Below are 57,671 nucleotides of genomic sequence, written 5' to 3' on the forward strand. Positions count from 1 at the left end.
GCCCGGTGCAATACCGGACTCATTTGGATCAAGCTGCCTAATGAAATAACCGTGTCTAACTTTTAGGGGTCACTTCACACAATTACATAAGGATGCTCGTTTTTACTTTTATGGGGGACTCTCGGGTCAATATCATCTCTTTCCAGAAAGTAAAAATCAAATCAGCTCATAAACAAGGTTTTTTAAATTTAATTCATAGATCTTACTGCAACTTGGAATTGTCCCTTAGAACCATCATCATTTGAAACGTAAATTTTATATGTTCCAATCGGTAATGGAGATAAAGCATTCCGTACATTTGTAACATTAATTTGTTGTTCTCCAGGCCTTATATAACCACCAGCAATTAACTCCGTATTTGGGCCTTTTACACTATACCCCATTGTATTTTGGCCATTATTTTTCATAAAGAAGCTTAAATCAGTACTCCCATTATATACAAAAGAAGTGACAGCCTCTCCACTATAATCCATTGTTTGAGTTAATAATATGTCTGCAGGAACGTGTTCAACTATATTAATTGCATCATTCGTTTTGTGCACTTCTTCAGCATAAGTATTATTCCCTAACACACCAAGTGTTAATGCCGAAATCACTCCACAACTAAGCATTAGTTTATTTAACTTCATTTTAAGTTCCCCCTTGATGTTTGTATTCTATTACCATCATACATTCTTTTTTAAGTGCGTTTTTATGTAATAATTCATATCCTTAAATATACATATAATAACTTTACGTATTAACATTTATTGAGTAACTCACATAGATAAAGCTACAGTATTATGTTTTATAAAAAAGAACATGTTAATTTCAAAGGTTTTTTCACACAAAATGTATACGATTCATTACAACAATACTCGAGTGAACAGTGTTTTCATTTCAGATAAATTATATGAATAAAAAAATTTTAAATTTTCACTTTGTAATTCGGTAAATTCCATGTTAATATAACGAAAGCTACAAAACAATGGTCGTCATATATATTATTTTCACAGAATATTCACACTCATAAACCCATTATTTTACCAGTAATTCAATCCCAATTTTACCTATACAAAAGTTAGTTTCTAATTTCATATGTACATAAATTCAAGTAGATTTTTTATCTATTATTTTTTCTATCTTCCTCATCAATTCTAATACGAGTAATATAATAACATTTTTTCAAGTACCCTTCCTTTTTTAGATAGAAAGTCTACTAATACTAAACATCTAGGTCCAACTTATACATAATACTACTTACAAACTATCGGAGATGCAAAACTATGGGAATTTCTACTCTCTTATTAAATACCTTTATTATAATAATTTGTATCCTTAGCTATCACGTATTTTGGCTAGAATTTAAAGAAAAAATAACATGTAATAATATGTTAATTTCTACTCTCTCCTCTATTGCTATTATTTTTTGTATGACTTTTCCTTTTCATTTACATGCTGGCTTTATTTATGATTTACGTTTTATTCCTATCATATTAGTTTTTCTGTATGGAAATACAAAAAACATTGTTCTTATAGGAATTTTATATCTTTCTTATCGCTTTTACTTAGGTGGAAATGGCGTTCTTCCATCATTTATTATCTTTACAATTATTTCTGGTATAACAATGCTCTTCCGTTACTTATTACCTATGCATTTTAAAGAAAAAAAGATATTATTAAGCTTACTCCTTATTTTAGTATGTACAGCTTCACTTTCTATCTGCGGTATTGTAACTCAAATAAATACAGGAGGTAAAATAGACGCTACTCTCATAGAATTTTTATTAAATTATATAATCATTAATATTTTCACATTATTATTATCAGTTTATTTAATAGAGGGAATGATTGAGAAATATAAAATGAAAGAAAAACTGCAACGGGCTGAAAAATTTTATATAGCTAGCGAACTAGCGGCGTCAATTGCACACGAAATCCACAATCCACTAACCACGGTACATGGATTCACTCAATTATTAAATGAAAAACATGCCTCTAAGCTATCTCAGGATCAGTACTTAGAAATCATGTTAATTGAAATGCAGCAAATACAATCTACTATCAATAACTATTTATCTTTAACCAAACCACAGAATACCCTAAAAGAGAAAATAGATATTAATTACATTTTAAATCAGGTGAAAGACACTATTTCACCACTTGCTCTATCATACAAAGTTGAAATAAAACAAAATAGTACAGATTCCTTTTATATAAATGGGGATCCCGAAAAATTCAGACTCTGTCTAAACAACATCATACAAAATGGAATTGAGGCTATGAAAAATGGTGGAGTTTTACAAATAAATATACAAAAAATAAAAGGAAATATTATAATTAACATTATTGATTCAGGTATTGGAATGTCATCTCAACAAATAAAACGAATTGCTTTGCCGTTTTATTCAACAACAGAAAAAGGGACTGGACTTGGTACTATGATTGCTTACAGTATTATTAAAGAATTAAACGGAGATATAGAGATAGAGAGTGAATTAGGTAAAGGGACACGCTTTTCTATTAGTATCCCCTGCTAATGTAATGAAAGTTATTTAGATAATAAAAATTTTCTACTTAACTTTTTAAATAAATGAATTTTAAAAATTCCGCTACCTTACGTATCAATTATCTTACTTTCAAATAATAAGGATCAGAGTTTATCTGTAAAAATAGATAAACTCTGATCCTTTAATTAAACGTACTTAAAATTCACTACTTTTCTTACATTTTGATGAACTAATAATTTATCGATTTCATCTCATTTACTGTTCAAATCTGTTTAATTTAAATATAAGATCTCTCGACACTTAATTTGTTAATGTCATTAGAGTCATTGTCTACAGTTGTTTTTTCATTAAAAGCATAGATCTTTTTGCTATTCATCGAAAAAAACAAATTCCCTTTTACTACTTCACTTCTACCGTATAATTCCCTGTTCCCCCACCATACTGATACACATGTAAATAATATTTCCCTGGATACGTATAGTAGCTACCTACTAGTTGATTTCCTTGTTGCTGGGCATACGTAACATAATTATTTAAATCTGCTTCTGAATAAAGAACCCAGTTTACTCCAATATTATTTTCTTTCGTTACATTGATTTGAAGGTTTTTAGCTGTTTCTACATTTATTTCAAAGAAATCACTTGTATCACCATTTCCTAAACTAGCACGTAAAATTTGATTCAACTGCAGTTTATTTGCTGTTTGGAATGAATTGTTTGGCTCTTTTTCTACACTGTTATCTTCTTTCTTTTTAACTGTCACACTCGTTGTAGCAGTATTAGTTGCTCCTTTATCGTCTGTTACTGTTAATTTCGCTGTATATGTTCCTTCTTTTGTATAAATGTGCGTTGAGTTTTGTTCATTACTTACAGTACCGTCTCCAAACTCCCATTTATAAGAAGCGATTTTTCCATCTTCATCTTTTGATCCATCGCTTTTAAAAGAGATTGCTTCGTTCACATTTCCGCTATACGGACCATTTATAACTGCGACCGGCGCTTTATTCACAGCTCCTTCTTCTGTATTCATACCATGGAACACAACGTCATACTCAAATTGTCCTGATGCATTCACACGATAATTCACAAAATAAGCTGTTACTGTTTTATAGCCTGTCCATCCTTTTGCACTTAAACGTTTTAACGTATCATTCACCTTTTGTGTAATTGTTTTCCAGTCTTCATATTCTCCTTTTGCAGCAGTACCTGTATATGTTCCTTGTAGTGTAAATGTATTAAAGAACTGTGATTTATTTTTCTTTACAGATACATTTTTTACATTTGCTTCCGCCGTAATTTCTGCTGCAATATCTGAAACTGGTTTCGGTGCGTGCGTTGCTAAATAATCGTCTGATACTAACGGAACATTATATTTATCACGATTATCAACTAACATTTGCATATAGTCTTGATACTCTTTATTTAAATTCGCATCTTTACTTAACGCAGAGCGATATGCATCATATGCTGTCACATCATTTTTCCTAATAAGGTCATGAACTTTATCAAATATATCATACCTCTTATTGTACATGTACGATTGTAAAGCGAAGGAATAATTATAGAAATCCCACGTTCCATACTTTGCATTTAACGTTCGCTCGGCCGTATAACGCTCTGCTGGATTTGAAGATAATCCTCCTATAATGCTCTTTCTCGGTACAACATTATCCGTTCTCGTTGCTCCTGCAAAAAATTCAGCATTTCCTTCTTCAAACCAAGATAATCTTTCATTTTCATACATCTTACCTTGTCCCCATAGTCCTGGCACTTCATATCTACCTTGTAAATAATGCGTGAACTCATGTCGAAATAACTCTTCTAAACTATAAATACTTTCTTGTGGTGTACGTTCATAAGTAAAGAATGTACCTGTTCCTTCTATATAAAGACCACCATTATTCGTTTCATACCCGTACAATTGACGATTAAATTGATATTCTGCTGGACTATTATAAATAACCATCGTCAATACATCATCTGGATTCCCTTTTTCTAATGGCTGGTCACTTTCAACGGTACGATGGAATTGTGCCTTCACTTCTTGCGCTGCCCAATATAGACGTTTTACTTTTTCCTCAGTCACTTTATCTCCAGCTTTTAAAACAATTGCACCATCATCAAACGTATACGTTTTCGGTAAATATTTTTTCTTACCATCTTCTCGTATTTGATCTAAATTAACCATATTTCCATTTGCATCTTTTCCGCCATAATTTGTCGCGATTTGCTCAGCTGCTACGAAATATTGCTCCCCTAAGTACGGGTATATGTTCATCGCATCTGTTACAACTTGTAACCCTTTCGTCCCTGTACTATGGAACGTACCGAGTCTACCTGTATAATAAATGCCATTGTTAATAAGCCATCCGTTTTTCGCTGTAATCGTTCCCATTAATGCAAAACGACTTAGCTCATTAATATAACTATCTATTTTCTGATACCATACTGTATCTTTCGGCACTTTTCTCGTATCGTACAAATATGATTGAATATCGTAATCCACACCTTGCATAATATCGTAAATCGCATTTCCAGCTGAAAGATTATCTACCAATGTAGAAAAACTATCATTATATTGTTTAAAAATCTTCGCAGCCGATGTTATCGTTTCCACATCACTCGAAGCGTTTCCTATTAATTTTCCGTATGATGATACAACTCTATTTTGTTCTAATGTACCGAGCTTAAAATTCGGGTTGCTCGCAATGGTTTTTAATGCAGGTAAGCATTTATCATGATAGCTTCGTTCATTCAGTTTACTTAATTCTGTATTATAAAATCCTAAATAAAACCCAGATCGCAATACCTCTACTAATGTCTCAATCCCTTTTGAATCATCTTGCGTATAAGTTTGCCCTTGCTGCTTCAATTTATCAATAATCGCCTGCATCCTACTATCATTTTGATAGAATGCTAGACTGTCTTTATTAAACTGAAATAGCCCCGTAATTTGCTCCCAGTCGATTGTTACAAGTAAATCTACTAATTGCTGATTGCTTAATTGATTTAATTCAGCAATTGTATAAGTTTTCGCTACAGCTAATTGTTTACTTTCTTTTTTTACTTCTGGCGGTCTTTGCGATAAATCAGCAAATTGTAGCCTTTTCTCAAAAGACTTATTTTCTAGCACTTTTGATGAATGAGCTAATTCTTGCACTGGAAATTGTACACCAACTGGCTCCATTTTGAGCACATTTCGATAAGAAACTTGCTCTTCCTTAGTATTTTCCGCCGATATGCTCCCTTGAAAACTCCCTAACAGTAAACTAGCAAAACTTACCCCTACTAAAACTTTTTTTGAATAGCCTTTCATACTCTCCCCTACCTTACATTTTTTAGTGTCCCTCACTAATATCTTACTATTCTGACTATTTATTCTGTATTGAGAAAAAATAAGGTAACGTTCACATATGTATCCATTCATAGCAAAATTAACGCTTGACTCTCCATGCGATTTGTGTCAAAAAAAGGATAGATAATAGCGAAATTTCTGCTACATCTAACCTCTTTTTCAACGCTATGAATTTAACTTTACAAACGTTATTTCTGGTAATGTTTGTATATATTGAATGAATGCATTCTTTTCTTCAGGTGATATATTTTTCAGCTGCATTCCTACCTTATAAACTACACCTGTATCTTGCTGTAAAGATTCCACTTCATATGAAAGTATTGGAATACCTTTCATATGAAGCTTCTCTAATATTTGTTGTACCGTTTCATGTTTATTCATACAAATTTGCACTGTTATATTTTGCGGAAATAAAAATCGCACTTTAAAAATACGACTTACAATCTCTAACCCAATTAAAACGAGAATCGTAGCTCCAATCCCTACTACATACATACCCGCTCCAATTGCTAATCCAATTCCTGCTGTAGCCCATAAACCAGCCGCTGTCGTTAATCCTTTCACTACCTGTTTTTGAATAATAATTGTACCTGCACCTAAAAAACCTACTCCACTAACAACTTGCGCTGCAATACGACTTGGATCAAGGGACATATGATTTTCAAACATAATATCTGAAAAGGCATATTTCGAAACAACCATTATTAAAGCGCTCCCTACCGCTACGAGGAAATGAGTCTTTAATCCAGCTTCTTTTGATCGAATTTCCCTTTCAATACCAATCATTGCTCCTAATAAACCAGCAATACCAATTCGTAAAATAAAATCAATATGTAAGCTCACGAACACTTCCCCCTTTCATTCATTATAGATGGATAAAACAAAAATTATCACACACATCCATTTATCGATATAAAAACATTCCATCTAAATTCACTTACTATCCCAACGATTTTATGTTAATATTTTAAATATTAGCATAAACAAGATAACCTATTTCTCATACAAAAAAACCTTTAAGTTCAACACCTTACTTATCTTCAGTTAAAAATTGCATATGAAGTGCAAGAAATGAGGTTGAGAAATTCGGAAAACGCTTCCATTTTCTGCCTTGATTTTTGTGAAATAAAACATAAATAAAAGGAGTTTACTAGCAATGAATGTCTTTTTGATTACACCTACTACTGATTTACAAGAAGAATACTTAGATTTTTATAACGAATGGAAAGAGAGCGGTGAAACGATGATTCCGTGGGTTATTTCAAAGGACCCTTCTAACTTTCCAGCTATGATTCAAGAATTACTCGATGCACATAACGGAGTAAACCTTCCTGAATCTTGGGTACCAGACTCTACGTATTGGCTCGTTACAGAAGAAAATAAAATTGTAGGAGTTGTTAATATACGTCATAGTTTAACCGAACATTTATTTAACACTGGAGGTCATGTCGGTTATGGCATTCGCCCTTCTGAAAGAAGAAAAGGTTATGCTACGAAGTTATTAGAGTTATCGCTAGAAAAAACGAAGGAATTAAACATCGAGAAAGTACTTGTCGTTTGTGACGAAGTGAATACAGGATCAGAAAAAACAATCTTACATAACGGCGGGCTTCGTGATGATGATTTCATTGAGGAAGATGGAAATATTGTAAGAAGGTATTGGATTGAACTATGAATAATTAAAAACAAGCCAGAAAGTGATTACACACTTTCTGGCTTGTTTTATGCTACTTCTATTTCAAACTGTACTGTAATACCACTTGGATCTACTACTGTAAATCCATTTGTAGTTTCATTTATTTCATGTTGTTTTTCTATTAATCTTTCTTTCACTTCATCTAACGCTTCTTTATGCGGTAGTACAATCGTATATACCTTTAGTCCAGTTGCATGTGTTGGTGGGTGCGGATTATTTACTCCGTTCCACGTATTTGCACCGATATGGTGATGATAGCCTCCTGCCGAAATAAATAAGCAATCCTCTTCACGCTGTTGTACCTCAAAGCCTACAGTCTTTACATAAAACTCATGTGACTTTTCTACATCAGCTATTCGTAAATGTACGTGTCCAACGACAGTATCAGCAGGTAAACCAGCAAACTCATAATCAACGAGCGTTGCCAATTCTTTTAAATCAAGTGGTGTACTTCCTCCTGGTCCTTCTCCCCATTGATCGCGCGGGCGGTCTGCATATATTTCAATTCCATTATCCTCTAAGTCTTGTAAATAAAACGCTTCGCTATACGTATGATCACTTGCACTATTAAACCTTGAAATTGGTAAAATTTCATTTGAATATGTATAACGCCCTTCTTGTTCAGCCGGGCTATCAATTACATTCTTATTACGAAGAACCCCAAATAGTGCCGAAGCAAAAGCTTCACGAGTCGGAACTAAAAAAGCCACATGATATATACCAGTCGTACGTGGTTCTTGTAGTGCCCCATCCTCCAACTTTTCAAGAACAAGCAGCGTATTCTTACCACCCTTTCCAGATAAATACGCTTTATTCCCCTCTTGTTTAATTACTTCTAAGCCTACTACATTCTCATAAAAAGCAATTTGACGTTCTAAATCTTTCACTTTAAATGCAACATGACCAATACGTGTTTTCGGATGAATTTGTACCATGAATAACTCCATCTCCTTATCCCAATATTTTTCCATTACATATAACCGTTACTATGAAGAATACAATCAAAATCACCCTATGTAAATAAGAAAAGTCAGAATTTATACATATTTTTATTTTCTTAATAAAAAAGCCACCTCTTCTAACTTTCAGAAAAAGTGACTTTATAACTCTTATCTCATTTTATGTACTTCAGCAACTAACTTTCCGCCCTGAATGCCCATATAAAGCTTCACAGGTGCGTCGTTCGTGTTTTCAAATACTAAGTCTAAGTATGGATATGCAATTGTAGCATCTCTTCCTTGTGGCACATAACCTACTGTTTTAGAATGCGTCGTTCTCTCTACCATTTTCAAACCAGCTTGATCTGCTGCATTGTATAAAGTCGAAGATGTTTGACAAACACCCCCACCATATCCATCTACTAATTTACCATCTACAATTTCTTTTCCTAATTGATATCCTTTATCTGGCGTTGTATCACCGATTAATGCATTAAAAGAGAAGCGGTCTCCTTTTGCTAATACAACTCCATTTATGCTCGCCGCTGACAAACGAATATTCTCAATACGGCCACCTGTTGATCCACCTAAATTCGTTTCATATCTACCAATTACCGTACCACTTCCTTGCGCATCACTTAATGTTGCCGTAGGCTTTTTCTCTGTGATTGGTAACTGATATGAAGAATCCCACATACCAACATTTAACAATTTATCTACTAATTCTTTTTCCATTAATTCATAAGAAGGTTTTCCTTCTTGCCAACTTCCATCAGGTGCTATACGTGATGGAACCATCTTTTTATCAACGGTTTTCCCAACCTCACTAGCAACCTTCGTTACCGATTTTTTAAATTTTGCTTCGTCTTCAAAATAGCCTAAACTAGACAAATCTATTTTTTTCACTTCAGTACCTGTTCGACTATCAACTAAACTAATAGAATCCTGCACTTCTGCTTTAGCCGCGACAGTGTGTCCACCAATATCACTTACTAATGCAACATCACTTACTTTTGTACCACAACCACTCACTACAGCTACACATAGCACCCCAACTAAAATACCCTTTATTTTACGGAACAATATACTCTCTCCTTTTCCCCAACACTGCTTTTATGTATTATTTCATTTTTATGTATGTTTTGTTACAATCATTTTACAATATGTTTATAAAATGTTACAAGTTATTTTTTACTCTATTTAAATTACTCTTTTCTTTTGTAAATGTCTATACATATTTTTATGAAAATGTAAGTTTAGCAAATCTGTAACCTTTATGTAACCTCTCCCCTTCTATCCATTATATACCATTAAATAAATGAAAAACAAATGTAACAACTCCCTGTTCTTATTTATAAAAGTAAATCACGTAAATATAATTAGGTATTTGCCGTGCCACTGCTCCGCTTTTACACATACAGTATCGTGTATTTAACCTATTTTAAAGAAATGGAGGATGTTTTTATGTACCCCTACAATCCATATGATTCATATAACCAATACGGTTATCAGCCGCAATATGATTTACAAGCACAATACCAACAATATATAGATCAAACAGAACAAGTTAATCCATATGACCAAAATAGACAATTTCAACTTCCAATCTCTTTCCCTGGTACTGGAAACCGTCAACTAGAACGACGAGTAAATGAGCTTGAGCAAAGAGTACGTCAATTAGAAAATACTGTTGAGCGCCATACACGTAGACTAAATCGCTTAAATCAACGTTTACGTACAGTAGAAAACAGACTTAACATTCCATTTGCAGCGCTAGAAGACGGATTTTAATTTTGAAAATAAAAAATATATAAGGAAGGGTCTTCCCTTCCTTATATAAATTGACGAAAGTTTTCTCCATCTCTATACTGATAAGAGTTAATGAAATGAAACAAGGTGATAAATATGGATTTTGAAATAAATTTCCTTTCCTTTTATGTTGTACAAGTAGAAGGAAAAGGCGAAGCAGTTGATAAACGCTATAAACATTTTCAAACATTAGACGCTGAAGAATATGAAGATAGCTCTTTAAAAGAATTTTTGAATGGTGAATTATTAAAAATTTCAAAGCGAAAAGTAGAACGTCATGCCAAAACGGAACAAGCCCCAACAAAGATTGGGCGCTTTATTGTAGAAGAAGGGCACGAACTCGATTCAAACCCTCATTACAACCTATTTAATCGTATTCGTTTTGCAGAAACAAAAGAAAACTTCAAAGATATGAGCGAGCCTCTCGTTTATACATATCTTGACACAAGCGCTGTTCGTGGTGGTGTATTTTTAATTGCTCAAGCAAAACTACGTAAATACTTTGATGACCCGTTCGTATTCGTTATGAAATGTGACTTTGAACCGAAAGTTGCCTCTATTTCAGATGAATCAACGCTTATTCGTAACGTTGAAATGGCCATCACAACGAAGAATATGAAATCTATCCAATATCCGTACATGCCTGAAGAAGGTATGGTTGAAGTAGGCGAACTAAAAATACACCAAGCATCACATGCCCGCTACTTCGAGGACTTCTTAAAATTCGTCGAATACGAACGCTCTATGCCTGAAATTATGAAAACACAAGTAATGGACATGGTATATGACCAAATTGAAGATGTATTTGAAGAAGGTACGGAAGAACGTGAACAATTCGACCAAGCAATGGAAGTATGGGCTGCCAGTCCGAAACGTGAAATTATGGAACAATTTTCAACCGAAGAAGTAATGGAAGCTACCGCTCAAATCGTCGAGCATGCTCCTGAAGTGGAATTAAAGCTAAAAGCAGATCATATCTCTGTGAAGGCCCTGCTTGCTGATTTCGGGGATCAAATACATATCGCAAAGGTAAATGACCGATACGTATTAATGATTGAGGCTGATACACTTACGTTTGAAAAAGGCTTCTCTCCTATTGAGTTTCTGAAGCCAGATGAGTTGCAAGATGTGATTGAGCGGATTGAGAATAAGCAACAGTTTTCATATGATCCAAACGGGGTTGAATAAAGAAAATCAAGTAACCAATAAACATGTTTTAAATAACAACTATGTGTCTACAAGTGAGACCACACAATACTAAAAATTTTGATTCTAACATTGAATAAATGCTTCCCTATAACTATTTTTTACTGAGCGCTATTAACAAAGCGCTCTTTTATTTTGGACTTACTTGACGTTTACTTTAAAAACCGACTCTACTAAGAATCGGTTTCTCTGCTTTATAACAAGATGTGCTTATGTATTAAATTTTTTTGATTTAAGATAAAATTTGTTGCAGTATCTAAATAAATTCGTTCCTTGTTGTACAAACACATTTCCATTTGGAATATCCTTTTCAATATGTTCTTGTATACAACGTACTACAATTTTTTCACTTTTTACTAATAGACCCAGTCCTTCTATAAGTTTTTGATGTTTTTCCTTATAGTCACTATGTATGTTATTAAAATAAAAATTTCACTTTACTACCTCAAATTTATTGTACTCGTAAAAAGATAATTGAAAACGATATTTTGGATGCTCTCTCACCCAATCGTAGGTTTCTTCTAAAATATCCATTTTATTTTGTGGGTCATTAAGTTCACTGCATTCGTCCCTTTTCTGTTTGCACAGAGGGCAGAACCCATTCACTATCGTGGCACTCATGGCACAAATAGTTTTATTTTCTAAGTCAACTAATATATGAAGAATAAGAGAATGTTCTGCTGTTGTAGTCACCATCATTTCAGCAATCCTATCCTCATTCCAAAAGACACCGTTTAATTCCATCTTTACGTTAATATCTTTGATATCCAAATTTATCATCATCGCATCTCCCATATATATAACGCTTATCTTACTCTTCAATTTTAATCTTTAATCCACCGCGGTTTAAAGATATATTAAGCTTTTTCTAACTCCTTTTTACTATAAGAGGAAGTGTAATAAAAATAAAAAGTGATGTGAATATAATATAAAAAATAAAACAGTTAAAATGTTAAAGATTGCTTCCATTTAACTGTACCCTCTTTCATTTTTATGAGCTCTTATTTTATTAATATATTTTAAGATTCTTACGACGCCTTAATTTTCAAAGCAATTATAATAGCCAAATTACAACAACAAATTGATTCCTAATTAAATTTGAATACTTTACTCATCCGTCAATACGATGACTTTAAATTTATATAGCTAGAAATGGAGGAGAATGTCACCTAGACTGTGCATTCTCCTCCATCTCAGCCAAATATTTAAGCTGCCGCTCCGCTTTTCTCACCGCTGTAGGGAAATGTTTTTTCAGAAGTTCTACTGTATTTTCACTTATATAATACCTTTCCGTTATACTTTCCCACGTTTCACTACTTTCAAATGTACTCCACACAAATGGTCGTTCTGCATGTTTCTTCAGTTCTTTAAACACCCATTTTCGCATCTTTTTTTTCGCTTTTTCTGTTAGTTTTCCGTTCTTTACAAGTTCAAGCTCACCGTGTCTCTTGTATCGCTTATTAATATCTCTCTCGCTATATATTTTAAGAAGTATATTTGCTGTATTCTCAGCATCTGCTAAAGCGCGGTGCTGCTTTCCTTCCCACGTTAAACCGAGTTGTTCTACTGCAGATTGTAAACTTGGTGTATGCTCAAATAATTCTTCATACGCTTGGAAAACAAATTTTTGCAAATCAAATCTACTGTCTTTTTCCATACACGGGCATTCTAGGCCATGTAATGTACAATCATGAGATAGAAAATGATAATCTTCTTTTCCCCATGAAATAAATACAGAATCTTCTCCAATGAACTGAATAAATTTCTCTATAATTTGAGGGAATTTCTCTACACCAATTAAATCTTTTTTTGTAATTCCCGTTAATTTTGTCGTATGACGAGTAAGTCGTGCACCCGGTTTTACTAACTCCGAAAATTCTCCAATTACCTTCATTGTACTTGCTTCTATTTTTACAGCTCCGATATCAACTATCTCTGACGGATCTTCTGATTTATACGGCCTAAAATTTCTCTCTATATCAAACACAATAAAATGTGTAGCGTTTTTCAATTTATTTACCTCTTTCTAAAATCCTTTTCACACACATACTTTATTTTCAGTATCTATTTATTCATACACTTTATGCATGAAATACCTCGTATAAAAAACAAAAATTCAGTCTTATTATCATATGTACATTGGAGGATATTCAATAAGAACGCAAAAAAAAGAAGGGCGAGCCCTTCTTTTTTTCAAAAATTACTTCTTGTTAACGTTAGTAGCTTGTGGTCCACGGTTACCTTGTTCTACTTCGAAAGTAACTTCTTGACCTTCTTCTAAAGTTTTGAAGCCGTCGCCTTGGATAGCTGAGAAATGAACGAATACGTCTTCTCCGCCTTCAACTTCGATGAAACCGAAACCTTTTTCTGAGTTAAACCATTTTACTTTACCGTTTTGCATGAAAAAAATCCTCCTACAATGTACCTATATGTACATATTCATTTTCAACCACCTTACAATAATAAACCAGACATTAAAAAACTGCAACCCCTGAGGAGATTTAACATTGCTATCCTCCTCGGAAGTTACAGCTCATTTAAATCTCTATATTATTAAAAGTAAAATGGTTTAAATATACTATATCATATCAATATAATAAAAGCAAAGTTTTTTTTGCTAAACAACTTTTTTCTTCCACTGCATCGCTTTTGATTCACCTGATCCAGCTACAACATAGCCTTCTTTTTGATTAACAATACGCCAACCATGCCCTTTAACCGAGTCACATACTGTAACAATCCCTTCATTAAGATGCACACGGCAAACCGTGCTAACGCCCGCCTTATTTTGCGTTGAAGTCGTATATAGCACATGTTGATCTAAACTTAAGTCTAAATAGCTACTAGCTTTTTGCTCACTTTGACATGTATGCCAATATAGTTTTTCATTCTCAATACTTTCATCTATTTTACAAAAAGAAATATTACCACCAATTCCTTTACACGATCCACTTGCTGCTACTAGATAAGAATTATGTAGAGTCAACGCAGAAATCATTTGATTCATCGCTATTTTAATTCTTTTTAATTTACGTTTCTCTAAATCAAAAAGCCAAACACCACCATATTTCGCATGTATTTTCGTACCAATAAATAAGTAATGTTTATATAAGAATAACGAACGAATAGACGGTGCATCACTGCCATAATCAAGAAATGGATGAATGGTCTCCCATGTAGAACCGAAATTATTAGAAAGATACAATGTTTTATCTCCATGAGCAATGACAGTTCCTTGTACATTACTACACACATTCCAACTCGTTGCTTTTGTTGGAAAACGCTGAATTGTCCAGTTCTCTCCACCATTCATGCTACGAATAAAAATCCCTTCGTCGCCTACACCATAAACTATATTATCTACGCTATGTAAATCCCGAATTCGTTTTTGAAAGCCATTTAAAATTTGTTTCCATTCTCCGTCTTGTTCAATAAATAAGCCATCATATGTAGTAGCTAACATAAGTTTTCCATCTCTTAATTTTGTAATAGCAGTTGCACTTAACATTGTCTCCACGTTGACACTCCCATTCTTAGAACTTCTCAGCAAATGCAATTGCAAAATTACTGCATTTTTCAATATCCTCTTCATCTTCTGGAGATAATTCAATTTTCAATCCTTCTTGTACAAGTTCTGCACCGCGTTCTACAAGACGTTCTTCAAATATCGTCACCGCTTCACAAAACAGTTCATATGCCGTATCACCTGATCCAAATGCAGCTGCTTTTTTTCCTGACAAATCTATATTTTCTAAATCCTCGTGGAAATCTTCTGCCTCAAACGGCAATTCACCATCGCCCCACGTATAAGATCCTAAAATAATTCCATCATAAGCTAGCAATTCTTCAGCATCCATGCCTTCCATCTCTTGCAATACTACTTCATGATCAAAAGCATCCAAACTTACTTTTATTAAATCAGCAATACTCTCTGTATTTCCTGACATACTCGCATACGCAATTAAAATTTTCGCCACTTTGGCATCCCCCTCTTGCAATGAATGATTATCATTATCATTATATTAATAATGATAATCAATTTCAATTATATTTTTCATTTTTATTTATTCCATACAAAAAAGCACAGATGACTATACAATCACCTGTGCTTTTTTATTACTTTTTAAAAATACCAAATGGCTTTCCAACTGGTAAAACAACTTTTCCGAAGTGTGTATTTAACACTGCTGCGGCTGAACCATAGAAAGATAATAATGAAATACATAGTTCAGAATATGCTGCTAAATTATGCATTGCGTGCGGCATAACACCTAAAGTACTTAATGAAAGACCAATAAATAAGAAATCAATAAGTACGAAAATCATAAATAATACTTTATGTGTTTCCATTGCACCAATCGTCATAAAGATTGTGAAAATTAAATATCCGATAAAGGCTACACCAAGCTGTTTTGAATCTGCAGTTTGGGCTAATTTTTCGCCGAATACTCCAAGTTGAATTAACCAAGTCATTCCAACACCTAACCAAAACAGGCCGTACGCACCAAATGCTGTCGTACCGAACGTGTTGTTATGCTTTGCATCGTGAATGCATGCAAAGATTTGTGCAAATCCCCCTAAAAAGATTGCCCATGGTAATACAAGTGAAACGCCATCTGTTAAACCTAACTTTTGAGATGATGCTACAAGTGTTACCATTGCTAATCCAAATAGACCGATTCCAGATGGATCTGCTGTTGTCATTTTCACATGATGTGTAGTAGTTTGATTGCTCATATAAACCTCCTGATTATAAACATACTCGAATACAATACTTAAATCAGCAGGCTATGTCAATGGTTTTTTTTGTATGTTGTCAGACCTTGCATCTTATAATAATCGAATATACTTTCGACCACTTCGTAAGGTTTTATATTCACATTTTTCAACTCATTTATCGGTATCCATAACGGAATATAACAACCTCTATCTTTCTGCTTAAACTCCTCACCTTTTCCGCTTCCGAATACTCCGTCCGTAATCGTCCGTAATATAGGCTTCATAATAATATTCGGTACCTTTATACTTTATCTTTGTAATAAGGTGCTTTACTTCTATATGTACCCCTAATTCTTCGTATATCTCTCGCTTCGTTGCCTCTTCCGATGTTTCTCCTTCTTCTATTCCACCGCCTGGAAAAACGTAATATACTTCATCGTCTCGAACACGTTTTATTAGAGCAATTTTTCCATCCTGTACAATAATAGCCACGCCGCGATTTCTCATCATTTTATTACCTCAATACGAACCGCAACTGTTCCCCACTTTTCTTCTTGTTCTTTCGTATATATTTTGTATGTACTTTCTAACATTTCCTCTAAACTATCATTTTCACAATCCAATAACTTTTTATCAATTTGCTCGTACATTTCTTTAAAGCTTTCGTATCGCTTTACTTCCGTTACTTTTACAACCATCGTTTCTGCTGTCGTAAGGTTCGTAAATACAATTTCATCGCCTTGTTTTATAAGTTGACGTTTTTTATCGTATAAGCGTACTTCATATACCTTTTTTCCTGATTGAATTGACTGAAAAGGTTTATTATATAACCCCATTTCGTATCTCATCCACTCCACTCCCCTTTATTCATTTTCTCTACTAACATACTTACATCTTACTAATTCATACAACACAGTTCGCCTTACTCCACCTTGCATATAATGTTCCATATCAATTACTTGCTTTAGAAAGGATGCTAAATTTGTTATGTTATATTTAAATCAAAAACCTGAATATAGTAAATATGATATTGGTGATTATACTTATAGTAAAGTAGGTCCAACTATTTTTTCTTGGAATGATGAAACGAAATTGAAAATAGGTAAGTTTTGTTCATTAGGAGAAGAAGTCGTTTTCATACTTGGCGGCGAGCATCGTGCTGATTGGATAACGACTTACCCATTTAATGCTCTCTTCGATGAAGGAGCACATATTACTGGTCATCCTTCATCAAAAGGTGATATCGTAGTCGGCAATGATGTATGGATTGGTTATCAATCCTGCGTTTTATCTGGTGTTACAATTGGTAACGGGGCCATTATCGGCGCAAAGAGTGTAGTTACAAAAGACGTACCTCCATATGCAATTGTAGCTGGGAACCCTGCCAAACTAGTTCGCTATCGTTTTTCACAAGAAACCATTGAAAAACTAGAAAAACTTGCATGGTGGGACTGGGATATTTCTGTCATAAAAGGAGCTATTCCATTTCTACTCTCCAACAAAACCAATGAATTTTTCACCTCACCCGAAAAAGAATCTACATGATTGATACACATAAAAAAGAGCATCCTATTCTTACAGGATGCTCTTTTGGTATTTATTTTTTATTTATTTGTAAGTGATTACATGGAGAACATTGAAATGGAATTTTATCTAAGCAATTAAAGTTCGTTTCGCAAATTTGTTCTATCGTTGGAACAAATGGGATGACTACCATGTTACTTTCTATTATTTGTGTAACAGGTGGCAATACTGTACCTACTTGATGTTCAAAGCGAATACTCGCTTGGTTAATATAATTTCCTGAACCACTTGGTGCGCTCTGAACTACTACTTGAAACGAAACTGTCCGCGCTTCACCCGGATTTAAATTTCCTATAAGAAACCCTGATACTGGACTTACATTTCGTAATGGAACACTATCGACTATTACGCTTCCAGGGATAAATCGAACACTACTATCTAACATGTCTTGAAAACGAATATTTTGCATGACAGTATCACCTGTATTTGTAATGACTGTCGTAAACGTAATGACATCTCCAATTGTTGCTGTTTGAAGATTTGCCGTTTTTACGACTGTCGTTGAGACATTTTGAGGGATAAACGGGATAACAACTGTATTACTATCACCTTCAACTACTACAGGCGGCTCATTCGGATTTACAGTTGCGAGCCCAGTCGCTGTAGCAGTATTTGTAACTAAATTATTTATTTGTCCTCCCGTTATTACAACTTGGAAATTAATAATTGCCGCATCATTTGGCTGAAAATCACCTAACGGAATACCCGTATTCGGATTGGCAAATGGAAGAGGTACATCATTTACCGTTACCGTGCCATTTATAAATAACGTATTTGGATCAATGATATCTGTTAAAACAATATTCGTCACAGGAACTGTACTATCATTTATGACGGCAATGCCGTAAGTGACAACATCTCCTACCATTGCTACTTCAAAGTTTGCTCCTTTTGCAACAAATAAGATTGCAGTATTTACCGTTACAATAACTGTATTACTCGTGTCCATCACTGTAACTGGCGGTTCACCTGGTACTAAAATATATTCTGCTGATGCCCCAGCAACGTTCACTACTGTACCACCATCTGGAAAACTCGTAATCGTAGCTTCATATGTTACAATCGCCGTCTCACCGACTGGAATGTCCAAAATCGTAAATCCAACCTGCGGATTTACTCCCGGACGCGCTACTCCATTTACCGTTACACTATTTGGTACAAAAACAGCTTCCGGAGATAGCACATCAATAAATTGAACATTCATTGCGTCAGCCGTACCAGTATTTAATATACGAACACGATACGTTACCGTTTCTCCTACTCCAACAATTGAATGATCTACTTCTTTCAGCATATCTAAACTGCCTCTATTTACTGGTGTGACTGTCGTATTACTTGAATTGGTAATTGTAAACGGTGGTTCTCCTGGAATCAATTCGAAATCACCAGTTACTCTCGCTGTATTCATAATGCTACTAGAAGGCGGAATTGAAATTACATTTACTTCAAATGTGATTAATACGCTATCCCCTACTGCAAGATCCGGTAATGAAAAGCCTACAAAAGGATCTAAACCTACTTGCGGAATCCCATTTATTTGTACACTTCCAGGAACAAATTCTAAACTAGGTGATGGAACATCGATAAACTGAACATTCGTCGCTGTTACCGTTCCCGTATTTGTAACTTGCACACTATACGTTAACGTATCTCCTAAACGTGTCGCTTCTTTATTTACAGATTTTATAATGCTGAAACGTCCTCTATTTATTCTTGTTATAGTCGTATTACTCGGATCTGTCACTATAACCGGTGGTTCTCCTGGCACTAAAGTAAAACTTCCTGTTATATTTGCAACGTTCGTAATTGTTCCTGATGACGGGATGGTTGTAACTGTCGCTTGAAACGTCACTATAACCGTTTCACCAACTGGTATATCTCCAACTCCAAAGCCAGTAATCGGATTTAAGTTTGGTTGCGAAACTCCATTTACCGTTACACTATTTGGTACAAATGACGCTCCTGCTGAAATCGTATCAACAAACTGAACATCGTTAGCTATTACTGTTCCTGTATTCGTTATTTGAACCGTATACGTTAATACATCTCCAACGAGAGTAGCCGCTCTATTTACTTGTTTAATAACATTAAATTGTCCTCTATTGACAGTTGTGAGTGTTGTATTGCTTGGTTGGTTTACTATAACTGGTGGTTCTCCTGGTACTAATACAAAGCTACCTGTTACATTTGCCGTATTGACAATTGTTCCGTTTGATGGAACACTAACAACTGTTACTTGGAATGTTACTTCTACACTTTCACCTGGATTTATATCTGGAAGCGGGAATCCATTATTCGGATTGAATCCAGGTTGTAACACACCGTCTATCGTTACACTGTTCGGCACGAATGCTATAGAGGAAGGTAATACATCACTATATTGAACATTCGTTGCTGTCACTGTCCCTGTATTTTGAACTACTGTTGTATAGGTGATTGTATCCCCTACTGCAACAATCGGCTGACTCACTGATTTTAATACATTCAAACCAGATTCATTTATTTCTGTTAATGTCGTGTTACTTGTCGTAGTTTCAGTAATAGGTGGTTCTGTTTCACTTACAGCAAATGTCGCGGTAACGTCTACAAAGTTAACAACTGTACCACCTTCTGGTATGCTCGTTACCGTCTCCTGATATGTGACAAGTACAAAATCATCTACAGGTATATCTGGAACTGTAAAACCAATGAAAGGATCTAATCCTGGTGCCGGTACCCCGTTTATGCTCACACTTCCTGGTACAAATGCTACACCCGCGGAAGTAGTATCTATAAATTGAACATTCGTCGCTGCCACTGTTCCAAAATTAAAAATCAATACATCATACGTTAAAATTTCTCCTACAGTCGCTACTTCTTTATCTACTAGTTTTAACGGAAAAATAAACGCTATATTAATTGTCGTAACGACTAAATTCGTTAATATCGTTTCCGTAATCGGTGGTTCCTGCGGATTCGGTTGTGAAGTAAATGTAACGTCAGCATCGTTTAATATGACTTCATTATCTGGAATCTCTGTAATTGTCACTTGGAATGTTACCGTAATACTTCCACCAGCAATTAATAATGGAGTAACAGTAAATCCTATTTCTGGATTTAAACCAAATTGCTGAACCCCACCTATCGTTACACTATTTTCGACAAATGTCGTTCCTTCCGGAATGACATCTTGGAAGAGTACATCTGTAACAGGTATAATTCCTACGTTCGTAATTAGCACGCTATACGTTAATACATCTCCAACAGCCCCAGTTGCAACGTCAACTGCTTTTGTTGCTGTTACTTCACCAGGAGGAGGTAACGGTATTGTAACTACTGTCGTATTACTTGAATTTGTCGTTGTTACAGGTGGTTGTAAAGGATTTAATAAGAAAGTGGCTGTAACAGATGCCGTATTTAATACTGCTCCGCGTGGGGATGGCGTAACTACTGTAACTTGGAACGTTACTGTCACTGATGCCCCAGCTGCAATATTAGGAAGCGGGAAACCAATATTCGGATCTAAACCAAGCTGTGAAATTCCATTTATCGTCACACTGTTTGCGACAAATGCTGTTTCTGGAGCAATTGGATCGATGAAAGAAACATTCGTCGCTGGTACTGTGCCGTTATTTCGAATGACAACAGAATACGTATAAGTTTCTCCAAATGCCGCTTGTTGTACAGATGAAGATTTTTGTATATTTAACTGTGCTGTGTTTACTTGTGTCACGACAAAATTGCTATTCGTAACAGTCGTTATTGGAGGGTTTGCTGGATTTATAAGAAAACTTGCAGTAACGTTCGATTGGTTTCTAATATTTCCACCGCTCGGAACACTCGTCACTGTAACTTGAAACGTAATCGTAGCCGTTTGTCCGACCGGAATATTTGGTACTGGGAAACCTGCCATAGGATCCGCGCCTTGCTGAACAACTCCGTTTATCGTCACACTATTTGCTACAAACGCAGTTCCAACAGGAATCGGATCTTGAAAAATAATATTCGTTGCAGGAACAGTTCCTGTATTTTGAATAAGAATCGTATACGTTAACGTATCTCCTACACCTGCTTGCGGTGTGTTTACACTCTTTATTACATTAATTGATCCTACATTCACTCGCGTCACAACAATATTACTAATCGTTACAATTGTAATCGGTGGCTGGAGAGGACTTACTTGAAAATCAGCAGTTACATTTGCATTATTCGGAAGAACCCTATTTGGTGGTACACTCGTGATCGTCACTTGAAAAGCAACTGTTACCATCCCTCCTACTGGAATATTAGCAAGTGGAAATCCAGTTGTTGGGTTTAAACCTGGCTGAGGCGTTCCATTTATTGTTACACTATTTGCTACAAACGTTGTTCCAGATGGAATTGGATCAAGGAATGATACATTTGTCGCTGCTACCGTTCCACTATTTTGTATACGAACTGTATACGTTAACGTATCTCCTACACCTGCTTCAGTAGCGCTTACACTCTTCATTACATTTAACCCTGAAGAATTCACGACTGTCATAACAGTATTACTTGGTACTGTTACAGTAATCGGTGGCTCTGTTGGATTTACAAGGAAATCTCCAGTTACATTCGCATTATTTACGACATTATTTCCTTGGGGAATTTCATCAATTAATACTTCAAACGTAACAATAACACTGGCGCCAGTAGGCAAATCATTTAATGGGAATCCAAGTTCTGGATCTGCCCCTTCTTGTAAAACACCATTCACAACTACACTATTTTCAATAAATAATGTCCCTTGCGGAATTGAATCTTGGAAAAATACATTTGTAGCTGGTACACTACCTGCATTTATAACTTCGATTGTATATACTAAAATATCTCCTACTGTTGCAACATTCGTATTCACTGCTTTCACAACTTCAAAGTTCCCTGATTGTACTGTCGTATTCACAACGTTACTCGGAACATTGATTGTTACTGGTGGTTCATTCGGATTCACTTGAAAGCTTGCTGTTACATTTGCTTGATTTAAAATATCTTCATTTTCTGGATCCTGTACAATTAATACGTCAAATGTGACTACAACTGTTTGAGCCGCAGGAATATTAGGAAGAGAAAATCCTGTATTCGGATTCAATCCACTTTGCGGTACTCCATTAATTGTTACAGAATTTGCAACGAAAGAAACAGCGGAAGAAATAGTGTCTTGGAAAAATACATTTGTTAACGGAACGTTCCCTGTATTTTGGACGGCAATCGTGTACGTTAAATTGTCTCCTACTGCTGCTTGCGTTGTATTCACTTCTTTTATTACATTTAAACCACCTGTATTAACTTGTGTCACTACAGTATTCGTTTGTCTATTAATCGTTACTGGCGGCTGATTTGGTTTCACGACGAAATTAGCCGATACATTTCCGCGATTCGCAATCGTACCTCCTGATGGTGTAGATGTCACTCGTACTTGAAAAGTCACTGTCCTACTTCCGCCGGGAGATATATTTGCTATCGCAAACCCAGTCGCTGGATTTGCCCCAGGTTGCGAAACCCCATCTACAGTCACACTATTTGCAATAAAAGTCGTTCCAATTGGGATTGGATCTTGAAAAACAACATTCGTCGCAAGTACATTTCCTGTATTCTCAATTGTAACGGTGTACGTAAGAACGTCATTCACTGTCGCAAAAGCTCTATCCACTGTTTTTCTCGTTCTTAGATCAGCTATATTAATAGTAGTAAATACAGTATTACTCGTCGCTTGACCTGAAATTGGTTGTTGACCTGGCACTGGGGTAAAGGTAAATGTTACACTCGCACGGTTCGGAATTGGATTGACAAGAGGGTTCGATGTCACTCGAACTTGAAAGCGCACTACAGTCGTTTGCGAAGTATTAATACTTCCGAGATTAATACTAGTTGATGGATTCGCTCCTGGACGTGCTACTCCGTTTACCGTAACGCTGTTTGCGACAAATGTTGTTCCTGCAGGGATACTATCAACAAAAATAACATTGTTTGCAGCAACATTCCCATTATTCGTCACATTAACTGTGTACGTTAATACATCATTAAGAGTTGCCGTCTGTAGATCTACAGATTTTTGCATACTTATAGTTGCTTGATTCACTGTCGTTTGTACTGTGTTTGAAGAAGACGTACTTGTAATAGGGGCACTACCGACAAAAGGACGGAATTGATATGACACCATTGCACGATTTGGAATAGGATTTGGGTTCGGGAACGATGTTATTCGAACTTGAAATGTAACAATTCTTTGCGTGTTATTTGGGATTGTACCTAAATTAATTCCATTCGCGGGATTCGCACTCGGTTGTGTTACTCCACCTACCGTTACACTACCTGCTACAAATGTCGTTCCGTTCGGAATACTATCTTGTAATACAACGTTTTCTGCACTTCCTGTTCCTGTATTCGGGACCGTAATCGTATAGGTGAGAGTATCCCCTACCCCTGCAACGCTTCTATTAACCGATTTAACAGGATTAATGATTGGACCTGTCGCATCAATTTGAACACCGAAACCAGCTGCAGCATATCCATCTCCATTTGTGACAAAGCGAACAGTTGCTGATGTTTGATTGTTTACTAAAGATGAGGAGGCATCTACATTCGTAATATCCCACCCCTGTCTTCGGACGGCCAAAGCTACCCCTAACGGCTGATTCAAATCTCCAAATGTACCGCTTGTATCTAAATTTCCACTGTCATTACAAATTTGTGACTGAAAGAAATTATTTGCAGGGTTTCTCGGACCGAATAAAGCAACTGTATTATTTGCATTCGGACCAAAGCGAAGTTGATCTCCAGAAATGTTAGAATCACCTTCTTGGGCAGTTACAAGTACCCTTCCTGTAACAGCTCCTGTTGCCGGAGTTGCAAATCCTGAAATAGTAGCATCAACTGGCGGGGATGAAGCATCGATAATTTCTTGACCTGCATATACTGACAAATTCCGAAGTGGTAAACTTGCATTTTGATACACAACCTCAAGCGTCCAGCCAGCTGAACGACTGATTGTTGGATCAGCTGAAGTTCTTGCAGCTGGCACGGCACCTGTTGTATATGTGCCTGCCCCACCTGCACTTACAAGATTCGTTACATTAGCAGAGCGAGCATAATAAAACTGGTTTCCTACTGAACCTTGCTGCGCTGTAGCAGGATCGGGCGTAACTGAAAAAGTTCCTGCTGGTGTTGTAAATGTAATATTATCATTTAAAAATGGTAAAACATCTTCCGTATCAGTCCGAAAAGTACCAGCCCAAACCAACTCTGCATACAAAATACTACTCCCTGCCGGAAGGTTTAAAATTGCACTTGAAGAATTCAATTGCCAGTCATCTGTTGTCCCTGCTGGGAATCCTGGTACTTGCAGCGCTGTATTTACTGTCGTAAATACAGCAAGTGTACCAAAAATATTACCTGGCGCAGGCGATGTAGGACTAAGTCCCAACGTATTCCCAGTGAACGTGACGGCACCAGTTACTGTCGTTGTAAAGCGATTTAAAAAAGGCACGTAATCATCTCATTTCATTTATAGTAAAAAGTGCTCTATACTATAAAATGTAGACAAACTATACAATGTACGTTGTCCAACAAAATTCCGCACATACGAGAGGAGTTTATAAAACTATGCGCTACGTTATCATAACAGGAACTTCACAAGGTTTAGGGGAGGCAATTGCCGCGCAATTATTAGAAGAAAGCACAACCATCATCTCTATTTCTAGAAGAGAAAATAAAGAGCTTACTAAACTTGCAGAGCAATATAACAGCAATTGTATTTTCCATTCCTTAGATCTTCAAGATGTACATCATTTAGAAACTAACTTTAACGAAATCATTTCATCCATTAAAGAAGACAATGTATCTTCTATTCATTTAATTAATAATGCGGGTACAGTTGCACCTATGAAGCCGATTGAAAAAGCAGAAAGCGAACAATTCATTACGAACGTTCACATTAATTTACTTGCCCCTATGATTCTTACATCTATGTTCATGAAACATACGAAAGACTGGAAAGTAGATAAACGCGTTGTAAACATTTCATCTGGTGCAGGAAAAAAACCTTACTTTGGCTGGGGCGCTTATTGTACTACGAAAGCTGGTGTAAATATGTTTACACAATGCGTAGCGACTGAAGAAGAGGAAAAAGAATATCCAGTAAAAATCGTCGCTTTTGCACCTGGTGTTGTGGATACAAATATGCAAGCACAAATTCGTGAAACAAATAAAGAAGACTTCACAAATTTAGACCGATTCATCACACTAAAAGAAGAAGGAAAGCTATTATCACCTGAATATGTGGCAAAAGCTATTCGTAACTTACTAGAAACTGAGAACTTCCCGCAAGGCGAGGTTATTAGAATTGATGAATAATAAAAAGGTGTGCTAAAATAGCACGCCTTTTTATACTACTTCTCTAAAAATATGAGCACAGACTCCGCAATTTGTTCATAACCAATTTCTTGATAAATTTTATTAGATGTCGGATTGGCTAAATCAGTATATAGTGTAGTCGTCTTGTACCCTTCGTCTAACATACGTTGACTGAGTGCCGCTACACAATTAGATGCGTACCCTTTTTTTCGTGCTTCTTTCGGGGTATAAACGAAATTTACTGTTATATTATTTGTAGTTGGTCTCGTTTTTGCAGCTACAGAAACGAGTTTCCCATCTACTTCTAGACCAAATAGACGATTATTAGTGATTAATGTATGTGCGGTTTGTTCCGCTTCTTCTTTCGTAGTTGGGAGCTTCACATCTTCACAAAATTGATATATCCATTTTTCTATTAATGGCAACTCATCATTAGTTATTTCTCGAAAAATTCCATCCTCGTTCCACTTCTTCTTAATTTGTTGTAATGCATATACACCTTGTTTCATTACAACATTCGTTTTCTTATTTTCTAACACCGCAATCTCTTCAGCTAATTTCTGTACAATTTCCTTATTACCGATCAATCCAGGAATGTCCGGATATACTTTCGATAACTCTTTTGCAAGTTTCACTATATCTACTTCCGAATTTTCAGAAGTTGCAACAATCATTTGTATCTTCTCTTCTGTTTGAAGAAATACAACTGTAATTTCTTCTCCTCGTTTCGCTACCCCCATAAACGTCGGTTCTTGAGCTACTTGTAATATACCTAACATTAAATTATTTTCCTGCTCATTCTTTTCTAAAAATGGTGTAACATCTTCTTTAAAATGAAGAATCTCTTTATATACGTGTAATTGAATCATCGACAATCTCTTCTCTCCATTTATATTTTAATTAAGTATTGGCGATTAATTCATTAAATCCTTCTTTTACGATTCGATAATATTTGAAACTAATATGTTCAAATTATATTCAGCTCGTAATATTCTCCGTTTTTCCGTTTCAAATCGCTCTTCTTCATTTTGAAATGACTCTTTACGCTTTTGAATCATTCGTTCCATCTCTTTTTTACTCGGTCCTCCGTATACATTTCTTTTTTGAATAAAAGCTTCTGGCGATATAATTTCTTTCCACTCTTTTTCTAATAAATGTATTTTAAATTTTTCTTGTAAGTATATATTTACATCTTTGAAATGTAATTCATGAAGCTCCTTTTTCTGCACCAATGACATATTAGCAATCGTACTTGCTGCATGATGAGCATGCCGAAATGGAATTTTATAGTTTTTTGTTAAAACATCTGCAAAATCAGTTATCGTTATTGCATGTTTATAGGAACGACTTTTTAACGTTTCTTCTTCTACTTTCATCGTTCGAATGACTGCATTCATAATAGAAAATACGCGAATCGTCTTTTCGATTCCTTTATATAAATACGGCTGTAAGTCATCTTCCGTATCGACAATATCCCCAAATGGTGTATTATGAATCATTTGAAATACTGTAAATGCTTCTCCTAAAGCGCTACTCGTAATAGCACGAGCATGCTCAATTGAAACTGGATTTCGTTTTTGTGGCATAATACTACTAATTTGCACATATGGCTTCGCAACAGTAATACCATCATATTCTTTCGTCGCTAATAATAAGAAGTCATGAATCCATCTACTCGTATTTGTCATCATTATCATAAGTAACGAGCTAACATCTAATAAATAATCCGCTCCAGCGACAGCATCATATGAGTTCTCAATTACATTTGTAAACCCAAGTAAATGAGAAACTCGTTCTCGTTTAATCGGAAAACTTGTTGTTGAAAGTGCAGCTGCCCCCATCGGAGACTGATTTAAAATTTGGTACGTTTTTTTCATTCGTTCTAAGTCTCTTTGCATCGTATCATAAATTGCTAACATATAATGACCAAACGTTGTTGGCTGTGCTGGTTGTGTATGTGTATAAGCTGGCATAACTGTTCCCTTATGATCACCAGCAAGTTGCAATATACTTTCTTGCAATAATAAATGGTGTTCCATTAATCGTAATACATATCGTCTTAAGCTCATACGATACATCGTTACTCCCATATCATTTCTACTTCGACCGATATGCATATTACTTACAAAATCACACTTTGCTTCCTGAGAAATTAAATGTTCAACTAAAAAAAAGAGATCTTCATGTTGTTCTGTATATCGCAATTGATCTTTGGGCATTCCTTCTACCTTTTTTAGTGCTTTTAATATAACTGTAGCTTCTTCTTTTTTTATTAAACTTTCTTCAGTCAGCATCATAATATGCGCTTTATGCACTTGAAACATATCTTTTAATAAGTAGTTATGCTGAAAATTAAATACATGTTGTAATACACAATCCACATATGTTTTCCCAGGGAAATCAGCGCCTTCATTCTTTATAAATTCTTCTTTACTCTGTTTCATCACCTTTTCCCCTTTCACCTAAGTATTACTACCCATCATACCCAGAGATAGTAAAAAAGTGCTTATACATAAAGTGAAACTTTAATTAGCCCTTACCAATCGGCCTTTTACAGGCAGTTGTACTCCCACCTAACTCTCTCGCATTCGCCCAATTTTGAGATGGGAGTCTTACTGTCCACAAATAGCGGGACAAAAATAAACTCGGTGCTTTATGCACCGAGTTTATTTAATAAAAGTCGCATCATACTTATCACTTTGCAACACTTGGAAATGTAAATTTGCTAAATGTTTACGTATTTCTGCACTGTCATCTTCATTTAAATTATTCGCTAAAAATACAATTTCTGTACAGTTCCCGCGCTTATCCATAGCATAAACCGCTTTTGTAACCGTCCATGGCGTATACCCATTCTTTTGTCCTGCGTGTCTGAATGTTTTACGATATTTCTTGGCACTCATATCTGTTTCAACGATACTTGCCCACACTTTTTCTTCAGCTTCTGTCAGGCCACCTTTATGGTTTGCCTTTTGCAGCAATACCATATAATCGTTTGCGGACGCAGCTGGTAATCTATCTGACCAAATTTTATCATAACGTTCCTCTAAATAAAGAGGAATTTCTTTCTGTAATAATGACCCCTTCTTTTTTAAGCGCTCATGAATAATCATCGCATATTCACGATATTGCTCTTGAGTCATTTCTTTTAATTTTTTCTCTATTTTATATTTTGGAACATGTAATTCTTTATGCAAATATCCCGGGATATATAAAGATGAAACAATCGGAAATAGTGGTTGATGTGCAGGGAGCGATAAACTTTGTAAATTTCGATTAATGTTATCTAATCCTAACACTTCCATTAAATATTCCGCATTAGCATTCGAACTAAACTTAACCATTCCTTTTGCCACGTCTTCTAAAGTAACGGCTCCTTCAGTTATCTTGCCTGTCTTCTCCAAATACTTTTGCCATCTATCTTGTGCACCACCATCTGTATTCGGTACATAATATCGATTGACATCATTAATTGAAACGAAACTAGCCGGGTCAATTTTCCCTTCTGTAACTTGTTTCGTATATTCAAGCGCCACAATTAATTTCATCGTACTAGCAACTGGTAATACAACATTTGGATTTACAGAATAAACAACTTTATCATTTCTCTTTACTAGAAGCGCACTATTTTTTTCATCTTTATGTTCTTCAATAAAAGATGCGATATACTGTGCATCATCGTTATTTGAACTCCACACTTTTTTCACTAAAAAGTTACCCGATATTACCAAAACGAAAATACCCACAATCATTGCGCATACTATAGTTTTTTTCAAGTAAAATTCCTCTCCTATTGTGTAACTCTTCTCTCTTTATCTAAAAAAACAAAATAATGGAGATGGTTATTTAAGTAACCATCTCCATTATTTTAACTTGTATTCTCCTATTATGTCTACGTCATAATTTTCACGAAATCTTCGAGAAATTTTTTATAATGTAACGACCAACCAATTCGAACCCAATTTTTTAAGGCTTTTGAGTCAGGTTGTGGACGGAAATCAGCAATACTTTCGCCCTTTGCAATTCCAACAGTATCTACATCGACACGGCGGTACACATAATCTAAAAGGGACGGATTCGCCGCGACCATCATTGTGACAACGTCATGTACTGGACTTCCTGTTATTTTCGGGTTCAACTTTTTATAGGCTTTATAATAATACGTAAAAATCGGTTCAATTAATGTATTAAAACTCGTTTTAGAGTGTTTCGTAATATATTTTACCATCTCTGGCGTTATAATTGCCTCGGATGTAACATTAAGCGGCACTAATGTTACATTCTTCGCATTTTGCATAACTAACTGTGACGCAATCGGATCGCCATGAAAATTCGCCTCCGCCACTGGTGTAACATTGCCAGGCATTAAAAAAGCACCGCCCATTATATAATATTCTTTTACATATTTCATCATCGGCTTTTCTAAAATAAACGCTGTCGCTAATGTCGTTGACCTACCGGCATCAACTATTATTAATTCTCCTTTATACTTTTCAAGAATATCAAAAAATGCACAAAAAGATTTTATATTTGGTGAAAAAGCTTTCGGAGGCTTAATTGGTCCTAAACCGTCTGCTCCATGAATTTCTGGATAATACGTTGTAACATCTCCAGATAAAGGAATTTTCGCACCATTAATAACAGGTATATCTTCCCGTCCTGCCATTTGCAATAAATACGCAGCATTACTTGTTGCCTTTTCTTGCGTTACATTTCCATATCCGGTTACAACACCAACAATATCAATATCAGGATGCATAATTCCATACATGATGGCTAAAGAGTCATCAATTCCCGGGTCTCCCAAAAATAACACTTTTTTCATCGACCTCAACTCCATCCCCTCAGTTGTTATTAATTTATGAATAGCCCTACATATACAGAATAAAAAAGATGAATTTTATAAAAAAAACGCAGTCCTATACGGACTACGTTCTTCATCTAGCCTATGCTGTTTTTTTCACAGCAATCATACTTCCCACTATGTAAGCGATAAACGCAAAGCAAATTGGGAAGACAACTGTATGTATACCGAACGGATTTGGGTAGAAAAGATGAATACACATATATGAGCCTACCCCAACTAAAATGGAAGCAAGCGCTCCAGTTGCATTCCCTTTTCTCCAATATAACCCTAAGACGATCGGCCAAATGAATGCTGCTTCTAATCCACCGAAAGAAAATAAATTTAACCATATTAAAAAATCTGGTGGTTTAATCGCCGCTGCATAAACGAGCAGTCCTACAATACCCGTAATCCACAAACTTCCTTTTTTTATCGTACTGTCTGCTGCATCTTTATTTATGTAATTTACATATATATCTTTAATAATCGATGAACTTACAAGTAACAATAGCGAATTTACTGTAGACATAATCGCTGCCATTGGTGCCGCTAAAAAAACGCCAGCTAGCCAAGGCGGCAACACTTCCATCGCGAGTAGCGGCATGACTTTATCTGGTACCGTTATACCAGGAAGTACTACTCGTGCAAATACACCCGTTAAATGCATCCCGATCATAATTGTACCAACGACAACCGTTCCAATGATTAGAGCTTGATGCATAGCTTTTGAATTTTTATAAGACATAGCACGTACACTAATTTGTGGTAAACCGACAACGCCAATTCCAATTAAAATCCAAAACGATGTAACATATGATTTCGTTAAACTACCATCTGCTCCGAATGGTGTAATTAAATTCGGATTGATTTGAACAAGTTCCTGCATAATCTTTTCAATTCCACCACCAGCAATAACAGTAGCAACTAAAATGATTGTCGTTCCAACTAACATAATGATACCTAATAACGTATCTGATAACGCAACTGCGCGGAACCCACCAATTAATACGTACACAAGTACAGAAAAAGTAAATAAAAATAGTGCAGTTGTATAAGATAGACCTGTTAGCGACTCAATTAATCGTCCACCGCCGACCCACTGGGCTACTGTTGCTGAAAATAAAAAGATAATAATACATAACGCCGAAAGTATAACAACCGCTTTATTATTGTATCTTCCTTTTAAATAATCGATAAGCGTAATTGCTTCCATCTTCCTAGCAATAATTGCAAACTTTTTACCGATAACCGTTAAAACGATATACCCTGTTACAACTTGAATCGCAGATAATAATACCCATCCAAGTCCCATATTGTAAGCAATACCAGGGCCACCAATGAAACTACTTGCACTACCGTACGTAGCAATCATTGTCATCGCTAATAATAAACCGCCAAGCTCACGTCCACCAAGAAAATATTCTTGCAAAAATTTATTATGAGCTGTTGCTTGTACGCGTCTTGAAGCATATATACCAATTAAAAATACAACGATAAACGAAATTATCATTGGAATGATTACATACCAATTCATCTATTATTCCTCACTTTTTTCTTCCTCATCGAGTGAAATATCTTGAAATACAAAACGAACAACTAAACTAAGCAAAATAACCATTACGACAAATCCAACAATACAACTATAAAAAAACCATGCTGGAAAACCGAATACATATGTATATTCACTTGGATTTTTACTACCAAGCCCATAAGCAAATCCGTACCATATTATAAAATTGATAATAGCAAGTCCAAGACCAATTAACGCTTCTCTATGGGCAATTCGAAAGCGTGGATCATCATGATAACTCTTCATTTTCTCCCTCCTCTCACGATGTATTATTGTACCATTGTTCTTCTAGTTTTTCCTACTAGAAAGCAAAAACAAGCAGGATTTTTTATAATTATATAGAAGACTCTCATACATTACATATTTTTTACAATTGTAACACAAATGAAATTTGAATTTTCAGTAATTGTTAATTATGATTTTAATTAGAGGCTTTCCATCTAGTTCCTACATCCTTGATTTCGGAATAAACGCCGTCTCGTACTGCGTTTACATTATATTTTCAAGGGGGTTATACAATGAGTCAACTAGCTGTAAATCTTCATGAAAAGGTAGAAAAGTTTCTTCAAGGCACGAAAAAGTTATATGTGAATGGATCTTTCGTTGAAAGCGCTTCCGGTAAAACGTTTAAAACGCCTAACCCTGCAACTGGCGAAACACTTGCCATCGTTTCTGAAGCTGGTCGCGAAGATATTCATAAAGCTGTAGTCGCAGCTCGCATGGCTTTTGACGAAGGTCCTTGGTCTCGCATGAGCACTGCTGAACGAAGCCGCCTTATGTACAAGCTTGCCGATTTAATGGAAGAACATAAAGAAGAGCTTGCACAGCTCGAAACGTTAGATAATGGAAAGCCAATCCGTGAAACAATGGCAGCAGACATACCACTTGCAATTGAGCATATGCGCTATTATGCTGGCTGGGCGACGAAAATCGTTGGTCAAACAATTCCTGTTTCCGGTGATTACTTTAACTATACACGCCATGAAGCTGTTGGTGTCGTTGGTCAAATTATCCCTTGGAACTTCCCGCTTCTTATGGCAATGTGGAAAATGGGAGCGGCGCTTGCTACAGGATGTACAATCGTTTTAAAACCTGCAGAACAAACTCCACTATCCGCTCTATACTTAGCTGAATTAATTGAAGAAGCTGGATTCCCGAAAGGTGTTATTAATATCGTTCCTGGATTCGGTGAATCAGCTGGACAAGCTCTCGTTAATCATCCACTCGTTGATAAAATTGCATTTACTGGTTCTACTCCAGTTGGCAAACAAATTATGAGACAAGCATCCGAATCATTAAAACGTGTTACTTTAGAACTTGGTGGTAAATCACCAAATATTATTTTACCAGACGCCGACTTATCTCGCGCTATTCCTGGTGCACTTTCTGGTGTTATGTTTAACCAAGGACAAGTATGCTCTGCTGGATCACGCTTATTTATTCCGAAGAAAATGTATGATAATGTCATGGCTGATCTCGTCCTTTATTCTAAAAAATTAAATCAAGGTGCTGGTCTAAGTCCAGAAACTACAATCGGTCCTCTCGTTTCCGAAGAACAACAAAAACGTGTAATGGGCTTCATTGAAAAAGGGATTGAAGAAGGCGCTGAAGTACTTTGCGGAGGAAGTAATCCATTTGATCAAGGCTACTTCGTTTCTCCTACAGTATTCGCCGACGTCAATGATGAGATGACAATCGCAAAAGAAGAAATTTTCGGCCCAGTTATTTCTGCAATACCGTTTAACGATATTGATGAAGTAATTGAACGTGCGAATAAATCACAATTTGGCTTGGCAGCTGGTGTATGGACAGAAAATGTTAAGACAGCACACTATGTTGCAAGTAAAGTACGCGCAGGTACAGTATGGGTAAACTGTTATAACGTCTTTGATGCAGCATCTCCATTTGGAGGATTTAAACAATCTGGTCTTGGCCGTGAAATGGGATCTTACGCATTAAATAACTATACAGAAGTGAAGAGCGTTTGGTTAAACTTAAATTAAATCGAAAGAACCTGATCCACTCGGTCAGGTTCTTTTCATTATGTATTCCTTTAAACTTGCAGCCCTCCGCTCACATTTAATACTTCTCCTGTAATATAGGATGCGTATTCTGACGCTAAAAAGGCCGCCGCGTTCGCAATATCTTCTGGCGTTCCAATTCTACCAACCGGAATCGCTCCAACCATTTTTTCTTTTACTTTATCCGGTATTGTTTTTGTCATATCCGTATCCATAAATCCTGGACAAATTGCATTACAAGTAATACCGAAGCTTCCAACTTCTTTCGCTGCTGTTTTCGTTAAACCGACAACGCCAGCTTTCGTTGCCGCATAATTTGCTTGTCCAATATTCCCTTCTCTACTTATTGAAGAAATATTAATAATGCGCCCATATTGTTGTTGTCTCATATAAAGAAGAGCTGGCTGCATACAATAAAAAACGCCAGTTAAGTTTACTTGTAATACTTGTTCCCAAGCTGATTTCTCCATCTTATGTAACATTGCATCTTTTGTAATTCCAGCGTTATTTACTAAAATATGCAGTGTCCCAAATTTTTGAACTGCATACTCAATTAATGATTTCGCTTCATTTTGATTACTTACATCACATCGATATAAGCTTACTTCATATCCTTCGTCCGATAATTCACGTGTCGTTTTTTGTAGTTTTTCTTCATTTACATCACTAATTAAAACTTTAGCCCCAAGCCTAGCAAAAACTCGTGCAATTTCTTTTCCAATTCCTTGGGCGCCACCTGTTACAACAGCTGTTTTCCCATTTAAAAATTCCATCCCTATCCCCCATTTCTATTACTTATACTGTATATTTCGGCTTTTTGCTTTCCAAATCCTCTTTGTATAAAAAAGTCTATTTGTGTCAAACTAACTTTGCAACGTCGCATAAAGTGAAACTTTAATCAGTGGGAAGTTTGTTCATCCCCCACTGATTATCAGCCCTCACCAATCGGGCAGTTAATCTCCCACCTAGCTTCTTTGTTCCATCTGAATTTTGAGGTGGGAGTTTTACTACCCGTTATGCGGGATAAAGTGCAAGGAGATTGTGTCGAATGAACAAAACAAATTTCAAACAAAGCAAAGCCACTGATGGTATTGATGTTGAGTTCTCTCGTGAACTCGCTGACCACAATGACTTAGAAGCAAACGCACGTGCAAATGCCGCTGATGCACGTCAAAAACGCCAGTCAACAGAAAAATAAGGGTAAATCATAACCTTATTCTTTTCAACAGGGACCTACTACCCAACAAAATAAACCGAGAAACATCTCTCGGTTTATTTTTTGTATTTCTTTGCATAATGCGCCAAAGTAAGTAACGGATATATATGAGCGTAGCTATGGTAATGAATATAAAACCCACCTGGTAAAGCTGTTCCAGTAGGATATTTCTCATTTACATAAGGATTCGCAAGCAAATATGAAATACCTTTTCGAATAGCTGGTGTTTCTTTATCATAGTAAGAAATAAGAGCATCTAAAGCCCATGCTGTTTGCGATGGTGTACTAAATGGTAAAGTAGCAAATCTTTTTTCCACACTACTTTGACAAGATTCTCCCCAGCCACCATCTTCATGCTGTATATGTTCAAGCCATAAAGTTGCTCGTTTTAAAGAAGGGTGAGCAGAAGTAATTCCTAACGCCCGTAAGCCAGTCATCACTGCCCATGTACCATATATATAACAAATGCCCCATTTTCCATACCACGATCCATTTTCCTCCTGTTCATTCATTAACCAGTTGATTGCACTTTGTTTTTGTTTCTCGGGCAATTCATTTTGCGTATATGTCCCGAAAAACTCTAACACTCTGCCTGTAATATCTGGTGTAGAAGGATCTGTAATCATATCGCTTGCGTTTTCGATTGGTAAATTCGCTAATAACTTGCTTGTCACGCCTTTTTCAAATGCTCCCCAACCACCATCATTATTTTGTAATCCTTTAATCCAATTCGTCCCTTTCTTCCAAGCATCATCCACATTTCCGTTCCCTCTACTTTGTGCCAATGCTCTTAACACAGCTGTTGTATCATCAACATCAGGAACTGTCGTATTCACATCAGAAAAACCCCAACCGCCCGGAATAAGCACGGGCGCATGCACACTCCAATCAGCTTTTTTCTTATGTTGTTTTTTTAATAAATATGCTGACGCATTTTGAATCATTTTATTTTCTTTCGAAACACGAGCCTCTTGCAACGCATAACTAAGTAATGCTGTATCCCATACAGTTGACGGGGAATTTTGTAAATGGTTCCCTCTTTCCATCTTCCATATATAAGATGTTATCCCCGTTATAGCCTTTTGAATCATTGGCGATTGAATAGAATGACCTAGCGCAAGTAAAGCATAAATCATATAAAACGAAGCACTTGCGTAACTATATAACGTTCCATTCTCATCGATACGCTCTTTCATAAAACGTTCTACTTCCTCATTTCCTTTATGATGTAAGGAAAGCGGATAAGATATAATTTGTTTCACATTACCTAATAATGTTTGAAACATTGGAGATTGGTCCTCCCGAAACCATTCTCCGCCCCCGCCCGCAATATGATTTAAATTAGGCAGTAACTTTTTCCCTACACGAAACCTTTTATTTAAACACAACATCATCGGAATTAAATGGATACGTGCCGAACTACTTAATTCAAATATACTGAGGGGGGAATCATTTTGCAGAAACATAATCGGTGTTGGCAAATGAAAGAGCGAAGGATATTCATACTCTCCATGAATTGCTAATAAAAACTTCGTCATAAAATGAGCACGCGCCACTCCCCCACGTTCTGTAATAAACATTTCCGCTCGCTTCATATTCGCATCTTCTTTTGTATACTTTTTCGAAGCAAGTAGGGCAGCATAAGATTGAATGGTAGCAGATAAATTGCCCCCCATTTCATCATCATACAATTTCCATGTCCCTTCATTCGTTTGGAGTGAAGCTAATCTTTTTACAAACGGTTCTACCTCTTTATCTCTACCTAATAATTTTAATAAAAATATCATATGGCAATCAGTTAATGGTGCTCCTTCAAAACAGAATCTCCACGTACCATCTTGCCTTTGCATCGTTTGAAGTGCAGTTGTCCTTCTCGCTATTTCTTCATGCACTTTTTCATATAATAACAAGGCATTCACCTACCCTTTCGAAATCCGTATAACGATATTCAAAAAAGCAACCGAATATGTGTAAAAACAAAAAAAGCAGAACACATATTATGTTCTGCTCATAAGCAATATCCCACTCCGACAATAACCCCTAATAAAGCACCGACTACTACTTCATACGGTGTATGTCCGACAAGCTCATTTAACTTCTTATATTCTGTTTGTTTACCATGAAAAAATTCATTCAATATTTTCGCCTGTTTACTTACCGCAAGCCTTACTCCTGAAGCGTCATACATAACAATGATTGCAAAGATTGTAGCCACTGCAAATATGGTACTTTCCACACCTTCCACAACTCCAACACCTGTCGCAAGCGCTGTAACAGTTGAAGCATGAGAACTTGGCATCCCACCTGAAGCAAAAAATTTTGCAAAATCAAATTCACCCGTTTTAACTAATTTAAAGACTACTTTTGTTAACTGTGCTATAAACCACGAAATTACAGCAGCCATCAGCGGATCATTATGTAAAATTGTTTCCATGTTCTCAGCTCCCTACTAGCTATAATGGAAATTCTATATAGTATCAGTATAAAGAAAAATGCGTAGAAAATACTACGCATTATGATACTTTTGCTGATTTATTTTTTATAAATTTCGGTTGTTTCTGCACTAAAAACTTTGTCTTCGCTATTGAAAATACAAATAAAGCAACCCATATACAGAAAAATGCCATCATATGAGTAGATGTAAAATGTTCACCAAATACAAATACACCTAAAATTAAACTAATCGTTGGCGCAATATATTGTAAAAAGCCTACCATATAAAGCGGAATAAGTTGTGCTCCTTTTGCAAAATAAAATAGTGGTAGCGCTGTAACAATACCTGCTCCTATTAAAAGTAACGTCGATAGCATTGAAATAGCTCCAAATGAACCGAAACCATGTACCCCTGTCATAACGAGATAAATGAGCGCAAACGGCGTCACTAACATCGTTTCCATCGTAAGCCCAATCGTCGCATCATAGTTTAACAATTTTTTCGTTAATCCGTATAATCCAAATGAAAAGGCAAGTGATAAAGAAACCCACGGGATAGCCCCGAAACGTACTGTTAAAATGATAACCCCTACCCCAGCCAAACCAACTGCAACATATTGCCAAAAGTTTAACTTTTCCTTTAAAACGACTGTACCAAGTAAAATACTAATAAGCGGATTAATATAATAGCCAAGACTTGCTTCAATGACATGATTATGATTAACGGCCCATATGTAGACAAACCAGTTTCCGCTAATTAAAATTGAAGCAATTGTTAATGACATTAATAATTTAGGTCGTTTAAAAAGATTCACAAATTCCCCAATAAACTGGCGAAACCTCTTCGTAACAGCTAATACGATTAACATAAAAACGAACGCCCAAACAATGCGATGTGCTAATATTTCATCTGCTGGAACTTCCTCAACCCATTTCCAATAAATCGGTAGGATTCCCCACATCGTATAAGCACCAGCCGCATATATAATCCCTTTTTTTTGCTGTGCTGATTGACTCCCCATCTTCCTTTTTCTCCTCTTCTCATTTTTTCTCCATTATACGGTTTCATATGCTCACTTTACCAATAATCAATCTGTAATTCTTTCGACATTTCTCATATAGCGAAAAATAAACATACCGTTATTACAACAAGTAACGGTATGCCGAAAACAAATTTCTTTTTATGCGTTTTATGGTGAAACATATACATACCGATCCAAGCTCCAACAGCTCCTCCAGCTGCCGCTGATAAAAACAACGTGCTTTCTGGCGTTCTCCACTGTTTCTTCTTTGCTTTTCGTTTATCAAGCCCCATAAGGCTAAAAGCTATAACATTAATAATAATAAAATAAATCCATTTCATCGCTTTCTCTCCCTATGAAAAATTCGCTTAATGGTAACATGAAAAAACGATAGAAACAACTGAAGAACACTTTTTAGCAAACTAGTTTCATTCCTTTATTTTAATTGATTATCTTTACATTTATATAATCAATATAAAGCGCGATTACAGCTATTAAAAAGAAAGATGTTATGAACAGTATTTTATATTTCACTTCCTTCACCCACCACAACCACATCATCAAAAAAACTTCTCTCAATCTCTTTCTCATCAAAATGAAGAACAACAATTAACCCTACATATAAAGAAACAAAATTCAAAAACCATTCCCCATTATCATCTTGCTTAGCTAAACATTTAAATATCTCTTGAAATTGCATACGTTCATCAGAAGCAACGATCGGACGCACACCAAAATATTTCAACACAAGATTTAACTTAAGATTTATAGATAAAGACAAACTATATTTTAAGAGCTCTGTATAATTTGTAACATTTTTTTCGCTATACAGTTTCACAAGCATTTGATGTAAAGTAGGAATCGATAATTCTACGTCAGTCACTTTTGTTGTTTCTATCGTTTCAATCATCTTTTTCATATCCATCACATTCACCCCTTCTGAAAAAACTTTAAAGCCAGAAAGTATCTAATTCATAATGTGCAATAATTGTGCATTTCTCTTCTCTCGTTCTTCTTCACTGACTAAGTCATACTTTTTTAATAAATGAAAGATGTCGTTTAATATTTCCTGCGAATGTTTATTTTGCAAAAATCCATTCAAATCTTTGAAAAGAATTTCAGATAAAAAATCCTTTTGACTTTCAAGCTTATTCATTACATCTTCAATAGAATGATCAATATTACATGCCATATTAAACTTCCTCCTCTATCCTCTATTAATAATATCTTCTGCTAATGTAGTAAATACTTCTCCAACGAGAGAGTCTTCATCATATACAGATGAATCGTTATTTTCTTCACGTTTTGCAAAAGGTATTTGTGCAATTACTTCTGTTTGCAATTGTTCTGCTAACATTTCGCCGCCCCCTTTTCCGAAGAGATAATTTTTCGATCCATCTTGCTCTTCGTAATAAGCCATATTTTCCACAATTCCTACAATCTCGTGTTTTGTATATTTTGCCATTACGCCTACTCTAGAAGCTACAAATGAAGCTACATTGTGCGGCGTTGTAACGATAATTTCTTTCGCCTGTGGGATCATCGCTGCAACATCAATGGCAACATCTCCTGTACCAGGTGGTAAATCGAGAAGTAAATAATCTAAATCTCCCCAGTGTGTATTCGCAAGGAAGTTTTGAATCCATTTATTTAACATCGGTCCACGCCACATGACTGGATTATTTCCTTCTGTAAAAAATCCCATTGACATAATTTTAACACCGTGACTAACGACCGGAATTGCTGTTTGATCAATCATTGTTGGTTTTTGATTCGTTTCCATCATAGCTGGAATGCTAAAACCATATATGTCTGCATCTAAAATCCCAACCTTTTTACCCATTCTAGCTAAGGCAGTAGCAAGATTAATTGTCACCGTTGATTTTCCGACTCCGCCTTTCCCACTCGTTACAGTAATAAAATGTACACCTGAATCATGACGGAGCATGCTTGGCATACCTGTTTCTGTTCTACTATTTTTCTTTAATTTTTCTGTTAGCATAGCTCTTTCTTCTTGTGTCATCGAACCAAATGTTACATCCACTTTAGATGCACCAATTGCGTGAAGGGACTCTTCCACATCTTGTTGAATTTTCGCCTTTAATGGACAACCTTGAATGGTTAACACTACTTCAAGCTTAACCTCTGTTCCATGTATTTGTACATTTCTAACCATATTTAATTCTACAACACTTTTGTGTAACTCTGGATCCTCTACATGTTGTAATGCGTTCATTATTTGTTCTTGAGTAAGCATAGAGCTCATCCCTTCTCTTATTCTAATTTATATATAGCATCTTCTTATTACTTCAACTGATGAAAGTTTCCATCTATTTTTTAATGTCTTTAATAGTCCTCGTTGCGAGAAAGCATTATTATCCCCCACTTACAGGCGGGATTAATGCGACGATATCTCCAGCTTTTATCATCTCTTCATTCGTTACAAACTCTTCATTAATTGCAACCATTACTGTATCCAAAGATTGCAAATGATAACTATCTTTCAACCATTCATTTAATTGTCCAACAGTCATTTCTTTTTTTTCTGAAATTATTAATTGATCCGATCCGACTTCCTCACGCAAATTTGCAAACAGTAAAATTGTAATCATTTTCTCATTCTTCCTTCTTCGGTTTTCCTTCTGGATATGATGTATTTTCAAGTTGATCTCCAATCCACATCGTTCCATCTTCCCAAAATTCTTTTTTCCAAATTGGAACGATGCGTTTTATGCGTTCAATCGCGTACTCATTCGCTTCATAAGCTACTTTACGATGCGGTGATGAAACTGCAATAACTACCGCAATATCCATTATTTCCAGCCGCCCTACACGGTGCGTAATGGCTACTTGTGCGTCCGGCCATTTCCCGTTAATTTCCTCACCAATTCTTGTAAGTTGTTTTACTGCCATCGGTTTATATGCTTCATACTTTAAATGTAGCGTTCGTTTTCCTTTTGTTAATTCTCTCACCGTACCAATAAATGTTGTAATCGCACCCGCTTCTCTTCTTGCGACTTTATTCGTTACTTCTTCCACTAAAATTGGTTTTTCTACAATCTCAAATAGTGATTGCGCCATTAGAAACACCTCTCTTATAAAATGTCCAAGGCCATTCACTACCTTCGTTATCTTCTAATAAAAGAACATCGACAAACATTTCTTTTTTATATCCTCTTGTCCCGCCTGGCAATACGATAAAAGCGTTCGATTCTGCTAATGAAGAAACCGAGCTAGACTTATCAAATCCTGATGGATATGCAATTAATTGCCCTTCATTACATGTCAGTTTTGCTCGTACAAATCTTGTAAATGGATTTGGTTTCAGAAAATCTTTTCCTAATAATGCTTTTTCTCTTTTCAAATGCGCTTTTTCACTAAACATATACGCACGAATACATGGTCTTACAAACAACTCAAATCCTACATAACATGCTGATGGATTTCCTGATAAACCAAATAATAGCTTGCCATTTAATTGTGCTACAGTCGTTACACTTCCTGGTCGCATTGCAACCTTATTGAAAAGAACGGATGCACCTAACCTTTCATATATAGCTGGTAAATAATCGTAATCTCCTACTGATACACCGCCCGTTGTAATGAGCATATCTACTTGACTTAACGCATCTTTCACAGCTGTAAAACACGTATCAAAATCATCACTAAACTTCCCAAAGTATTTTACTCTTCCGCCCACTCTTCGAATTTGAGACAGTATCATGTACGTATTACTATTTCGAATTTTCCCTGGCTCTAACGACTCATTTACATCAAGTAATTCACTACCAGTCGCTAATAGTCCAATTACTGGCTTTTTCGCAACTGGCACTTCACTATAACCGAATGTAGCAAGAAGAGCTGAAATACCTGGATTAATGTATGATCCTTTCTTTGCAAGAACCGTTCCTTTACGAGCATCTTCACCTTGAAAAGAAATATTATCACCCGTTTTGAATGAGCGTTTCACTTCCATATAATCGTTCCCATTATCCTCATATTGACGAGTCAGTTCTAACATAACAACCGCATCACAACCATTTGGAATTTGTGCTCCTGTCATAATTCGAACTGCTTGAAACGAACCTACTTTCTCATCGAATAGTGATCCTGCGCCAATTTCACCAACTACTTCAAATACAATTGGTGTTTCATAACTTGCTAAATTCGTATCTTCTGCTCTAATAGCAAACCCATCATACGGGGAACGATTGAATGAAGGCACGTCATGATCAGCTACTAAATCCTCCGCTAATATACGTCCGTAAGCTAATTCAATAGGTAGTAGCTCTTTTAAGCCATTGTTAGCAAATCCCATCACTTTTCGAATAGCTTCTGCAACCGTAATTGGCACTCTTCTTTCCATTATTGACAACCCTTTCTATTAACCGAATAAGCGATAATATAGTTGTTTCGCTTTTGGAATTTCGTTTGTACCATGAATGAACACACGACCATCTTGAAAAATAACGACGCGATAATCCTCTAATTGACAAGATAGTAAATATGGATTCCGCTCTACTTCCCCAAGTTTTTTTAATACTTTTTCTACGTCATCAAAATTGTATTGCCTATTTTCTATTGATCTTATTTGAACTGTATTTCTTCCGCATAAAACAGCTACCTTCGTTTGGTTTTCGTATGATAAATAAGGATAAGCTCGATTTAAACCGCACGATGGACAATCGTCCGTTTTTATTTTTCCTAGTTTTATAAAATGATTTTGATTACTCCATATATCAAACATGAAAAACGTCTTTCTAATTACTGAGTAATCTTCCACTAAAATTTTGAGTGCTTCTGCCACTTGATATGCCGCAACGATTTGAACAGCTGGACTAATAATCCCAGCCGTGTCGCACGTCACACCTATAACGGGAACATTCTTCAGTACACAATATAAACACGGCATTTTTTGCGGAATAATCGTATAACTCATACCGTACGATCCAACACAAGATCCATATACCCACGGAATATTATGTTTTTGTGATAAATCATTTATGATAAATCGAATATCAAAATTATCTGTAGCATCAATGATTACATCGACATTTTCTAATAGCCCTTCCATGTTTTCTACACTTGCATCCATTATGAAAGCATGTATTTGTACTTCTGAATTAATTTGTTCCAACCGTTTTTTAGCAGCAATTGCTTTCGGGATTTTCCCTCTTGCATCTTCTTCAGAGTAAAGTTGTTGTCTTTGTAAATTACTCCACTCTACATAATCACGATCAATAATTGTCAACTTACCAATACCTGCACGCACGAGACTTTCTGCACTTGTACTTCCTAATGCACCTGCTCCTACAATTAACACATGCTTATTCCGAATTTTTTCTTGCCCTTTACTCCCGATTGGTTTGAACAACTGTTGCCGAGAATACCGCTCCTCCATTGCATACCCTTCCTTTCAAAAAATCTATTTCACATTAGAGTCTTGTTTTTGATAACAAGCAAAGTAAGCAAACCCTACAAATCCAGCTCCTCCAATGACATTTCCGATAAAAACAGGAACAAAGTTTTTAGCAAGGTCCAGCCACGTCAGATGGCCTGCAAAAATAACCGCTGATATGACAAACATATTTGCTACTACTTGTTGAAATCCAATCACTACAAATGCCATAATTGGAATCCAAATCCCAATTATCTTTCCGACAAAATCACTCGTCCCGTAAGCGAGCCAAAGCGCAAGACAAACGAGCCAATTACAACCAATCGCCAAAATTAAAGTTCTCCCAAACGATTCGTGTAACTTCCCTTCCGCTATCGCTAACGTTTTATTTAAATAATCTCCCTCTGTTAATCCGCCAAGATGTCCAAAGCAATACGCAACGAAAATTGCACCAACAAAGTTCATTACAGTAATCCAAGCCCAATTATTCAGTACACTTATCAATGAAATTTTCTTTGCATAAAGCGCCATAGACAGTGACATCATATTTCCTGTAATCAATTCTCCTCCTGCTAACACTACGAGCATAAGCCCAATAGGAAACACTGCTCCTCCTAAAACATTCACTAAACTTCCCCAATGCTCCGGCAAATTACCTAAAACTCGAATATTAAGTAAAAATCCTAATGATATAAATGCTCCTCCTAAAAAACCGAGAATAAGCATTGCTGGCAGCGTCTGGCTTACTTTTTGAACACCGGCCTCGATTACGATTTCAGCAATTTGTTCCGGTTTATGAAATGCCATTACCAATTCCTCCATTTTCTCCAAATAAAAAAGCAGCTTCAAAAAACCTCCTCAAAATAAAGGTTTTTGAATGCTGCTTAATGTCTCTGCACATCTTTTACAGAGAAATCAATCATCACTTTTACTATGAAATAGAAAGTCCACATCTCTTGCACACTTTCCATTTTCCACTATTATGTCAGCCTTATATATTAACCACCGATATGTGACATTTCAATTTTAGGCATTGTTTTCTTATTAGTATGACTTAAGCGTTCGTCTGAATATCGATTTTCTCGATTATTCCAAATGTCGTGAATTACAGCTGTAATTTCCTCATCCGTATCCCCCGATCGAAGCAATGCTCTCAAATCATTTCCTTTAGAAGCAAATAAACAAGTATACAATTTTCCTTCTGCAGAAATGCGAGCTCTCGTACATGATGAGCAGAAAGAATCAGTTACAGATGAAATAATACCTATTTCCTCATCACTGCCTATATAACGGTACCTAGTAGCTACTTCACCTGGATAATTTGCTTCTATCCGTTCTAACGGCATAACCTCACGAATTGTATTTACTATTTCTTGTTTGGAAATAACTTCACCTAACTCCCAACCGTTATAATTTCCAACGTCCATATACTCAATAAAACGAAGAATATGCTTATTTTCCTTAAAGTATTGCGCCATCTGCAAGATGTCCTGTTCGTTTTTCCCCTTTTGAACGACCATGTTTATTTTAATTTTCATACCAACTTCAGCCGCAGCCTGTATACCCTCAAGAACCCTTTGCACTTTGCTTCTATTACCATTTAAATAGAAAAAGCGCTCTTCTTCTAAGGAATCCAGACTAACTGTCACACGTGATAACCCCGCTTTATATAAATCAGGTGCAAACTTTTTAAGTAACGATCCATTTGTTGTTAAACCGATATCCTCCACACCATCTATTTTATTAAGCCGCTCAATAAGCTCTGGAAGCCCTCTTCGAAGTAACGGCTCTCCGCCTGTAATCCGTAACTTTCTCACACCTAAAGAAACGAAAATACGTGTTATCCTTTCAATCTCATCAAAAGATAAAATTTTATCATTAGACAAAAACGAATAATCAGGACCAAATATTTCTTCTGGCATACAATATCGACAGCGAAAATTACAGCGATCAGTAACTGAAATACGTAAATCCTTTAACGGACGATGCAATTTGTCTAATGTAATTGATTTCATCTTCCTTGCCTCACTTTTACTTATTTTATATTTAAAACACGTTCTGGATGCGTATATATATTTAAAGACTGATTACGAATAAACCCTATCGTAGTAATCCCTAACTCTTCCGCTAACTGCAAAGCTAATTCAGTTGGCGCTGATTTTGACAGTATAATTTCACAGCCGATTTTTGCAACTTTCAATAATATTTCTGAAGAAATACGACCACTAAAAACAATGATTTTATCTTTTATAGAAATATTATTTTTTAAACAATAACCGTAAATTTTATCTAGCGCATTATGCCTACCAATATCCATTCGGCCTAAAATAATACCATTTACATCACATAAAGCTGCGTTATGCACTCCGCCAGTATGTCGAAATGTATCCGCAGATTGCTGCATTTCATTCATTAAATGAAAACAATCTTCGACAGCAACCTTTACATGGACACCATTCATTTTCTTTACGCTTAGTGCATCATTTGCAAAAACAAACCCTTGCCTACTCATACCACAGCACGAAGTAATATAACGTTTATTTTGCATTTGTTCGTAATACGGGTTTATTTTTGTTGTCGTTACATGTACAAATCCTTCTTTCTCCTGTACCCATATGTCATCAATATCTTCATACTTCCGAATGATTCCTTCAGATGCTAAGAAGCCTATTACCATATCTTCTATATATTCTGGAGTACTAACCATTGTAACAAACTCCTGTCCGTTCATTTTAATTGTGACTGGAAACTCTGTTACAATGCTGTCCTCTATATGCTTAAACACCCCTTGTTCATAACGGAAAACTTCTCTTTCTACCTGTATCGGTTTCACGATCAGTATCCTTCTCTCACGTTATATTTTTATCAAAAACAAATACCGAAACAGCAATATCTTCTTCTACTTTCATATCTGAAAATAAGTTCACTAATTTCGCTCCAACAAGTTCCTCCAAATGTTCACGAGAATTCGCAGCGTAAACTTCTTGGATCATTTTCGTTCTAGCCATATGAACCATTTCCGCGCCATCCATCGTACTTGAAATGAATTTCTCAGTAGGTGTTAAGTTCCCATACAGTGTTGCAATCGCCATATTTTCAGCAAATACAGTATGAATTCGTTCTGGTCCTTTTCCGAATAGTTCCTTTCGGAGTTTTCGTATCATATCATTAAATTCATGTACCTTTTTCGTCATAAAATCATACCTCCTAAAAGCCTCATTTTACTTTATTATATATTTTACCAAAATGATCTTTTCGCCCAAACTATTTCGTACAAATATTTGGACGAAAAGGTTAACTTCATGAAGTTTATTCGTCTTTTAATCCTTTACCCATACCTTTTAGGAAATGAAGACCAAACCCGATAGCACGGTTAATATCTGGATCTTTTAATACTTTCATAAGATCGAATATCCCCACTTTTTTATTACTTTCTAGATGCTCATTACCTTCTTCCAGCCCTACTAATAAACTACCTATAAGTTTTTTCGTAAGTTCTGGGTCAAGTTCTGTTAAAGCACCTGCAGCACCCATCATATTATTAATTAAATTTGTAACAGGTTTACGAGTTACTTGACCGAGAACGATCTTTGCGATTGGTTCCTTCGCTTTCAGCATAGAATTTGCTGCTTCTAGCATGCCAATATCATTTAATTCCCCGACAATATGAAACATTTGATTTAAAGCTTCTTCATTATTAGCTAGAAGCTCCTTTAAATCCTCTAACTTTTGCTGTTTTATTTCTTCCTCAGTTAATTCATGTTTTTGAATCGTTTTAATCGGTGCAGCCATATTTTTTCTCCTCCCTACTTATCCGTTAAATGTACATACCCTGGACGTGCCCACTTACGATCTACCTCAATACCAGCTTGAGGATGACGTTTTTTATTACGCGGGTTCGCTTTTGGCATCGGATTTTCGCCATTAACTTCTAACACTTCCATGCGCACTTTCGTCTGTTTATAAGCAGGTGTATTCGTACGTACGTCAACAGCAGGGCCTGTTAAGAAATTAATTGCCGATTCATTGTCTGTAGAGTTCATCGGTACATATAACTCATTCGCTTTTACACGATCCGTTACAAGTGCCCGTAATTTTAGTGCTCCAAAAGGAGAAACAAGGCGCACTAATGAACCTGTTTTCACGCCACGTTCTTTTGCAAGTTCTGGAGAAACTTCAACAAAAACGCCAGGTACTTTCGTTTGAATACCTGTTGATTTATTTGTCATATTTCCTTCATGGAAATGTTCTAACATACGACCGTTGTTAATGTGAAGGTCGAACTCCGCTGGGAATTCAGCTGGACGTACCCAGTCAGCAATCGCAAAACGCGCTTTTTTATCTGGGAAATTAAATCCATCTTGGAAAAGTAGCGGTGTATTCGTTCCATCAAAACTTCCCCAATGGAAACTATTCCATCCTTCAAGTACTTCATAGTTTGCTTGTGAGAATAGCGGTGATAAGCTTGCCATTTCAGCAAAAATTTCACTTGGGTGACTATAATTCCAGTTTGCACCTAATTTATTCACAATCTCCTGCACGATCCACCAGTCTGGCTTCGCATCACCAAGTGTAGGAAGAACTTGATACAATCTTTGCACACGTCTCTCTGTATTTGTGAAAGTACCTTCTTTCTCAAGAGATGGTGCTGCCGGTAATACAACATCTGCGTATTGAGCAGTTTTAGAAAGGAAAACATCTTGTACAACGAAGAAATCAAGGCTTGATAACACTTCATGTACATGATTTGCATTCGAGTCTACAAGAGCCATATCCTCTCCGACAAGATACATAGCTTTCATCTTTCCTTCTTCAATTGCGTGAAGCATTTCAATATTATTAAGACCTGGTTCACTATCAATTTCCACTCCGTAAGCCATTTCAAATTTCGTACGTTCCATATCGTTCGTAACGTGCTGATATCCAGGAAGCCATCCTGGTAAAGTTCCCATATCACAAGCACCTTGTACGTTATTATGACCTCGAAGTGGGTAGGCACCTGCACCTGAACGACGATAATTCCCTGTTGCAAGAAGTAAGTTTGAAATTGCAGCGGAAGTATCAGAACCACCTGTATTTTGCGTTACCCCCATACCCCAAAGGATACATGTACCATCTGCATCACGAATCATTTCAGCCATTTGGATAAGTGTTTCTGTTGAAATACCTGTTACTTCTTCTGCATATTCAAGTGTATATTCTTTTAAGCTCTCTTTAAAATCTTCAAAGAAGTTTACATTTTCATTAATAAACTCCTGATCATGCCAACCTTGATCAATCATATATTTCGCAACAGCCATTAACCATACTTGGTCTGTTCCTTGTTTTGGACTAATAAAGACATCTGATCGCTCTGCCATTTCTGTTTTACGAAGATCCGCTACAATTAACTTTTGTCCGTGTAATTTATGTGCCCGTTTAATACGTGTAGCTAAAACAGGATGACCTTCTGTCGGATTACATCCTACAATAATAACAAGACCAGATTGCGCAATATCTTTAATCGTTCCTGCATCACCGCCCATACCAATTGTACGGAATAAACCATCCGTTGCTGGTGATTGGCAATAACGTGAGCAATTATCAATATTATTCGTTCCAAATACTTGCCGAGCTAATTTTTGAATGACATAATTGTCTTCATTCGTAATTTTAGAGGAAGAGATAAATCCGATAGAACCTTTGCCGTACTCTTCTTTAATAGCGCCTAATTTATTTGCAACTACATTCAGTGCTTCTTCCCATGTAGATTCAACAAACGTTCCATTTTTACGAATTAATGGTTTCGTAATTCGTTCTTTAGAATTTACGAAGTCCCAACCAAATTTCCCTTTTACACAAGTTGAAATTGCGTTAACTGGCGCATCTGAAGATGGTTGTACTTTCAGGATTTTACGCCCTTTCGTCCACACTTCAAATGAACAACCGACACCGCAAAATGTACATACTGTTTTCGTTTTCTTCGTACGAGTCTCACGCATGGCCGCTTCCACTTCTGATACCGCAAAAATACCGCTATATCCAGGCTCAACTTCTTTAATTAAATCTACCATCGGTTCAAGAATATCCGGCTTTAATCCCGTCATAAATCCAGCTTCACCAAGCATTGATTTCTCCATTAAAGCATTACAAGGACAAATCGTTACACATTGCCCACAGCTCACGCATGAAGAATCATTGATATCTACGCCATTATCCCAAATAACACGAGGACGCTCGGCTTCCCAGTCGATAGATATCGTTTCATTTACTTGTAAGTTTTGGCACACCTCTACACATTGACCACATGTGATACATTGATTAGGGTCGTAGCGATAAAACGGATGAGTCATATCAACTTCACTTACATCTACTTTTGGTTCGTAAGGATATTTTTGATGTTCAATCTCCATTAATTCTGCAGTATTATGCAGTTTACAGTTCCCATTATTGTTGTCACATACCGTACAATATAATAAATGGTTTTCTAATAATCGATCCATCGCCTCTGTTTGTGCTTCTTTCGCACGACCAGAACCGAGTTCAATGTCCATACCTTCCGTCGCCACTGTCGAACAAGATCTCATCAACTTTCCATCAACTTCTACAATACAAGTGTCACACGTTTGAATAGGGTCTACTTCTGGTACATAACAAATTTGCGGATGTTCAATCCCGTTGTCATTAATGATGCCTAATATCGTTGAACCGGGCTCCGCTGTATACTTTTTTCCGTCAATTGTAATATGAACCATGTTGTCATTCATGGTCTTTCCCCCTTTTTGAGAATAAAAAAACTCCACCACGAAAATATACGCACCACATTTTGGGCACGTTATCATCATGGTGGAGTAGTGTATTAGCACATCTTGCTAAAATACCAATCCATTTATTCATAAATAAAACGATAGATTCATAACAGGTCATATCACGATTCCATCTTTAACATTATTATTATAGCGTTAAAGTTAAAAATATACAATATGTAATTTAAACTACGCATATGTCTGCATGCAACTATCCATAATAACCCATATAAAGTGAAACTTTAATCAGCCTTAACCAATCGGGCTTTTACGGGCAGCCCGTTAATCCGGGATAAAACACAACAAGGAGAAAGTGAACAAATGGGGTCTTTTAAAAAATGGATACGCGGTGAAAAATCTTTTTCTGCACAAGAGCAAGCTGATCATACATTACATAAGCCTATTTCTTCTTCTCTTCCACTTAATTTAAAACACTTGTCCAAGTTATTTAGTGGTATTCCAGAATTAATTACACGTACTTTTCCGTTAAAAAACGGCCAAGAGGCTGCTCTTATATATGGAAGGACTTGTAGATAAAACTGTTATTAATGTAGATATTCTTCGTCCTCTTTTATTTAAAGAGTGGAATGAGGACGATTTTTGGGAATCTTCCGTTTCTATCGGAAATATAAAAAAGGTTCAGAAGTGGACAGACATTGAACAATCCCTTTTACATGGTAAAAGTATTTTATTTATAGAGGGGCAACTATCAGCTTTAGAACTAGATACGCAAGCGGCACCAAAAAGAAGCATTGAAGAACCTACAACAGAGACATCAATAAAAAGCTCACATGAAGGATTTAATGAAGTAGCGAGCGACAGTCTCGCTCTTATTCGCCGATATATCCCAAATCGCGAATTAAAGGTGAAGGAATTCACCGTTGGCGAGCGAGCAAGTTCTAAAGTTTTTTTACTTTACCTAGCAGACATCGCAAACGAAGATGTCATACAAGAAATGACATGCCGCATTGAATCAATAAAAGTGGATGCTATTCTTACTACCGGTGAATTAGAAGGTTTTGTTGAAGATAATTCATACACGCTCTTTCCACAATTATCAATAACCGAACGTCCTGATACGACGGCCCGTCACATTTTGAATGGGCGAATCGCTGTTGTTGTAGATCGCTCACCCGGCGTATTAATTGGACCTATGACCTTTTCAGCTTTTTTTCAAACAATAGATGATTACAGCTTCAGGCCAATGATTCCATCTTTTATACGTCTCCTTCGTTTCACAGGATTATTTATTGCAATTTTTGCTCCTGCTCTTTATATTGCTATGATTTCCTTTCATTATGAAGTGATTCCGCTTAAATTATTGTTAACAATCGGCGAGTCTCGTGCTAAAATTCCTTTTCCACCTATATTAGAAGCACTTTTGATGGAATTAGTACTTGAAATGCTCCGTGAAGCTGCGATTCGGCTTCCGGGTCCCGTTGGACAAACGATCGGCGTCGTAGGAGGAATTGTAATTGGATAGGCTGCAGTGAAATCGTTATGAAAGCGCACTTCTTCTTCTATTACAAAAGAAGGCTAATACACCAGTTTCTCTTACAATGAAGATCCCTTCTACTCGAGTTGAAAGTAATAGTAATTTAAAAGATACAGAAGGCAACGATTTCGTAACTATAAATGTTCTTAGCATGAATCGTAACATTCGTTCAGGCTATAGCGATAACCGTTTCAAATTTAATATTAAAATGAATTTAAAAATTGCTATATCTGAGATTACATTCAATATGGATTTAGATAAAGATAAAAAGAAATTAACTTCACTTATCGCAAAACAACTAAACAAAGATTTAAACGAATTAATTCACAAAATTCAAAAACAGCAACTGGATCCATCGGATTTGGTGATTATGCGAGGGCTTTTCAATATAAAGAATGGAAGAAGGTTGAAGACGTTTGGCCTAATTCCTTTTCCAAAGCTAGCGCAAAAGTAACACCGACTATCAAAATTTTAGAAAGTGGGATTATTAAATAAAAAATACACGCTATCTGTTCTTATAAGTATAAAGAACAGATAGCGTGTTTTCATTTACATGACAAGTATTATTTCAACAGACTATACTCTATTTCCGTTTCTAACATTACTATGTTTTTTTGCGTATATAAAATATATAAAAACACCGATTATAATCCATGCCACAAAACTAATTAAAGTAAGCTTAGAAAGGTTCAAAGCTAAATATATACAACTTACTATTGAAACGATAGGTAAAAAAGGTACTAGGGGCGCACGGAATGGTCTTTTCATATTAGGATGTGTCTTCCTTAGTACAATGACAGCTATAGATACAAAAACAAATGCTGTTATCGTTCCCATATTCACTAAATTAGCCAATAAGTTCAAATCCACTAATCCCGCTAATAAAGCTGCTAGTATGCCTGTAACCCATGTATTAAAAAATGGCGTTTGTAAACGTTTATGAACACTGGAAAGTCTTTTTGGTAATAACCCATCTCGACTCATCGAGTAAGATACACGAACAAATGCAAACATAGCTACTAACAGAACTGTCGTTAGCCCCGCTATTGCCCCCACCGATAACAAGCCAGCAATTCTATCTTCTCCTACAGTGCGCAACGCATATGCAACTGGATCAGCAACATTCAACTCCGTAAACGGAACCATTCCAGTCAACACGAATGAAACTCCTACATATAGAACGGTACAAATGAATAAAGAAACAAGTAGCCCAATCGGTACGTTACGCTGTGGACGCTTCACTTCCTCTGCAGCTGTTGCAACTGCATCAAATCCTAAAAAAGCAAAGAATACAGTGGCTGCTCCTCCTACCACACCGTGAAAACCAAACGGTAGAAATGGTTGCCAATTTTCTGGTTTTACATATTGTGTCCCTACAATAATAAATCCTACAATAACAGCCAGTTTAATAATAACCATTATATTATTAATTCGGGCACTTTCTTTTGCACCACGACTTAATAAAAATGTTACAACTAAAATAATCAGAACTGCTGGTAAATCAATAATTCCACCCTTCCCCATGCCAGGTGCTGATGCAAAGATTGTAGGGATGTGAATATTAAACCCTAGTAGCAATGACTGAAAATAAGCTGACCATCCTGCTGCCACCGCAGAAGTTGCTAATAAGTACTCCAACATCACACACCAACCAACTATAAATGCAAAAATCTCACCTAATGTCATATATGTATACGAATATACACTTCCTGAAACTGGAACTGCAGATGCAAATTCAGCATAACAGAAAGCTACACATGCACATACAATGGCCGCTAATATAAATGATAATACAATCGCTGGACCAGCATGTTTCGCCGCTACGATACCAGTTAATACAAAAATCCCTGTACCAATAATCGCTCCAATTCCTAAAAGAGTTAAATCAATCGCTCCTAAAGTTTGATTCAATACTTTTTTCTTTTCTTCATCCATTGTTTTCTTTATTAAAAGACTCATTCATTGAAACCTCTTTTTCAAGTTTATCTCTTACTACTTACAATCTTTATTACTGTTCTGTTTAGAAAATAAAATTATACACAATTTACTCCTTTTCTCTTATAGACTTAGCAATCTTAAAAACAGAAAAATCAATCTTTTTAACTCATAGTAAATTTTAAAAATAATTATTGCGAAAATACATCTCTAAGAATGCTGATTGAATTTATCATACAATTAATTATATTGTCAACAATATAATTAATTAAACAAAGACGGTTAATTATGTATCAAATGTTATTTTTAAACATAATTATTTTCTCGAAAACATTGTTTTTTTCTGTTTTCATGTTCATATTCATTTTCCCTCACTGATTTTTATACAATTTTCATTACATAGAATTCAAATGAAATCACCATACCTTTAATCAAAATACTATCTTTAAATAATAATTCATTTGAAGTTATGTAACCTTTTTAAGCGAATAAAAAAGTGCAGATTTTCATCTGCACTTTTTTTATTCTTTCACTTCAGCTTCTGCACTACTATTTTCAAGATTCTCTTTCTGAGCTTCTTCTTCTATCTCAGCTGAAATCATTCCATAATAAAGTTCTGGATACAATCCAAATATTTGATACACACTTCCTAAAAACGGCATCAGAATCCCTCTTTTCTAAAGTTGTATTGCCACTTTTAAGGATTCCCTTTTCATTCATTATACATTCGTTTTTGGCGTTTCTTCTTCATCTTGAACACTTAATAAATTTTGCCACTTTTTATAAGGAGCGCTATTCGGATCCACATACCCTTTTGCATAAGAACGATCCCACAATTGTTTAATTAACATTTCTTTCTCTTTCTTCGCAACCATATCGGCACCTGTACCGTAATAGTTTTGAAAGTATAGTTCGATTTCATCAAGGAATAATCTTAATAATTCATCTGACGTTTCTTCTAACGTCGGATCATACTTCGCTTCACGGTCATACATTAAAATCATATCTAAAAGATTGTGAACATGTTCTTTTCTAAGCCATCTTACATCTTGAGCTCCTAATACGAACGGATGTGTATATAAATGTCCACCTTGAATCATTGCCTTTTCTTGCTCTTCTTCAAATCTGGACAAGATGTTTTCATAAATAAACGGATTATGAAGTAATGCTCTGTGTAATTTATAACTTTCACTTGAAATATTTTTCCCCATCGACTGAATTAAGAAGCTACGTCCAACGCCGTTATATTGATACACAAACTGCCCATCAACAGCAACTAAACTAATCCAGCGATACATATACGCATATAGAAGGGCACGATTACATTTATCGTAGTCTAACTTCGTTTGAGTCGCATTCAAGTCGGGCATAAAGGCTGGTAAGTGCCAATACTTATCTAAATGCGGCGTTAAACTAGATTTTTTACTATTTAATTTGTTCACACGGCGATAATATGATTGGAAGTAGTCACCTTTATCATTCATAAAACCGTTCGCAATGTGTCCTGATGATAATTTAGGAAAATCTTGCAATGATAAACCGTAATGTGCCCGGTAACAGATCACTTCAAATGGTGAAAAAGCTTCATGTACTGTATCTTTTTCTTTAAACATTTCTTGAATTAATTCTTCTTGCAGTTCTTTCTTTAAAGTTGGATGTATACCCCAATATTGTAATTCCCTATGGTGAGAAACTTTCGGCACGAATGGACTAGCTAAATGGAACAGATCTTCAATTTTTTCACGAACGTATTCATCACGATCACGCTTCTTATAATCCGCTTCTTTTCGCAATGCCTCTATAATATTAAGTTCTAATTTATCACGATAACGTACTTGTAATTCATCATAACAATAGCTCAATATATGTTCACGATAAAAATCTTCTACCTTTTTCGATTGAATCTCTTCCGTTTTCGCATCCCGACAATATTCCCCATACAAACTCATATAAATTTCTGCTGATATATCTTTCGGCAATACACCTAAATTTAAATGTTGCTGCATATCTTGCCATATTTTTTCTTGCAACTTCTCTTCCGCTAATACGTATACATTCGTTGGGTTTGTTTTCCCTTCAAACTCCTTACTTCTTTTTTGAATTTCAAACAATAAATTTTCACGTGTTTCATGTAAATTATCAAAAAACCTTTCCCAATATTGAATCATTTTATTAACTGCTTGATATAACGATTGATAAACGAGTTCTAACAGCATTTCTTTTCTGTACTCATTTAATTTGTGTACATATTGCGTTACGATATCTTCAAATTCTTTTTTAAATAAACGTTGTTGATTATTCACCATTTTTCCAAACCAACCTTGTTGCTGAGCGATTTCAACGCGGCGTACAGCAGTTACCGTTCCATCTATATTACCTACATTAAATTTTTTATCATAATTTTGAATTACATTACGCTTCTGTTCATTATTTTCATGTAGTCGATTCATTTTTTCTACTAACTGCTTTCGAATTTCATATAACATAAAACGCGCTGCTACTGGATGAACAGGGTCTGTTTTCTTTAAAAACCATGTATTTAATTGATAGGACTGTCCTTCAGACCCACTTGGTGAAAAACGGTCTGATTCAATCATGTCATATAAAAGTGTCGTTACATGTTCATGTACACGGCTCGGAATCGCATACGCATATAAACGAACCGCATGATCTACTCTCGCTACTTCTCCTTTCATTTGTTCCATCATTTTTAGTTTCGCAGCTGAAATTTTACACTCGTGCTGCAAACGATTTAATTCCTCATCTTTTTGCACTGTGCGCTGTACATAGCTTTCTACAGCTT

At 35.9% G+C, this 57,671-nt stretch carries 48 protein-coding genes and 3 pseudogenes (1 of these 51 running past the window's edge); 10 read left to right on the top strand and 41 right to left on the bottom strand.

The annotated features are described in order from the left end of the window. Positions 1-188: 188 nt before the first annotated feature. A complete protein-coding gene (locus JDS92_RS13265; RefSeq protein WP_000773479.1) occupies positions 189-629 on the bottom strand; it encodes a hypothetical protein in 441 nt (146 codons plus the stop codon). A 636-nt stretch (positions 630-1,265) separates the two neighbouring features. On the opposite strand from JDS92_RS13265, the gene JDS92_RS13270 reads away from it, so the two are divergent. Further along, positions 1,266-2,519, top strand: coding sequence for a sensor histidine kinase (locus tag JDS92_RS13270; RefSeq protein WP_000513020.1), 1,254 nt, complete (start codon positions 1,266-1,268; stop codon positions 2,517-2,519). A gap of 369 nt (positions 2,520-2,888) precedes the next feature. Here JDS92_RS13270 and colA read toward each other — a convergent pair whose 3' ends face one another. Further along, the gene (gene colA / locus JDS92_RS13275) at positions 2,889-5,804 is read right to left on the bottom strand and encodes a collagenase ColA (protein WP_098911809.1); all 2,916 of its coding nucleotides are present in this window, start codon (positions 5,802-5,804) and stop codon (positions 2,889-2,891) included. A gap of 204 nt (positions 5,805-6,008) precedes the next feature. Further along, on the bottom strand, positions 6,009-6,686 hold the full coding sequence (locus JDS92_RS13280) for an MgtC/SapB family protein (RefSeq protein WP_000052096.1): 678 nt from the start codon (positions 6,684-6,686) through the stop codon (positions 6,009-6,011). A gap of 313 nt (positions 6,687-6,999) precedes the next feature. Between JDS92_RS13280 and JDS92_RS13285 the strand changes: the two genes are divergently transcribed. Then, positions 7,000-7,518 (top strand): GNAT family N-acetyltransferase, encoded by a 519-nt coding sequence (locus tag JDS92_RS13285; protein ID WP_097958369.1) that lies wholly within the window; start codon positions 7,000-7,002, stop codon positions 7,516-7,518. Positions 7,519-7,565: 47 nt separating this feature from the next. On the opposite strand, the gene JDS92_RS13290 is transcribed toward JDS92_RS13285, so the two are convergent. Together JDS92_RS13290 and JDS92_RS13295 are read right to left on the bottom strand one after the other, a co-directional pair. After that, on the bottom strand, positions 7,566-8,474 hold the full coding sequence (locus JDS92_RS13290) for a VOC family protein (protein ID WP_199632031.1): 909 nt from the start codon (positions 8,472-8,474) through the stop codon (positions 7,566-7,568). Between the two features lie 174 nt (positions 8,475-8,648). After that, entirely contained in the window at positions 8,649-9,560 is a 912-nt protein-coding gene (locus JDS92_RS13295; RefSeq protein ID WP_000488650.1) for a VanW family protein, read from the bottom strand. Positions 9,561-9,941: 381 nt separating this feature from the next. Here JDS92_RS13295 and JDS92_RS13300 point away from each other — a divergent pair, with 381 nt between their 5' ends. Together JDS92_RS13300 and JDS92_RS13305 are read left to right on the top strand one after the other, a co-directional pair. Beyond that, the gene (locus JDS92_RS13300) at positions 9,942-10,268 is read left to right on the top strand and encodes a hypothetical protein (RefSeq protein WP_000283717.1); all 327 of its coding nucleotides are present in this window, start codon (positions 9,942-9,944) and stop codon (positions 10,266-10,268) included. Between the two features lie 114 nt (positions 10,269-10,382). Then, on the top strand, positions 10,383-11,474 hold the full coding sequence (locus JDS92_RS13305; protein ID WP_000345023.1) for a DUF3900 domain-containing protein: 1,092 nt from the start codon (positions 10,383-10,385) through the stop codon (positions 11,472-11,474). 450 nt (positions 11,475-11,924) lie between these two features. Here JDS92_RS13305 and JDS92_RS13310 read toward each other — a convergent pair whose 3' ends face one another. The 8 genes and pseudogenes from JDS92_RS13310 to JDS92_RS13345 all read right to left on the bottom strand — a co-directional run bounded on the left by JDS92_RS13310 (position 11,925) and on the right by JDS92_RS13345 (position 17,059). Next, positions 11,925-12,272: a hypothetical protein gene (locus JDS92_RS13310; RefSeq protein WP_141523508.1), complete on the bottom strand. Its 348-nt coding sequence runs from the start codon at positions 12,270-12,272 to the stop codon at positions 11,925-11,927. 385 nt (positions 12,273-12,657) lie between these two features. Continuing rightward, positions 12,658-13,503: an exonuclease gene (locus tag JDS92_RS13315; RefSeq protein ID WP_000786410.1), complete on the bottom strand. Its 846-nt coding sequence runs from the start codon at positions 13,501-13,503 to the stop codon at positions 12,658-12,660. 189 nt (positions 13,504-13,692) lie between these two features. Beyond that, positions 13,693-13,893, bottom strand: coding sequence for a cold shock-like protein CspB (gene cspB / locus JDS92_RS13320; protein ID WP_001179148.1), 201 nt, complete (start codon positions 13,891-13,893; stop codon positions 13,693-13,695). Positions 13,894-14,109: 216 nt separating this feature from the next. Continuing rightward, complete coding sequence (locus JDS92_RS13325) at positions 14,110-15,009, bottom strand: WD40/YVTN/BNR-like repeat-containing protein (protein ID WP_097958375.1); 900 nt, start codon at positions 15,007-15,009, stop codon at positions 14,110-14,112. A 16-nt stretch (positions 15,010-15,025) separates the two neighbouring features. After that, positions 15,026-15,469, bottom strand: coding sequence for a flavodoxin (locus JDS92_RS13330; RefSeq protein ID WP_199632032.1), 444 nt, complete (start codon positions 15,467-15,469; stop codon positions 15,026-15,028). A 139-nt stretch (positions 15,470-15,608) separates the two neighbouring features. Then, positions 15,609-16,229, bottom strand: coding sequence for an acetate uptake transporter (locus tag JDS92_RS13335; RefSeq protein ID WP_000070943.1), 621 nt, complete (start codon positions 16,227-16,229; stop codon positions 15,609-15,611). Between the two features lie 56 nt (positions 16,230-16,285). Continuing rightward, positions 16,286-16,721: pseudogene (locus JDS92_RS13340) on the bottom strand (NUDIX hydrolase). Further along, positions 16,718-17,059, bottom strand: coding sequence for an ASCH domain-containing protein (locus tag JDS92_RS13345; protein ID WP_001268354.1), 342 nt, complete (start codon positions 17,057-17,059; stop codon positions 16,718-16,720). Before JDS92_RS13345 ends, JDS92_RS13340 begins: the two are co-directional and overlap by 4 nt. A 139-nt stretch (positions 17,060-17,198) precedes the next feature. On the opposite strand from JDS92_RS13345, the gene JDS92_RS13350 reads away from it, so the two are divergent. Continuing rightward, the gene (locus JDS92_RS13350; RefSeq protein WP_000966319.1) at positions 17,199-17,756 is read left to right on the top strand and encodes a CatB-related O-acetyltransferase; all 558 of its coding nucleotides are present in this window, start codon (positions 17,199-17,201) and stop codon (positions 17,754-17,756) included. Between the two features lie 52 nt (positions 17,757-17,808). On the opposite strand, the gene JDS92_RS13355 is transcribed toward JDS92_RS13350, so the two are convergent. Continuing rightward, a complete protein-coding gene (locus JDS92_RS13355) occupies positions 17,809-25,281 on the bottom strand; it encodes a DUF7507 domain-containing protein (protein ID WP_199632033.1) in 7,473 nt (2,490 codons plus the stop codon). A gap of 116 nt (positions 25,282-25,397) precedes the next feature. Here JDS92_RS13355 and JDS92_RS13360 point away from each other — a divergent pair, with 116 nt between their 5' ends. After that, entirely contained in the window at positions 25,398-26,147 is a 750-nt protein-coding gene (locus JDS92_RS13360) for a (S)-benzoin forming benzil reductase (protein ID WP_001271041.1), read from the top strand. A gap of 35 nt (positions 26,148-26,182) precedes the next feature. On the opposite strand, the gene JDS92_RS13365 is transcribed toward JDS92_RS13360, so the two are convergent. The 6 genes from JDS92_RS13365 to JDS92_RS13390 all read right to left on the bottom strand — a co-directional run bounded on the left by JDS92_RS13365 (position 26,183) and on the right by JDS92_RS13390 (position 32,809). Further along, positions 26,183-27,022: a GNAT family N-acetyltransferase gene (locus JDS92_RS13365; RefSeq protein WP_139138342.1), complete on the bottom strand. Its 840-nt coding sequence runs from the start codon at positions 27,020-27,022 to the stop codon at positions 26,183-26,185. A gap of 60 nt (positions 27,023-27,082) precedes the next feature. Beyond that, positions 27,083-28,591 carry an argininosuccinate lyase gene (gene argH / locus JDS92_RS13370; protein WP_000813955.1) on the bottom strand — a complete coding sequence of 503 codons (1,509 nt, stop codon included), beginning with the start codon at positions 28,589-28,591 and terminating at the stop codon, positions 27,083-27,085. Positions 28,592-28,813: 222 nt separating this feature from the next. Then, entirely contained in the window at positions 28,814-29,923 is a 1,110-nt protein-coding gene (locus JDS92_RS13375; RefSeq protein ID WP_098053819.1) for a serine hydrolase, read from the bottom strand. A gap of 116 nt (positions 29,924-30,039) precedes the next feature. Next, positions 30,040-30,972 (bottom strand): nucleoside hydrolase, encoded by a 933-nt coding sequence (locus tag JDS92_RS13380; protein ID WP_097953644.1) that lies wholly within the window; start codon positions 30,970-30,972, stop codon positions 30,040-30,042. 121 nt (positions 30,973-31,093) lie between these two features. Continuing rightward, positions 31,094-32,527, bottom strand: coding sequence for a sodium/pantothenate symporter (gene panF, locus JDS92_RS13385; RefSeq protein WP_001104810.1), 1,434 nt, complete (start codon positions 32,525-32,527; stop codon positions 31,094-31,096). Between the two features lie 3 nt (positions 32,528-32,530). After that, positions 32,531-32,809: a YhdT family protein gene (locus JDS92_RS13390; RefSeq protein ID WP_098911804.1), complete on the bottom strand. Its 279-nt coding sequence runs from the start codon at positions 32,807-32,809 to the stop codon at positions 32,531-32,533. A 272-nt stretch (positions 32,810-33,081) separates the two neighbouring features. Between JDS92_RS13390 and dhaS the strand changes: the two genes are divergently transcribed. Beyond that, on the top strand, positions 33,082-34,566 hold the full coding sequence (dhaS, locus tag JDS92_RS13395; protein ID WP_000080298.1) for an aldehyde dehydrogenase DhaS: 1,485 nt from the start codon (positions 33,082-33,084) through the stop codon (positions 34,564-34,566). Between the two features lie 50 nt (positions 34,567-34,616). Here dhaS and fabG read toward each other — a convergent pair whose 3' ends face one another. Continuing rightward, positions 34,617-35,357 (bottom strand): 3-oxoacyl-ACP reductase FabG, encoded by a 741-nt coding sequence (gene fabG / locus JDS92_RS13400; protein ID WP_000395047.1) that lies wholly within the window; start codon positions 35,355-35,357, stop codon positions 34,617-34,619. 275 nt (positions 35,358-35,632) lie between these two features. On the opposite strand from fabG, the gene JDS92_RS13405 reads away from it, so the two are divergent. Further along, positions 35,633-35,782, top strand: a complete 150-nt coding sequence (locus tag JDS92_RS13405; RefSeq protein WP_199632034.1) for a YfhD family protein — start codon at positions 35,633-35,635, stop codon at positions 35,780-35,782. A 74-nt stretch (positions 35,783-35,856) separates the two neighbouring features. Here the strand turns inward: JDS92_RS13405 and JDS92_RS13410 are convergent, their stop codons facing one another. From JDS92_RS13410 to fdhF, 17 genes are all read right to left on the bottom strand, one after another. Then, positions 35,857-37,710, bottom strand: coding sequence for a terpene cyclase/mutase family protein (locus JDS92_RS13410; RefSeq protein WP_097958386.1), 1,854 nt, complete (start codon positions 37,708-37,710; stop codon positions 35,857-35,859). Positions 37,711-37,808: 98 nt separating this feature from the next. Beyond that, positions 37,809-38,234: a divergent PAP2 family protein gene (locus tag JDS92_RS13415; protein ID WP_000447811.1), complete on the bottom strand. Its 426-nt coding sequence runs from the start codon at positions 38,232-38,234 to the stop codon at positions 37,809-37,811. Positions 38,235-38,313: 79 nt separating this feature from the next. Next, positions 38,314-39,255, bottom strand: coding sequence for an EamA family transporter RarD (gene rarD, locus JDS92_RS13420; protein ID WP_000535545.1), 942 nt, complete (start codon positions 39,253-39,255; stop codon positions 38,314-38,316). 92 nt (positions 39,256-39,347) lie between these two features. Next, positions 39,348-39,596, bottom strand: coding sequence for a DUF1294 domain-containing protein (locus JDS92_RS13425; RefSeq protein WP_000871326.1), 249 nt, complete (start codon positions 39,594-39,596; stop codon positions 39,348-39,350). A gap of 182 nt (positions 39,597-39,778) precedes the next feature. Beyond that, a complete protein-coding gene (locus JDS92_RS13430; protein ID WP_000367295.1) occupies positions 39,779-40,180 on the bottom strand; it encodes a hypothetical protein in 402 nt (133 codons plus the stop codon). Between the two features lie 42 nt (positions 40,181-40,222). Then, the gene (locus JDS92_RS13435; RefSeq protein ID WP_000752368.1) at positions 40,223-40,447 is read right to left on the bottom strand and encodes a hypothetical protein; all 225 of its coding nucleotides are present in this window, start codon (positions 40,445-40,447) and stop codon (positions 40,223-40,225) included. Between the two features lie 15 nt (positions 40,448-40,462). After that, a complete protein-coding gene (locus tag JDS92_RS13440) occupies positions 40,463-41,512 on the bottom strand; it encodes a P-loop NTPase (RefSeq protein ID WP_199632035.1) in 1,050 nt (349 codons plus the stop codon). A gap of 118 nt (positions 41,513-41,630) precedes the next feature. Further along, complete coding sequence (moaD, locus tag JDS92_RS13445; protein WP_000628491.1) at positions 41,631-41,867, bottom strand: molybdopterin converting factor subunit 1; 237 nt, start codon at positions 41,865-41,867, stop codon at positions 41,631-41,633. A gap of 4 nt (positions 41,868-41,871) precedes the next feature. After that, complete coding sequence (locus JDS92_RS13450; protein ID WP_087968827.1) at positions 41,872-42,336, bottom strand: molybdenum cofactor biosynthesis protein MoaE; 465 nt, start codon at positions 42,334-42,336, stop codon at positions 41,872-41,874. Then, positions 42,317-43,621, bottom strand: coding sequence for a molybdopterin molybdotransferase MoeA (locus JDS92_RS13455; protein ID WP_097953652.1), 1,305 nt, complete (start codon positions 43,619-43,621; stop codon positions 42,317-42,319). Before JDS92_RS13455 ends, JDS92_RS13450 begins: the two co-directional genes overlap by 20 nt. Positions 43,622-43,639: 18 nt before the next feature. Further along, complete coding sequence (locus JDS92_RS13460) at positions 43,640-44,656, bottom strand: molybdopterin-synthase adenylyltransferase MoeB (RefSeq protein ID WP_097958393.1); 1,017 nt, start codon at positions 44,654-44,656, stop codon at positions 43,640-43,642. Between the two features lie 24 nt (positions 44,657-44,680). Further along, positions 44,681-45,460 carry a formate channel gene (locus JDS92_RS13465; RefSeq protein ID WP_087968830.1) on the bottom strand — a complete coding sequence of 260 codons (780 nt, stop codon included), beginning with the start codon at positions 45,458-45,460 and terminating at the stop codon, positions 44,681-44,683. A gap of 191 nt (positions 45,461-45,651) precedes the next feature. Further along, entirely contained in the window at positions 45,652-46,668 is a 1,017-nt protein-coding gene (gene moaA / locus JDS92_RS13470; protein ID WP_000836455.1) for a GTP 3',8-cyclase MoaA, read from the bottom strand. 20 nt (positions 46,669-46,688) lie between these two features. Then, positions 46,689-47,486, bottom strand: coding sequence for a formate dehydrogenase accessory sulfurtransferase FdhD (fdhD, locus tag JDS92_RS13475; RefSeq protein WP_087950586.1), 798 nt, complete (start codon positions 47,484-47,486; stop codon positions 46,689-46,691). 16 nt (positions 47,487-47,502) lie between these two features. After that, positions 47,503-47,847, bottom strand: coding sequence for a Na-translocating system protein MpsC family protein (locus tag JDS92_RS13480; RefSeq protein WP_000163331.1), 345 nt, complete (start codon positions 47,845-47,847; stop codon positions 47,503-47,505). A gap of 115 nt (positions 47,848-47,962) precedes the next feature. Beyond that, on the bottom strand, positions 47,963-48,445 hold the full coding sequence (locus JDS92_RS13485) for a helical membrane plugin domain-containing protein (protein WP_000729911.1): 483 nt from the start codon (positions 48,443-48,445) through the stop codon (positions 47,963-47,965). 14 nt (positions 48,446-48,459) lie between these two features. After that, positions 48,460-51,399 carry a formate dehydrogenase subunit alpha gene (gene fdhF, locus JDS92_RS13490; protein ID WP_199632036.1) on the bottom strand — a complete coding sequence of 980 codons (2,940 nt, stop codon included), beginning with the start codon at positions 51,397-51,399 and terminating at the stop codon, positions 48,460-48,462. A 360-nt stretch (positions 51,400-51,759) separates the two neighbouring features. On the opposite strand from fdhF, the pseudogene JDS92_RS13495 reads away from it, so the two are divergent. Together JDS92_RS13495 and JDS92_RS13500 are read left to right on the top strand one after the other, a co-directional pair. Further along, positions 51,760-52,918 (top strand): annotated as a pseudogene (locus JDS92_RS13495) (spore germination protein); the annotation flags it as partial. A 79-nt stretch (positions 52,919-52,997) separates the two neighbouring features. Beyond that, a pseudogene (locus tag JDS92_RS13500) lies at positions 52,998-53,428 on the top strand (Ger(x)C family spore germination C-terminal domain-containing protein). Positions 53,429-53,509: 81 nt separating this feature from the next. Here the strand turns inward: JDS92_RS13500 and JDS92_RS13505 are convergent. The 3 genes from JDS92_RS13505 to JDS92_RS13515 all read right to left on the bottom strand — a co-directional run. After that, the gene (locus tag JDS92_RS13505; RefSeq protein WP_000054728.1) at positions 53,510-54,892 is read right to left on the bottom strand and encodes an APC family permease; all 1,383 of its coding nucleotides are present in this window, start codon (positions 54,890-54,892) and stop codon (positions 53,510-53,512) included. A gap of 497 nt (positions 54,893-55,389) precedes the next feature. After that, positions 55,390-55,530, bottom strand: a complete 141-nt coding sequence (locus tag JDS92_RS13510) for a hypothetical protein (RefSeq protein ID WP_001116188.1) — start codon at positions 55,528-55,530, stop codon at positions 55,390-55,392. Between the two features lie 57 nt (positions 55,531-55,587). After that, on the bottom strand, positions 55,588-57,671 hold the 3' portion of the coding sequence (locus tag JDS92_RS13515; protein ID WP_098178440.1) for a tubulin-like doman-containing protein. The gene runs 1,279 nt beyond the window's last position; the window shows 2,084 of its 3,363 coding nt (coding positions 1,280-3,363); its start codon lies beyond the right edge, outside the window — the gene reads right to left on this strand; its stop codon occupies positions 55,588-55,590.

Source organism: Bacillus cereus group sp. N12 (genome assembly GCF_016483575.1).
Taxonomy (GTDB): domain Bacteria; phylum Bacillota; class Bacilli; order Bacillales; family Bacillaceae_G; genus Bacillus_A; species Bacillus_A toyonensis.

What these genes read in the sequence shown, in the direction of transcription:
- JDS92_RS13480 (WP_000163331.1), bottom strand. Translation starts at nt 47,847, where the DNA reads ATGACGAAAAAGGTACATGAATTTAATGATATGATACGAAAACTCCGA.
- dhaS (WP_000080298.1), top strand. Translation starts at nt 33,082, where the DNA reads ATGAGTCAACTAGCTGTAAATCTTCATGAAAAGGTAGAAAAGTTTCTT.
- JDS92_RS13390 (WP_098911804.1), bottom strand. Translation starts at nt 32,809, where the DNA reads ATGAAGAGTTATCATGATGATCCACGCTTTCGAATTGCCCATAGAGAA.
- JDS92_RS13485 (WP_000729911.1), bottom strand. Translation starts at nt 48,445, where the DNA reads ATGGCTGCACCGATTAAAACGATTCAAAAACATGAATTAACTGAGGAA.
- JDS92_RS13450 (WP_087968827.1), bottom strand. Translation starts at nt 42,336, where the DNA reads ATGGCGCAATCACTATTTGAGATTGTAGAAAAACCAATTTTAGTGGAA.
- moaA (WP_000836455.1), bottom strand. Translation starts at nt 46,668, where the DNA reads ATGAAATCAATTACATTAGACAAATTGCATCGTCCGTTAAAGGATTTA.
- JDS92_RS13465 (WP_087968830.1), bottom strand. Translation starts at nt 45,460, where the DNA reads ATGGCATTTCATAAACCGGAACAAATTGCTGAAATCGTAATCGAGGCC.
- JDS92_RS13345 (WP_001268354.1), bottom strand. Translation starts at nt 17,059, where the DNA reads ATGAGATACGAAATGGGGTTATATAATAAACCTTTTCAGTCAATTCAA.
- JDS92_RS13265 (WP_000773479.1), bottom strand. Translation starts at nt 629, where the DNA reads ATGAAGTTAAATAAACTAATGCTTAGTTGTGGAGTGATTTCGGCATTA.
- moaD (WP_000628491.1), bottom strand. Translation starts at nt 41,867, where the DNA reads ATGATTACAATTTTACTGTTTGCAAATTTGCGTGAGGAAGTCGGATCG.
- JDS92_RS13405 (WP_199632034.1), top strand. Translation starts at nt 35,633, where the DNA reads ATGAACAAAACAAATTTCAAACAAAGCAAAGCCACTGATGGTATTGAT.
- JDS92_RS13415 (WP_000447811.1), bottom strand. Translation starts at nt 38,234, where the DNA reads ATGGAAACAATTTTACATAATGATCCGCTGATGGCTGCTGTAATTTCG.
- JDS92_RS13270 (WP_000513020.1), top strand. Translation starts at nt 1,266, where the DNA reads ATGGGAATTTCTACTCTCTTATTAAATACCTTTATTATAATAATTTGT.
- JDS92_RS13290 (WP_199632031.1), bottom strand. Translation starts at nt 8,474, where the DNA reads ATGGTACAAATTCATCCGAAAACACGTATTGGTCATGTTGCATTTAAA.
- JDS92_RS13305 (WP_000345023.1), top strand. Translation starts at nt 10,383, where the DNA reads ATGGATTTTGAAATAAATTTCCTTTCCTTTTATGTTGTACAAGTAGAA.
- JDS92_RS13310 (WP_141523508.1), bottom strand. Translation starts at nt 12,272, where the DNA reads ATGATAAATTTGGATATCAAAGATATTAACGTAAAGATGGAATTAAAC.
- JDS92_RS13440 (WP_199632035.1), bottom strand. Translation starts at nt 41,512, where the DNA reads ATGCTTACTCAAGAACAAATAATGAACGCATTACAACATGTAGAGGAT.
- fabG (WP_000395047.1), bottom strand. Translation starts at nt 35,357, where the DNA reads ATGGAATTTTTAAATGGGAAAACAGCTGTTGTAACAGGTGGCGCCCAA.
- JDS92_RS13380 (WP_097953644.1), bottom strand. Translation starts at nt 30,972, where the DNA reads ATGAAAAAAGTGTTATTTTTGGGAGACCCGGGAATTGATGACTCTTTA.
- JDS92_RS13300 (WP_000283717.1), top strand. Translation starts at nt 9,942, where the DNA reads ATGTACCCCTACAATCCATATGATTCATATAACCAATACGGTTATCAG.
- JDS92_RS13460 (WP_097958393.1), bottom strand. Translation starts at nt 44,656, where the DNA reads ATGGAGGAGCGGTATTCTCGGCAACAGTTGTTCAAACCAATCGGGAGT.
- cspB (WP_001179148.1), bottom strand. Translation starts at nt 13,893, where the DNA reads ATGCAAAACGGTAAAGTAAAATGGTTTAACTCAGAAAAAGGTTTCGGT.
- rarD (WP_000535545.1), bottom strand. Translation starts at nt 39,255, where the DNA reads ATGGGGAGTCAATCAGCACAGCAAAAAAAAGGGATTATATATGCGGCT.
- JDS92_RS13510 (WP_001116188.1), bottom strand. Translation starts at nt 55,530, where the DNA reads ATGCCGTTTTTAGGAAGTGTGTATCAAATATTTGGATTGTATCCAGAA.
- JDS92_RS13350 (WP_000966319.1), top strand. Translation starts at nt 17,199, where the DNA reads ATGTTATATTTAAATCAAAAACCTGAATATAGTAAATATGATATTGGT.
- JDS92_RS13505 (WP_000054728.1), bottom strand. Translation starts at nt 54,892, where the DNA reads ATGAGTCTTTTAATAAAGAAAACAATGGATGAAGAAAAGAAAAAAGTA.
- JDS92_RS13335 (WP_000070943.1), bottom strand. Translation starts at nt 16,229, where the DNA reads ATGAGCAATCAAACTACTACACATCATGTGAAAATGACAACAGCAGAT.
- colA (WP_098911809.1), bottom strand. Translation starts at nt 5,804, where the DNA reads ATGAAAGGCTATTCAAAAAAAGTTTTAGTAGGGGTAAGTTTTGCTAGT.
- fdhF (WP_199632036.1), bottom strand. Translation starts at nt 51,399, where the DNA reads ATGAATGACAACATGGTTCATATTACAATTGACGGAAAAAAGTATACA.
- JDS92_RS13425 (WP_000871326.1), bottom strand. Translation starts at nt 39,596, where the DNA reads ATGAAATGGATTTATTTTATTATTATTAATGTTATAGCTTTTAGCCTT.
- JDS92_RS13430 (WP_000367295.1), bottom strand. Translation starts at nt 40,180, where the DNA reads ATGGATATGAAAAAGATGATTGAAACGATAGAAACAACAAAAGTGACT.
- JDS92_RS13435 (WP_000752368.1), bottom strand. Translation starts at nt 40,447, where the DNA reads ATGGCATGTAATATTGATCATTCTATTGAAGATGTAATGAATAAGCTT.
- JDS92_RS13285 (WP_097958369.1), top strand. Translation starts at nt 7,000, where the DNA reads ATGAATGTCTTTTTGATTACACCTACTACTGATTTACAAGAAGAATAC.
- JDS92_RS13360 (WP_001271041.1), top strand. Translation starts at nt 25,398, where the DNA reads ATGCGCTACGTTATCATAACAGGAACTTCACAAGGTTTAGGGGAGGCA.
- argH (WP_000813955.1), bottom strand. Translation starts at nt 28,591, where the DNA reads ATGAAACAGAGTAAAGAAGAATTTATAAAGAATGAAGGCGCTGATTTC.
- panF (WP_001104810.1), bottom strand. Translation starts at nt 32,527, where the DNA reads ATGAATTGGTATGTAATCATTCCAATGATAATTTCGTTTATCGTTGTA.
- JDS92_RS13455 (WP_097953652.1), bottom strand. Translation starts at nt 43,621, where the DNA reads ATGGAAAGAAGAGTGCCAATTACGGTTGCAGAAGCTATTCGAAAAGTG.